The 57,671-nt window shown below is 48.0% G+C and carries 51 protein-coding genes, 2 tRNA genes and 2 rRNA genes (2 of these 55 cut by a window edge); 17 read left to right on the top strand and 38 right to left on the bottom strand.

Features of this window, described 5'->3' with window-relative positions:
* Positions 1 to 909, bottom strand: the 5' portion of a protein-coding gene (locus tag ACNI29_RS16510; RefSeq protein ID WP_419779468.1) for a SufB/SufD family protein. It extends 252 nt beyond the left edge of the window; 909 of the gene's 1,161 nt are visible here — the first part of the coding sequence; it begins with the start codon at positions 907 to 909; the stop codon falls past the left edge of the window.
* A 25-nt stretch (positions 910 to 934) separates the two neighbouring features.
* A complete protein-coding gene (locus ACNI29_RS16505) occupies positions 935 to 1,699 on the bottom strand; it encodes an ABC transporter ATP-binding protein (protein WP_419779467.1) in 765 nt (254 codons plus the stop codon).
* Between the two features lie 284 nt (positions 1,700 to 1,983).
* Here ACNI29_RS16505 and ACNI29_RS16500 point away from each other — a divergent pair, with 284 nt between their 5' ends.
* A complete protein-coding gene (locus tag ACNI29_RS16500) occupies positions 1,984 to 2,721 on the top strand; it encodes a Smr/MutS family protein (RefSeq protein ID WP_419779466.1) in 738 nt (245 codons plus the stop codon).
* A 203-nt stretch (positions 2,722 to 2,924) separates the two neighbouring features.
* Positions 2,925 to 3,947: an anti-sigma factor antagonist gene (locus tag ACNI29_RS16495; protein WP_419779465.1), complete on the top strand. Its 1,023-nt coding sequence runs from the start codon at positions 2,925 to 2,927 to the stop codon at positions 3,945 to 3,947.
* A gap of 177 nt (positions 3,948 to 4,124) precedes the next feature.
* On the opposite strand, the gene priA is transcribed toward ACNI29_RS16495, so the two are convergent.
* Genes priA through ftsH form a run of 8 tightly spaced genes read right to left on the bottom strand, consistent with a single transcriptional unit; the run spans position 4,125 to position 14,124 of the window.
* Positions 4,125 to 6,467 (bottom strand): replication restart helicase PriA, encoded by a 2,343-nt coding sequence (priA, locus tag ACNI29_RS16490; protein WP_419779464.1) that lies wholly within the window; start codon positions 6,465 to 6,467, stop codon positions 4,125 to 4,127.
* A complete protein-coding gene (locus tag ACNI29_RS16485; RefSeq protein WP_419779463.1) occupies positions 6,467 to 7,183 on the bottom strand; it encodes a hypothetical protein in 717 nt (238 codons plus the stop codon). The genes priA and ACNI29_RS16485 overlap by 1 nt, the downstream gene beginning before the upstream one ends.
* Positions 7,184 to 7,221: 38 nt before the next feature.
* Positions 7,222 to 8,091 carry a UTP--glucose-1-phosphate uridylyltransferase GalU gene (gene galU / locus ACNI29_RS16480; RefSeq protein ID WP_419779462.1) on the bottom strand — a complete coding sequence of 290 codons (870 nt, stop codon included), beginning with the start codon at positions 8,089 to 8,091 and terminating at the stop codon, positions 7,222 to 7,224.
* Positions 8,092 to 8,138: 47 nt separating this feature from the next.
* A complete protein-coding gene (gene glmM / locus ACNI29_RS16475; protein ID WP_419779461.1) occupies positions 8,139 to 9,488 on the bottom strand; it encodes a phosphoglucosamine mutase in 1,350 nt (449 codons plus the stop codon).
* A gap of 29 nt (positions 9,489 to 9,517) precedes the next feature.
* On the bottom strand, positions 9,518 to 10,447 hold the full coding sequence (locus ACNI29_RS16470) for a CdaR family protein (protein WP_419779460.1): 930 nt from the start codon (positions 10,445 to 10,447) through the stop codon (positions 9,518 to 9,520).
* Positions 10,444 to 11,190: a diadenylate cyclase CdaA gene (gene cdaA, locus ACNI29_RS16465; protein WP_419779459.1), complete on the bottom strand. Its 747-nt coding sequence runs from the start codon at positions 11,188 to 11,190 to the stop codon at positions 10,444 to 10,446. The genes ACNI29_RS16470 and cdaA overlap by 4 nt, the downstream gene beginning before the upstream one ends.
* Positions 11,190 to 12,032: a dihydropteroate synthase gene (folP, locus tag ACNI29_RS16460; protein ID WP_419779458.1), complete on the bottom strand. Its 843-nt coding sequence runs from the start codon at positions 12,030 to 12,032 to the stop codon at positions 11,190 to 11,192. The genes cdaA and folP overlap by 1 nt, the downstream gene beginning before the upstream one ends.
* A 13-nt stretch (positions 12,033 to 12,045) precedes the next feature.
* Complete coding sequence (gene ftsH, locus ACNI29_RS16455; RefSeq protein ID WP_419779457.1) at positions 12,046 to 14,124, bottom strand: ATP-dependent zinc metalloprotease FtsH; 2,079 nt, start codon at positions 14,122 to 14,124, stop codon at positions 12,046 to 12,048.
* A 197-nt stretch (positions 14,125 to 14,321) separates the two neighbouring features.
* Here ftsH and ACNI29_RS16450 point away from each other — a divergent pair.
* Positions 14,322 to 14,415, top strand: a tRNA-Sec gene (locus ACNI29_RS16450).
* A 37-nt stretch (positions 14,416 to 14,452) separates the two neighbouring features.
* Here ACNI29_RS16450 and ACNI29_RS16445 read toward each other — a convergent pair.
* The 9 genes from ACNI29_RS16445 to putP form a co-directional block, all read right to left on the bottom strand.
* Positions 14,453 to 14,812: a hypothetical protein gene (locus ACNI29_RS16445; protein WP_419779456.1), complete on the bottom strand. Its 360-nt coding sequence runs from the start codon at positions 14,810 to 14,812 to the stop codon at positions 14,453 to 14,455.
* Positions 14,813 to 14,968: 156 nt separating this feature from the next.
* Complete coding sequence (gene argH, locus ACNI29_RS16440; RefSeq protein WP_419779455.1) at positions 14,969 to 16,351, bottom strand: argininosuccinate lyase; 1,383 nt, start codon at positions 16,349 to 16,351, stop codon at positions 14,969 to 14,971.
* Between the two features lie 273 nt (positions 16,352 to 16,624).
* Positions 16,625 to 17,860 carry an argininosuccinate synthase gene (locus ACNI29_RS16435; protein ID WP_419779454.1) on the bottom strand — a complete coding sequence of 412 codons (1,236 nt, stop codon included), beginning with the start codon at positions 17,858 to 17,860 and terminating at the stop codon, positions 16,625 to 16,627.
* Between the two features lie 232 nt (positions 17,861 to 18,092).
* Positions 18,093 to 19,070, bottom strand: a complete 978-nt coding sequence (gene argF, locus ACNI29_RS16430; RefSeq protein WP_419779453.1) for an ornithine carbamoyltransferase — start codon at positions 19,068 to 19,070, stop codon at positions 18,093 to 18,095.
* Positions 19,071 to 19,277: 207 nt separating this feature from the next.
* A complete protein-coding gene (gene ybeY, locus ACNI29_RS16425) occupies positions 19,278 to 19,733 on the bottom strand; it encodes an rRNA maturation RNase YbeY (RefSeq protein WP_419779452.1) in 456 nt (151 codons plus the stop codon).
* Complete coding sequence (locus ACNI29_RS16420; RefSeq protein ID WP_419779451.1) at positions 19,733 to 20,713, bottom strand: PhoH family protein; 981 nt, start codon at positions 20,711 to 20,713, stop codon at positions 19,733 to 19,735. Before ACNI29_RS16420 ends, ybeY begins: the two co-directional genes overlap by 1 nt.
* A gap of 74 nt (positions 20,714 to 20,787) precedes the next feature.
* Positions 20,788 to 21,156 carry a response regulator gene (locus tag ACNI29_RS16415; protein ID WP_419779450.1) on the bottom strand — a complete coding sequence of 123 codons (369 nt, stop codon included), beginning with the start codon at positions 21,154 to 21,156 and terminating at the stop codon, positions 20,788 to 20,790.
* A 130-nt stretch (positions 21,157 to 21,286) separates the two neighbouring features.
* Entirely contained in the window at positions 21,287 to 22,453 is a 1,167-nt protein-coding gene (locus tag ACNI29_RS16410) for a THUMP domain-containing class I SAM-dependent RNA methyltransferase (protein ID WP_419779449.1), read from the bottom strand.
* 277 nt (positions 22,454 to 22,730) lie between these two features.
* The gene (gene putP, locus ACNI29_RS16405; protein ID WP_419779448.1) at positions 22,731 to 24,203 is read right to left on the bottom strand and encodes a sodium/proline symporter PutP; all 1,473 of its coding nucleotides are present in this window, start codon (positions 24,201 to 24,203) and stop codon (positions 22,731 to 22,733) included.
* A 389-nt stretch (positions 24,204 to 24,592) separates the two neighbouring features.
* Between putP and ACNI29_RS16400 the strand changes: the two genes are divergently transcribed.
* On the top strand, positions 24,593 to 24,976 hold the full coding sequence (locus tag ACNI29_RS16400) for a rhomboid family intramembrane serine protease (protein ID WP_419779447.1): 384 nt from the start codon (positions 24,593 to 24,595) through the stop codon (positions 24,974 to 24,976).
* Between the two features lie 66 nt (positions 24,977 to 25,042).
* Here ACNI29_RS16400 and ACNI29_RS16395 read toward each other — a convergent pair whose 3' ends face one another.
* From ACNI29_RS16395 to thiD, 3 genes are all read right to left on the bottom strand, one after another.
* Positions 25,043 to 25,246, bottom strand: coding sequence for a hypothetical protein (locus ACNI29_RS16395; RefSeq protein WP_419779446.1), 204 nt, complete (start codon positions 25,244 to 25,246; stop codon positions 25,043 to 25,045).
* 150 nt (positions 25,247 to 25,396) lie between these two features.
* Positions 25,397 to 25,480, bottom strand: a tRNA-Leu gene (locus ACNI29_RS16390).
* Between the two features lie 130 nt (positions 25,481 to 25,610).
* Positions 25,611 to 26,981, bottom strand: coding sequence for a bifunctional hydroxymethylpyrimidine kinase/phosphomethylpyrimidine kinase (gene thiD / locus ACNI29_RS16385; RefSeq protein WP_419779445.1), 1,371 nt, complete (start codon positions 26,979 to 26,981; stop codon positions 25,611 to 25,613).
* 140 nt (positions 26,982 to 27,121) lie between these two features.
* Between thiD and ACNI29_RS16380 the strand changes: the two genes are divergently transcribed.
* The 4 genes from ACNI29_RS16380 (at position 27,122) to ACNI29_RS16365 (ending at position 32,309) form a co-directional block, all read left to right on the top strand.
* Positions 27,122 to 29,056, top strand: coding sequence for a YgiQ family radical SAM protein (locus tag ACNI29_RS16380; protein WP_419779444.1), 1,935 nt, complete (start codon positions 27,122 to 27,124; stop codon positions 29,054 to 29,056).
* 70 nt (positions 29,057 to 29,126) lie between these two features.
* Entirely contained in the window at positions 29,127 to 30,557 is a 1,431-nt protein-coding gene (locus ACNI29_RS16375; RefSeq protein WP_419779443.1) for a DNA integrity scanning protein DisA nucleotide-binding domain protein, read from the top strand.
* Between the two features lie 5 nt (positions 30,558 to 30,562).
* Complete coding sequence (locus ACNI29_RS16370) at positions 30,563 to 31,147, top strand: hypothetical protein (RefSeq protein ID WP_419779442.1); 585 nt, start codon at positions 30,563 to 30,565, stop codon at positions 31,145 to 31,147.
* A gap of 463 nt (positions 31,148 to 31,610) precedes the next feature.
* Entirely contained in the window at positions 31,611 to 32,309 is a 699-nt protein-coding gene (locus ACNI29_RS16365) for a hypothetical protein (protein WP_419779441.1), read from the top strand.
* Positions 32,310 to 32,346: 37 nt separating this feature from the next.
* Here the strand turns inward: ACNI29_RS16365 and ilvN are convergent, their stop codons facing one another.
* Positions 32,347 to 32,619, bottom strand: a complete 273-nt coding sequence (gene ilvN, locus ACNI29_RS16360; RefSeq protein WP_419779440.1) for an acetolactate synthase small subunit — start codon at positions 32,617 to 32,619, stop codon at positions 32,347 to 32,349.
* A gap of 2 nt (positions 32,620 to 32,621) precedes the next feature.
* Complete coding sequence (gene ilvB, locus ACNI29_RS16355) at positions 32,622 to 34,283, bottom strand: biosynthetic-type acetolactate synthase large subunit (protein ID WP_419779439.1); 1,662 nt, start codon at positions 34,281 to 34,283, stop codon at positions 32,622 to 32,624.
* 422 nt (positions 34,284 to 34,705) lie between these two features.
* Between ilvB and ACNI29_RS16350 the strand changes: the two genes are divergently transcribed.
* The 5 genes from ACNI29_RS16350 to ACNI29_RS16330 all read left to right on the top strand — a co-directional run bounded on the left by ACNI29_RS16350 (position 34,706) and on the right by ACNI29_RS16330 (position 39,690).
* Complete coding sequence (locus tag ACNI29_RS16350; protein ID WP_419779438.1) at positions 34,706 to 36,442, top strand: LytS/YhcK type 5TM receptor domain-containing protein; 1,737 nt, start codon at positions 34,706 to 34,708, stop codon at positions 36,440 to 36,442.
* Between the two features lie 90 nt (positions 36,443 to 36,532).
* Complete coding sequence (locus ACNI29_RS16345) at positions 36,533 to 36,961, top strand: hypothetical protein (protein WP_419779437.1); 429 nt, start codon at positions 36,533 to 36,535, stop codon at positions 36,959 to 36,961.
* On the top strand, positions 36,962 to 37,318 hold the full coding sequence (locus ACNI29_RS16340; RefSeq protein WP_419779436.1) for a hypothetical protein: 357 nt from the start codon (positions 36,962 to 36,964) through the stop codon (positions 37,316 to 37,318).
* 185 nt (positions 37,319 to 37,503) lie between these two features.
* Positions 37,504 to 38,070, top strand: a complete 567-nt coding sequence (locus tag ACNI29_RS16335; RefSeq protein ID WP_419779435.1) for a flavodoxin family protein — start codon at positions 37,504 to 37,506, stop codon at positions 38,068 to 38,070.
* A gap of 201 nt (positions 38,071 to 38,271) precedes the next feature.
* Positions 38,272 to 39,690 (top strand): carbon starvation CstA family protein, encoded by a 1,419-nt coding sequence (locus ACNI29_RS16330; RefSeq protein ID WP_419779434.1) that lies wholly within the window; start codon positions 38,272 to 38,274, stop codon positions 39,688 to 39,690.
* Between the two features lie 96 nt (positions 39,691 to 39,786).
* Here the strand turns inward: ACNI29_RS16330 and ACNI29_RS16325 are convergent, their stop codons facing one another.
* From ACNI29_RS16325 to atpD, 10 genes are all read right to left on the bottom strand, one after another.
* The gene (locus tag ACNI29_RS16325) at positions 39,787 to 40,500 is read right to left on the bottom strand and encodes a DUF2442 domain-containing protein (RefSeq protein ID WP_419779433.1); all 714 of its coding nucleotides are present in this window, start codon (positions 40,498 to 40,500) and stop codon (positions 39,787 to 39,789) included.
* 11 nt (positions 40,501 to 40,511) lie between these two features.
* Positions 40,512 to 41,372, bottom strand: coding sequence for a F0F1 ATP synthase subunit gamma (locus ACNI29_RS16320; protein ID WP_419779432.1), 861 nt, complete (start codon positions 41,370 to 41,372; stop codon positions 40,512 to 40,514).
* Positions 41,359 to 42,885: a F0F1 ATP synthase subunit alpha gene (locus ACNI29_RS16315; RefSeq protein WP_419779431.1), complete on the bottom strand. Its 1,527-nt coding sequence runs from the start codon at positions 42,883 to 42,885 to the stop codon at positions 41,359 to 41,361. The genes ACNI29_RS16320 and ACNI29_RS16315 overlap by 14 nt, the downstream gene beginning before the upstream one ends.
* A gap of 97 nt (positions 42,886 to 42,982) precedes the next feature.
* Entirely contained in the window at positions 42,983 to 43,735 is a 753-nt protein-coding gene (locus ACNI29_RS16310) for a F0F1 ATP synthase subunit B family protein (RefSeq protein ID WP_419779430.1), read from the bottom strand.
* Between the two features lie 2 nt (positions 43,736 to 43,737).
* Positions 43,738 to 44,016: a F0F1 ATP synthase subunit C gene (locus tag ACNI29_RS16305; RefSeq protein WP_419779429.1), complete on the bottom strand. Its 279-nt coding sequence runs from the start codon at positions 44,014 to 44,016 to the stop codon at positions 43,738 to 43,740.
* Positions 44,017 to 44,047: 31 nt separating this feature from the next.
* Complete coding sequence (locus tag ACNI29_RS16300) at positions 44,048 to 44,716, bottom strand: F0F1 ATP synthase subunit A (RefSeq protein ID WP_419779428.1); 669 nt, start codon at positions 44,714 to 44,716, stop codon at positions 44,048 to 44,050.
* Positions 44,707 to 45,024, bottom strand: a complete 318-nt coding sequence (locus tag ACNI29_RS16295) for an ATP synthase subunit I (protein ID WP_419779427.1) — start codon at positions 45,022 to 45,024, stop codon at positions 44,707 to 44,709. The genes ACNI29_RS16300 and ACNI29_RS16295 overlap by 10 nt, the downstream gene beginning before the upstream one ends.
* Positions 45,014 to 45,382, bottom strand: coding sequence for an AtpZ/AtpI family protein (locus ACNI29_RS16290; RefSeq protein WP_419779426.1), 369 nt, complete (start codon positions 45,380 to 45,382; stop codon positions 45,014 to 45,016). The genes ACNI29_RS16295 and ACNI29_RS16290 overlap by 11 nt, the downstream gene beginning before the upstream one ends.
* On the bottom strand, positions 45,379 to 45,759 hold the full coding sequence (locus ACNI29_RS16285) for a F0F1 ATP synthase subunit epsilon (protein ID WP_419779425.1): 381 nt from the start codon (positions 45,757 to 45,759) through the stop codon (positions 45,379 to 45,381). The genes ACNI29_RS16290 and ACNI29_RS16285 overlap by 4 nt, the downstream gene beginning before the upstream one ends.
* Positions 45,756 to 47,129, bottom strand: a complete 1,374-nt coding sequence (atpD, locus tag ACNI29_RS16280) for a F0F1 ATP synthase subunit beta (RefSeq protein WP_419779424.1) — start codon at positions 47,127 to 47,129, stop codon at positions 45,756 to 45,758. The genes ACNI29_RS16285 and atpD overlap by 4 nt, the downstream gene beginning before the upstream one ends.
* Before the next feature lie 527 nt (positions 47,130 to 47,656).
* On the opposite strand from atpD, the gene map reads away from it, so the two are divergent.
* From map to ACNI29_RS16260, 4 genes are all read left to right on the top strand, one after another.
* Positions 47,657 to 48,436, top strand: a complete 780-nt coding sequence (gene map, locus ACNI29_RS16275; RefSeq protein WP_419779423.1) for a type I methionyl aminopeptidase — start codon at positions 47,657 to 47,659, stop codon at positions 48,434 to 48,436.
* 6 nt (positions 48,437 to 48,442) lie between these two features.
* Positions 48,443 to 50,665 (top strand): DNA helicase RecQ, encoded by a 2,223-nt coding sequence (gene recQ / locus ACNI29_RS16270; RefSeq protein ID WP_419779422.1) that lies wholly within the window; start codon positions 48,443 to 48,445, stop codon positions 50,663 to 50,665.
* Between the two features lie 98 nt (positions 50,666 to 50,763).
* Positions 50,764 to 51,522: a substrate-binding periplasmic protein gene (locus ACNI29_RS16265; protein WP_419779421.1), complete on the top strand. Its 759-nt coding sequence runs from the start codon at positions 50,764 to 50,766 to the stop codon at positions 51,520 to 51,522.
* 90 nt (positions 51,523 to 51,612) lie between these two features.
* Complete coding sequence (locus ACNI29_RS16260) at positions 51,613 to 52,365, top strand: substrate-binding periplasmic protein (RefSeq protein WP_419779420.1); 753 nt, start codon at positions 51,613 to 51,615, stop codon at positions 52,363 to 52,365.
* Between the two features lie 84 nt (positions 52,366 to 52,449).
* Here ACNI29_RS16260 and ACNI29_RS16255 read toward each other — a convergent pair whose 3' ends face one another.
* The 4 genes from ACNI29_RS16255 to ACNI29_RS16240 all read right to left on the bottom strand — a co-directional run.
* Positions 52,450 to 53,790, bottom strand: coding sequence for a PpnN family nucleotide 5'-monophosphate nucleosidase (locus ACNI29_RS16255; RefSeq protein ID WP_419779419.1), 1,341 nt, complete (start codon positions 53,788 to 53,790; stop codon positions 52,450 to 52,452).
* A gap of 91 nt (positions 53,791 to 53,881) precedes the next feature.
* Entirely contained in the window at positions 53,882 to 54,823 is a 942-nt protein-coding gene (locus tag ACNI29_RS16250) for a hypothetical protein (protein ID WP_419779418.1), read from the bottom strand.
* Between the two features lie 441 nt (positions 54,824 to 55,264).
* Positions 55,265 to 55,379, bottom strand: a 5S ribosomal RNA gene (rrf, locus tag ACNI29_RS16245).
* Positions 55,380 to 55,478: 99 nt separating this feature from the next.
* Positions 55,479 to 57,671 (bottom strand): 23S ribosomal RNA (locus tag ACNI29_RS16240) (it continues 741 nt past the right edge of the window).

Genomic DNA, 57,671 nt, shown 5'->3' with positions numbered 1-57,671 from the left:
GCCGAGAATAAGTCCCTGGCACTCAATATGACCACGCGCGGGAACATGGTTGCCCTGAATGTGGCCACGGGAGATGATAGTACCGCCGGTGGTGATGGTGCGGGAGATAGTTTCCGCTTTGGTGTTAGGTGCATTCTGGATGATACGGGTTCCGGTATCAATGTGGGAACCTTCAGGAGCAACCAGAACGGAGTTGAAACGAGCAACAGAACCTTCACCATTCAGGAAGATGGTCGGATAAGACATGAGGTCTTTAACCTTTTTCATCAGCACATAGTTGTTGATGAGAGTTCCACCCTCTTCAACCACACCCATGGTGCTGGGACGGACAACAGTGTTTTCACCCCAGTTGTGAACCATGGTGAAAGTGAGTTTACCGCCCTTTTTGACGTAAATTTCGGAAAGTCCGAAATGACCACCGGAAAATTTCTCGTGGGCAGCAGCACAACCGGTAATGATGTGCAGTTCGGAGTTTTCCTCAACCACAACGATATTGTGGATGTTCTGGCCGGAGTTCTCAGCCTTCAGAAAAAGGCAGGACTGCACGGGCTTTTCAATTTTAGCACCCTTCTTGGTGCGGACGAAGTAACCGCCGTGCAGATTCTCTGCAGCGTTACGGGTGATCTCGTCTTTATCTTTATCGATGAGATTGAAGTAGTACTCGGGCAGGCCATCGTACTTCTCAAGGGCCTTCTTGATGTCCATGACTTCAACATCTTTATCGTTGCTACCGCAGTGTACGTTGGAATGGTCCACCTGCATGAAGGTAGCACTGACTTCAGTGGAATCAACATCCACACCGGCCATGATCAACTGTTCTTTTTCATCAGCTTCAATTGAAGACAGATCTTCAATTACTGCGTGTTCCAGACCGTCAAATTTAAAATCATTCAGATCAACTTTACTCATGATATTCCTCCGTGGATTTACACTGCTAGTTCAAGCATTTCACGCATTCTTTGTATCCGTACTTGCGGATGTGCTCCAGAATGTCGCGAGGTCTGGCTTCACAGCAGAGGTGTCCGTTGAAAAGGACCTGTCCACGGTCAGCGTTGATGTAATCCAGAATGTGTCCGGTATGGGTGATGATCAGGCCGCAGGTGTTAGTGCCTTTTTTCATCTTCTGCTCTTTCATGCTCAGGTCGAGGTTGGGCTTGATTTCGCCATCGAGCAGGGTCCGAACCATTTTCCCGATCAGGTGCATGTTTTCGAGGTCAACTCCGGATTCAGGCTCATCGAAAAGCAGAAGGCCGGGATTCTGGGCCATGAGCTGCAACAGCTCAGAACGCTTGATCTCACCGCCGGAGAAACCGGAGTTGATATCACGATCAAGAAAATTAGTCATATTTACGCGCTCAGCCAGCATTTCGACATTCACATCAGAACCGTTGCCGCACATTTTTACCAGATGGCGGGTTTTCAGGCCATGAATGGTCGGGGGGCGCTGAAAGGACATTCCGATGCCGAGACGGGCACGCTCATAAATGGGGGCGTAGGTGATGTCTTCACCCTTAAAAGTAATCTTGCCCTTGGTGACATTGTAGTTGCTGAAGCCCATAAGAGTCATAAGCAGAGAAGTCTTACCGGAACCGTTGGGTCCGAAAAGAATGAAGGTTTCACCTTCTTTTATATGCAGGTTGAGGCCTTTGATAACCTCTTTGTCGCCGATATTGACGTGCAAGTCTTCTATCTTAAGCATTGATATTCCTCACTTTATAAGCGAAAAGCCAAAAATGGAGTTATTTAGTCGAATTAAGTGCGCCTTGAAGAGCTAATAAAATTCACATTTCAAGTCCAGAGTAAATAAGGATTAATTTCACAATATCCGGACAAGACTTCTTAAAAACATGCTAGGAAGAAGTGGTTACGAGTTGGAAAAAGTCAATACTTAAAATACGAAAACTCAAATTTCCTAAACACAAACATTTACTTCGACACGGATTATGACTAGGTTGATAGCTCATTTTTTTAGGAGAGAGTTTAATGGCTAAAAAGAAGATGAATTCCCTTTCTGATCTGAAAGGTCTGAAATTCAAAAAAGATAAAAAAGAAGAACACGTACCCAAAGCGGTAAGAAAAGCACTTGAAGCTGTGAAAAAAAAACCCGCCCCAATCGAACCCGAAAAAGAAATTGAAGTGGATGATGATCAGGCGTTCATGGATGCCATGATCGGGGTGGACCGCATAGATAAATCGACAGTAGCCGCCAGCAAGTCCAAGCCTAAGCCCGCCCCCAAAGTTTCTGAGGAAGATGAAGGGAAAGAATATCTAAGCAGTCTGGTATCCGGTAAAATTGAATTCGAACTGGAATATTCCGATGAATTCATGTTCGGTTTCGTACGCGGCACTGATTCCAAAGTTTTCCAAAAACTCAAAGCCGGAGCATTCAGTCATGAGTCGCATATCGATCTGCATGGCATGAATTCCGAACAGGCATTTGATAACCTGCTATTTTTCATTCGTGAATCTTTCCTGCAAGGCAAACGCTGTGTACTGGCCGTCACCGGAAGGGGCAAAAACTCCCCCGGCGGTCACTCCGTTCTTAAACGCGAAATTCAGGAATGGCTGACCCGCGATCCGTTCCGACGCGTTGTGCTGGCCTTCTGCACCGCCCAGCCCAAAGACGGCGGGGCCGGAGCAGTCTACATCCTGCTGCGCAAACAAAAAAAAGTGCAAGGCAAAGTTAAATGGGATAAAGGCATCAACTGGGGTAAAGAATAGATGAAACGCTAACGCGTTTTTGAGAATGAACTGATTTCGCCTCCGGCGGCTTAAACCCTTTTGAAAAAGGGTTTGTTCCACTGTCGTTATCCCTAAGACTCGAAGCAAAGCTTCTCGCCTAAGGGCTAATGCAAGAATCCTAAAACTGTTCAGTACGGCTTCGCCGGCTATAGTTCAGAATTGGGTAGGACAAGAATTATTAAATGGAAATTCACGATAATCCTGATCGCATAAAGCTGGCTTTTGGAATCCCTTTTTTCAATATGGATTTCAATGAGCTGATGCTTACCGTAGGGGAACGGGCCGGCGCAAAAGAAAAAACCATGATCTTTGCACCCTCTTTCCCATGGCTGCTCGATTATGCAAAATTACCACATCTATGCCCGGACTGTGCCGATTTTATCCTTCCTGCCGACTCTGCTTTGATCAGCATGGCGGAAAAAGCTGAATTAAGGCTTAAAATGCCCTTGGAATACTTCGAATTCCCGGAGCAGATCGCTCGCATATGTGCCCATTACGGCTACAGTCTTTTTCATATTTCAGAGACAGCACTTAAAACCGATATTCTGATTCGTGACGGGTATGTCCCCTTGTCATGGGATTTATTCACCCATTTCAAGACTACCGGCGAACTGGATGAACTGGATGTAAAATCCATCACCGCCAGTACCGCCGATCTTCGACCGGATATAGTACTAATTTCCGCGCCTCCGGAATCCATAAGAAAATTTGTCCCGCAGGTTTACGAGCAGCTACACGACTGTGTGCTGATCTGCATCCCGCAAGATGTGGATAAGAACAAAGTGGAAGATAAGCTGGATAACATATTCATCCCGCTACTTCTGCTACGTGAAGAAATTAATTTTCTTGAAGAATTAAAGCGGACAGCATCAATGGCTCTGCCCTCGTCTGTAACTGCTGACGAATCATGCATCCCGCCTAAAATTGAAATACACGGAACTCTGGATGCAGGACTGATCCCTGATCTGATCCGCATCGGCACTCGCATGCTGAACCGCAATTTTTCCCCGGCTCTGGATTTATCGCAAACCCATGCGGCATCTCTCAAAGGACTGGAAGCCCTCTGTTTCCTAAGCCGCAAATTCCATAAAGCCGACAAAAAAATCACTATGGGTGACATATCAGCCCAACTGAACAACACCATCCACAGCTCAGGCGCAACATATTTCTACAACGACTTTCCCGGAATCGAGAACAAGCTTTAGAATACCTCCCAACAGCACATAATTTTCCCAATCCCTAACCAAGGCACGACTTCGCACACCAAACGCGAAGCGTAACTAAAACGTCTTTTGGGAAGAGCGGATGGGGTCTGGTGAAGAGGAGAAACCTTTTTGGGCGTTAGCAAAAAGGTTTCTCCCCTTCACCAGCCGCCGGAGGCATCACAACATATTAACAGGATCGAGATCCATAGTGATGCGTATCTGTTTCTTATCCGGATTACGGCGCAATATTTCAGCATAAAGCGCGCGGGTTTTCAGCCAATCATCTGATTTAAGCAGACAATTAAACCTTTTACGCCCACGCAACTGTGCCAACGGAGCAGGAACAGGTCCCATGGCCATAATTCCAGCTTCTTTTGCCTGCTCACGAATCTGATTGAAAAACGGCGGACAAAGATGCTCCCCCTCCCAGCCCATGGGATGGCTGATGCGGATCAGGGTCAGCTTGGTGAATGGCGGATAGCGGAACCTGCGCCGCTTCTCGATTTCCTTCTCAAAAAAAGTCTTATAGTCGGCTGAAGTAACCGAACTCCAGATTGGATTCTGGGGGTTGCGGGTCTGAATTATGACCTCACCGGGCTTCTCGCCACGCCCAGCGCGACCGGAAACCTGCACCAGCAGCTGAAATGTCCGCTCAGCAGAACGATAGTCAGGCAGGTTAAGCCCAAGATCCCCCTCCGAAACGACAACAAGCGTCACGCCGGGAAAGTTATGTCCTTTGGAGAGCATCTGGGTCCCGACCAGAACCTGCGCATCGCCACGAGCAAAGCTCTTTAGGATCTCATCAAGACGTTCCTGCCTGCGGGTGGAATCGCGGTCCATACGCAGGATTTTAGTTTCCGGCGGTAAAGCTTTGGCAACCTGCTCTTCAAGACGCTCCGTTCCACCGCCAAGCGGCAAGAGATTACTCCCACCGCAAATGGAGCACGGCAAAGGAAAATGGTAGGCATTGCCGCAATAGTGGCAGATCACCCGTTCCCGTCCCTTGTGGTAGGTCATGCTCACATTACAATGCGGACACTTGAAAGGTTCCTCACAATCGGTGCAATAGATCAACGGCGAAAAACCGCGACGATTGAGCATAACCACCGCCTGTTCACCTTTGTCGACCACCTCTTTGAGACGCGCTTCCGTTTCCGGGGCAAAGGGCTTTTCCGGGTCCTTTATGGCACTGGTATCGATGACCTTGACCGCAGGCAACACGGATTTACCGACCCTTTTCTCCATAGAGATAACATCAAAAGCCCCCTGCTGCGCGGCATGAAAAGTTTTGATATCCGGGGTAGCTGAACCAAGCACCAGCAAACTGTTGGTCATGTTAGCAAGGACATAAGCCACTTCCTTGGCCTGATACGGCAGACGCTCCTCCTGCTTGTAGGATTCGTCATGCTCCTCATCGACAATAATCAGACCCGGATTGCGAACCGGAAGAAAGAGAGCTGAACGGGTCCCGACGATAAGAGCCGGACTGTCATCCTCAGCTAAAGAGCGAAAGATAGCTTCCTTACGTACCGGGGTCTGATAGCCGTGGTAAAGATATTTGCGGGCATCAGGAAAAAGCGGACAAATACCATTCCACAAAGCATAAGCAAGAGCAATCTCAGGAACCAGTACGATGACCGATTTACCCTGCTCCATACACTTGCGGGCGGCTGTCATATAAACAAGAGTCTTACCGCTCCCGGTAATCCCGTGCAGCAACTTAACGGTACTTTTGCTTTCATCAAGCGCACCGAGCAATTCATCAATGGCCACCTGCTGTTGTTCGGAAGGCGTAAAATCCCATTTTGGTCCGGTGGCAACACATTTTTCTGCCGGATTGCGTTCTTCCTCCGGAGGCGGTCCGATTTTGACCAATGAATCTGAATGAAGTTTCTTGATGACACCGGTGGTCCAATCACCCATGACATTTTTCAGGAAACCTTTTTCGCGGGGACCGTTTTCAAAGATAAATTCTAAAATCTGCAACTGCCGTGCAGCATTGGGGCGTACAGGCCATGGAGGATCGGAGGTGAGACTGACGTATTCTTCCTTCTCAATGGAAGCTGGCAGGCTGACATTCATCCGCCCTTCGTCATAGATCTGCACCAGCTCCATCCTGCGTTGCGAAGGAAGGCGGGCTATATCCAGAGCTTTAAGGCGTGCGGGAAAATTTCGGTCAGCAACCTTGAATGAAACCTTGGCACTGCGAAAACGTTTAGGAACAACATTTTCCAGCACTTTACCCAGCGGCTGCATCTGCCGTGCGCCGATGTTGCGGTAGAGTTTGAAATGATTGGAATTTAATAGGGGTTCACGCTCAAGCGGCCAGATAATGGACTTTAACTCAACGTTTTCCGGTGGAGTTTTGACTGTTTCGATAAGAAAGGCCACGCGCACGGAACGCCCCAAAGGCACGAGAACCCGCTGTCCTTCCGTTAAAGCAGGAAGGTCGGCGGGTGCTTCGTATGTGTAGCTTGAATAAGGCGGGCTGGCTAAACAAGCCTGCCAGAGTGTGGTCATTACTGTTCTTTACCCAGTTTAAGACATTTTTTCAAAAATTCGAATACAGCACCTGACGGAACTGCACAGCCCTTGGATTTCTTGATTGCTGCAGGAGCAAACACAGAGGGAGCAATCTTTTTGCGGACGCTCTTCCACTGTACCCTGAAATCGAGGACTTCTTCGCCGACTTTCAAAGTTCCGGTATGCGGGAGCATGAATCCGGCAAACTTAGAGTAAGTGCCGAAACTGATTTCACGTTGGGGACCGAGCACAACCTTAAGCGGTGCGAAGTTCTCATTATTGAACCAGATTTGTGGAACAGTATCATCTCCCTGATCCGCGCCGAAGATGAAGGCGGGAGTGTCTTCGCTGAAACCGTAACTTCTGGTGGAGTTGCTAACCCCCATTTCCCTCCAGTCAGAAACCGGATCATCCGGGGTCCAGAACTGGAGTACGGAAACCGGCATATCAGCTTCAGTAGGACATTGGGCAATAGTTTTAAAATACTGCCCGACGGATTTTGCTTCGACAGTGGCGTTGGTTCCCGCTTCAGTAAAAGTCTGCTGCCAGTGGTCGTGCCCCCGTTTGATAACAAGGGTCGTTCCCGGCTCGGAAGGAAAAGTTAACTCGGCTTCATAGAAAGTGAGTGTACCGTAGTTACGATACATTGTTTCATCAATTCCTTCATCAGACGGAAAAAAAGCCCTTGCCGGACTGCTAATAAACAGACTCACGGCAAGGACTGAAAATACTAAATAGCTATATAGATTCTTTACGAACAAGACAAAAGCTCCCGCAGTCTGGCTACAATGTCATCACGCAATTCTTCGTCCTGAAGGGCGAAGTAAATATTTGCGGTAAGATAATCTACCCAGTCCCCGGCGTCAAACCTCTGTCCGCGCAATTTCACGGCCAGCAGTTTATTATCCTGTGCCAATCCCTGCAAAGCATCGGTGAGCTGAATTTCGCCACCGACACCGGGTTCGAGATTTTCCAGATGATCAAAGATCTCAGGAAGAAGCACGTAACGACCGACAATTGCCAGCCTTGACGGAGCCTCACCGATAGCCGGCTTCTCAACCAGAGAACGGACCCTGTACATACCCGGAGCGAATTCTTCACCCTGAATGATACCGTAACGGTCAACTTTATTCTCAGGAACTTCGATAACACCGACAACAGCCATATTTTCAGTGCGCGCGGCATCAATCAGCTGCTTGATACCCGGCTCAAGGCCAAACATCAGGTCATCACCGACCATTACGGCAAAAGGATCATTCTTACACACTTCTTTCGCACAGAGAACCGCATGGCCGAGGCCGAGCTGTTTTTTCTGTCGGACAGAAATGATGTTGACCATTTCAGCAACTTTTCTGACTTCTTCAAGAATCTCAGTCTTGCCTCCGCGCTCAAGCACATCTTCAAGAGAGAGGTTGTAGTCAAAATGATCTTCAATAATCTTCTTGTTCTGATTAGTGATGAAAACAACATCGGTCAGTCCGCTGGACATAGCCTCTTCCACCACGTGCTGAACAACAGGCTTCTTGAAGATAGGCAACATTTCCTTGGGAATGTTTTTGGTGGCAGGCAATGATCTTGTACCCCATCCAGCAACCGGAATAATAACTTTTTTGATGACCATTGATCATATCTCCTTGAAATATTGAATACTTATTGAGCTACTAAATATTAGCGCAAATGTTCTTCCAGAACTCCTGCAAGCTCGGAAGTATATAGATCGACTTTGGAACTGTCTTCCGCTTCAACCATAACTCTGGCTACGGACTCAGTACCGGAATAGCGCAACAGGACACGCCCCTTTCCGGCCAATTCCTGTTCAACCTGCTTGAGTGCATCCTGCACGGCGGGAACCTCATCAAAAGGAACCTTACGCTTGACATGAACATTCTGTAATTTTTGCGGATAAAGCTCAAGCAACCCGGAAAGTTCGGAAAGTGGTCTGTTCTTCTCGCACAGTATACGCAATAACTGTAAGGCTGCAAGCAGGCCATCTCCTGTGGTGCTGAATTCCTTAAAAATAAGATGACCGGACTGCTCTCCGCCGAGAATAGCTCCCTCACGGCACATGGCTTCAACTACGTAACGGTCACCTACCGGAGTGCGCAGCAGGGTTCCACCTTTCTCTTTCATGAAATTTTCAAGAGCCATATTACTCATAACAGTAGACACAAGCATGTTGTTAGTGAGCTTTCCGCGCTCCATGAGATCAGCTGCACACATGGCCATGATTACATCTCCGTCAAGAACCTGCCCTTTCTCATCAACAACAATGAGACGGTCGGCATCGCCATCAAGGGCGAGTCCGATATCCGCATGCTCTTCAACTACCCGTTGCCCTACAATCTCTGGATACAGGGAACCGCATTTGTCATTGATATTAAGACCATTGGGCTTATCACCAATACGGACAACTTCCGCTCCCAATTCTTCGAACATATGCCCGAGGCTGTAAGCTGCACCATTGGCGCAATCGAGAACAAGCTTGACTCCGTTAAGGGTCATACCATGCGGAAAACTGTATTTCAGGTAAACAATGTAACGACCACGGGCATCTTCAATCTTGTAAGCCCGGCCAATATTTTCAGACTGAGGATAATCCCATTCTGTATCCTGAGACATAACCATTTTCGAAATTTCGTCTTCCACTTCATCGGGAAGCTTGTAGCCGTTAGAATCAAAAAATTTGATACCGTTATCCATAAAAGGATTGTGGGAGGCTGAAATTACAATACCAAGGTCTGCACGCATGTTGCGGGTCAGGAAAGAAACTGCGGGAGTAGGCATAGGCCCGACCTGGAAAACATCCATACCCATAGCACAAAGGCCGGAAGTAAGGGCGGACTCAAGCATGTATCCTGAAAGGCGGGTATCCTTGCCGATGATGACTTTGTGCCGCTGTTTACCGTTCCTGAAATAAGAACCAGCCGCAAGCCCCATCCGCAGAGCCACCTCAGCTGTCATGGGGAAAATATTTACCTGACCGCGTAAGCCGTCAGTTCCGAACAAACGTTTACTCATCAATCTCTCCAAAATAAAGGGGCCGGACTCTAATTCTCTTCAGAATCGGGCTTTGATATCGTTACGGTTATTGCTTCGGGTTTCCTTTTCTTGACTATGCATCCCTTAGGCAGGGTCACTTCAAAAGGTACGACATTCATCCCTTCGGAAATAGTCGAATTTAAATCAATCGAAGCAGTAATCTCATCTCTGAATCCATTTTTTCTAAAAAAGGGCTTAGGCCCTTCCACAAGCAGCCTGACGTAATTCTGACTGGCGGTAAAGTCAATATCATCAGGCCCTAAAATATACAGGGGAACTTTTACCCACATCTTCCCGGTACGAACCGCAAAATCCAGATTTACACTGACCAAACCGGGATTGGATTCAACAGTATCCGGCAGTTGCAGGGGAACCTCACCTCTCCAGAACCCCGGAGAATCCGTATCCAGCATAATCGGCTGGGTCTTAACCTGTGTGACTTTTTTAAGCACCGAGGCCGGTCCGCGCAAGGTTACTTCTTCCGGATCACTAAATTTTTTCTTAAGCGTGTAGTCACGATGCAGGTCACCCTCCCATGCAGGAAGCACTCGGACACGCTTCTTTACAAACATATCCATGACCAGATTGATGTGTGATGGGTTTATCTCCACAACTTCCAACGCACTGCCAAGTCCCAGATTCTCAGGCACAATGTTAACCGGGTTATTCCCGACAACCAGATGTCCCGTATCAAGCGAATATGCAATTTTCTTGGTATCGAGATTACGAATCAATCCCTTAGGACCGCGCAACCGCACGGAGACCTTGCTGATCATACCTTCACGAATAATCATTCCCTGCGGGGGATTAACAATCTCCAATGGAAATTCAACCCAAGTTTCAACGAGATCACGCCCGGTAACCAAATACCAGGTCAAAAGGGCCATCATAAGGGCTAAAGCTGCTATTTTCCAGTGCTGTACTTTCATGGCGATCATGTCAAAACGTTTTTAAGAACCCTTCGAAGCCGGACAATATCCAGACTTGTGGTCAACTTGCCGCCAATGGCCGCTGACATCGTTCCGCGCTCCTCTGAAACCACAAGCGCAATTGCGTCAGTCTCTTCACTGATACCAAGTGCTGCCCGATGCCGTGTGCCGATAGCACTCTGTCTGGTAGTTACCTGCGCAAGAGGCAGAATACAGGAGGCTGCCACAATTTTATCAGACTTTATAACCACCGCCCCGTCATGGAGAGGAGTGTCCGGCCAGAAAATATTGACCAGCAGTTGCTTGCTGACCTGACCGTTTATCTCTACACCCTTTTCCAGAATATCACCAAGAGGAACATTTTTCTGGATGACCAGCAATGCTCCGATTTTTTGACGGGCCATAGTATCCATGGCATCACAAATTTCATCAATCACCGCGAGTTCAAAATCTTGTTTACGCCAAAAACGGCCTGCTCCCATCTGGGCCAGACCTTTACGGATATCCCGCTGAAAAAGGACAATGATTACAAGGAAGATTGAGCTAAGGAAATTAGTCAACAACCAGTTGAGGGTATATAGACCGAAAACATCGGAAATATAGTAAACAAGCAAAACCAGCAGCAATCCCCAGATCACTGCGGCAGCACGTGTTCCACGCACCAGCAGGATGATGTAGAAATAGACAATAGCGACCAGACCTACATCCAGCAGCTCTTTCCAGGAAATTTGAAAGCCCAGAAACTCAAACATCAGTATTCCCCACCGATCTCCTTCACTATTCTTAAAGTCTGGCTGGTCAGGCAGACCTCATGCACCCGGTGGATGGGTACTCCACGTGCGGCCAGAACAGCAGTTGCCGCCTGAGTCGCATTCTGTCTCTCGTCAGCCTCAAGGCCCAAAAGCTTGCCCCAGACGGATTTATTGGAAAGTCCCATGTAAACCGGAAACCCCAGTTCCATAAACCTATCAATCTGACGCAAAATCTCAAGATTATGCTCAAGGGTTTTGCCAAATCCTATACCGGGATCAATAACTATATGACTTTCGGGTAAGCCTGACTTTATGAGTTTTTCAAGACTTTTTTCAAAAAAACTCAAAATATCTTCTATGACATTACCATAACTCGGCGCCAATTGCATCTCTTCCGGACTACCCAGACTGTGCATGAGTACGTAGCCGGGTTTCAGGTCAGCAACAACTTCCAGTAATTCAGGGTCCTGCGTAAAAGCAGAAACGTCATTGACAATAGCAGCTCCGGCCTCAACAGCCGCACGGGCTACCCCGCTTTTAACAGTATCAACCGAAACCACGTAATCAAGACTAAGCTCCTTAATTACCGGAACCACGCGCGCGAGTTCGTCGCCGAGTGAAACCGGGTCCGCAAAAGGCCGTGTGCTTTCACCGCCCACATCAAGAATATCCGCCCCTTCATCTATCAGCTGGCGGCCATGCTCAACAGCATGCTGCGGATCATAATTCTTGCCCCCGTCATAAAATGAATCCGGGGTAACATTAACAATACCGGCAATAAAAAAAGGGGCAGGGCCTAACACCCTGCCCCCCTTTACGGTCCATGAATAATTTCGGGACATTTATCCTGATTCCTTATTCGGAACTCTTTTTATCTTCAGAAGCTTTAGCCTCTTCAGCTTTTTCTTCTTTTGCTTCTGCAGCTTCCGGCTCAGCGGATTCTGCGGACAACTTGAACTCATCTTCTTTTTCTTCAGCCTTTTCTGCGGGCTGATCCTCAAAAGCGAACTCACCCTTATCAGCACTCTCTTCCTGAGCAGTCTCGGCAACAGGAGAGTAGCCCTGCTTGGAAGTGGAGCCGTAAGCCCTTGAGGCAGGAGCAGGCTTTGTAGACCCTACAGTTTCAAGCGGGGGAAGATCGCCGCCGGTCATGAGAATATCGAGGTCGTTGCCATCTATAGTCTCACGTTCGAGCAGTGCTTCAGAAACCGCATGCAGCTCTTTCTCATTTTCAGAAAGCAGCTTATTCGCTGTCTCGTAAGCAGTATCAATAATCCTTCTAACCTCGGAATCGATGAGGCGGGATGTATCTTCACTAAAGTCCTTATGCTGTACAAGCTCCTTGCCAAGGAAAACCTGATCCTGACTTTCGCCGAAAGTCATGGGTCCAAGCTTCTCACTCATACCCCACTGGCAAACCATGGAACGGGCCATCTTGGTAGCGCGCTCGATATCGTTGCTTGCCCCGGTTGTAACCTGATCAAGGATCAGTTCTTCTGCCACACGTCCACCGAGCAGCATCACCAGAGTATCAGTAAGGTAAGCTTTATTATAGTTATGACGGTCATCTACGGGCAGCTGCTGAGTTACACCCAGAGCACGACCACGCGGAATGATAGTAACTTTATGTACAGGATCGCAGTTATCAAGCAACTTGGCGATGAGAGCGTGACCGGCCTCATGATAGGCAGTGGTCTTCTTATCTTCATCAGTGAGGATCAGGCTGCGGCGTTCGCGACCCATAAGGACTTTATCCTTTGCTTCCTCAAAATCGTCCATCTTGACGTAATCCTGGTTGTTCTTAGCTGCATAGAGGGCAGCTTCGTTAACAAGGTTCTCAAGGTCTGCACCGGAGAAACCGGGAGTACCGCGAGCAATCACATCAAGGTCGATCTCACCGGCAAGAGGCGTCTTGCGGGTGTGAACCTTAAGGATATGTGCACGGCCCTGAACATCGGGAGTAGGCACAACAACCTGACGGTCAAAACGGCCGGGACGCAGAAGCGCGGGGTCCAGAACATCAGGTCTGTTGGTAGCAGCGATGAGGATAACACCTTCGTTGGACTCAAAACCGTCCATTTCAACCAGCAGCTGGTTCAAGGTCTGTTCACGCTCATCATGTCCACCGCCAAGACCTGCGCCACGCTGGCGACCCACGGCATCAATTTCGTCAATAAAAATCAGGCAGGGTGCGTTCTTTTTACCCTGTGCGAAAAGATCACGCACACGGGAAGCACCGACACCAACAAACATTTCAACAAAGTCGGAACCGGAAATGGAGAAAAAGGGTACACCAGCTTCCCCTGCAACAGCACGGGCAAGCAGGGTTTTACCGGTACCGGGGGGGCCAACCAGCAGAACACCTTTAGGGATGCGTCCGCCGAGACGGGTAAACTTTTTGGGTTCGCTCAGGAACTGAACAACCTCGGCAAGTTCATCCTTGGCTTCATCAACACCGGCAACATCTTCAAACGTCACGCGAGCGGTTTCTTCATTTATCATCCTAGCCTTGGAACGACCAAAGGACATGGCTCCGCCACGGCCTCCACCGCCTCCCTGCATCTGGCGCATGAAGAATATCCATACCCCGACAAGAAGCAACATCGGAAACCATGATATGAACAAAGTCATATACCACGGGGCCTCTTCTTCCGGCTCGGCAACAACTTCAATTTTGTTTTTCAGCATATGCTGAACAAGGGCCGGATCATCGGGATTATATGTGACAAAGCGTTTGTCACCGACCATTACCCCGCTGATTTTCTGCCCCTGAATCTTAACTTGAAGGACTTCACCATCATCGACCCTGCTTAAAAAGTCGGTGTAGGAAAGTTTGAGCTGGGAAGTCTGCGGCTGATTAAACAGATTGAACAGGACAATCATAACCAGCATGATGGTTACCCAGACCAAGAGATTCTTGGCAAAACTATTCAAAGTCTATCTCCTTGGATATGCGTCCGGCCTGCCAAAGCCTATCAATATGCGGCAAGCACCGGACTGTATTTACATTTTTTCTACAGTATCAATCAGCTATTAATAAGGCTAATTCGGGAAAAGGCAAGTCATAAACAAAAATATTATTAATGCTTGCCCTTTGGCTGCAAAATTGTTAGCCATTTCTTCTTCGCAGGGGAAGTGTATCGTAACCGGTGTTGCGCCTGGACTTCAAATCCAGTGGACGGGTTAACCCTCGTCGGTAGGTTCGACTCCTATACACTTCCGCCAATATTTCCAACCCCTTGTCTGCAAGGGGTTTTTTCGTTTAAAAATGACCGCCTTCTATCAATGGACGGTAAAGGTTTTCTTGGGATTCCATCCATAAAGAATAACCTCCATCGGAATCTTCCACTTTGTAGAAAACATCATCGAAATTTTTTCCCGCAGGAAGGTCAAATGAGATTGTGCTGGTCATCATTGAGCTTTTCCACTCTTTGGACTCTTCATTATATTCTCGCCCCCAATTAATTATGTTGTTCATAACAACCTGGGTAGAATCTACTCCCTTTTCGACTTTATTTAAAACAAGTGGTCTGTTTTTGTATAAAACGACATATTCTTTACTATCAAAGACCTCAGACAACATATTTTCAAATATGCAATACAAATCTGAATCTTTACTCATATTTTATTCCGTCCCGTAAGTGATTTTGGCATACCCATATCTTATTAATCCATCATCGCCTTACCAGCAAGCCCCATCGCCAACAACAAAAAAGGCTGGAATGAGACAGCCATGCTATCCGATTCCAGCCTTTTAATTGGTCTCAACAACTAAAAACTAATCTTCAAGCCACCCGTTCAGCTCATTAATCTGTGCGTCAACAGATTCTGGTCCGGTGCTACCGGGGGAAACCCTGCGTCTTACTGCGGCTTCGTAGGAAAGCACCTCAAAGACATCTTCTTCGATTTTATCGGAGAAAGATTTAAATTCTTCAAGGCTCATATCTTCAAGCCCCCTGCTCTCGGCTTCAGCCTTTGCAACAGCAGAACCGGTGATATGGTGCGCTTCGCGGAAAGGAATTCCCTTACCTACGAGATAATCAGCAAGCTCTGTAGCATTCAAGAAACCTTTTTTCAGCGCAGCTTCCATGTTCTCTGGGTTGAAGCCCATGGCCTGCATCATGTCAGCCATGATTACAACTGAAGCATGTACGGTTTTATCGCAATCGAAGAAAGGTTCTTTGTCTTCCTGCATGTCACGGTTATATGCCAGTGGCAATCCCTTGCAGGTAGTCAGCAGTGAAATAAGGTCACCAAAAACACGCCCGGTCTTACCGCGCATAAGTTCGCAGACATCAGGATTCTTCTTCTGGGGCATGATGGAAGAACCGGTGGAAAATTCATCGGGCAGTTTAATGAAACCGAAGCAGGGGTTGGCCCAAATAATCAGCTCTTCACAGATGCGGCTCAGGTGGGTCATGATCAGGCTGCCGGTAAACATTGCTTCCATAACAAAATCACGGTCGGAAACAGCATCAAGGCTGTTGCGGAAGGTTTCTGCCATGCCGAGATATTTAGCGGAAGTAGCAGGTTTAAGCGGATAAGTTGTTCCAGCAAGGGCAGCAGCACCCAGCGGGCAAACGTTAGCTCTTTTGATGCAGTCCACTACTCTGCTGTGGTCGCGCTTGAACATCCAGGCGTACGCGAGCATGTGGTGGGCGAGGCTTACAGGCTGTGCGGGCTGCAGATGAGTATAACCGGGCAGCAGGACTTCTCTATTATCGTCAGCCTTGGCAGTAAATACCGCGATCAGCTTCTCAAGAGCTGTTTTCCATGCTTCCAGAGAACGCAGCACGTGCAGACGGAAGTCGGTTGCAACCTGATCGTTACGGCTGCGGCCAGTGTGCAGTTTACCACCAACAGCTCCGACGATTTCAGTCAGTCTGCTTTCGATGTTCATGTGGAGATCTTCCATCTCCTTTTTCCATTCAAACTTTCCGGATTCAATCTCTTCCAGAACCTGATCAAGTCCTTTGACCAGAGTTTGGGCTTCTTCGGCAGTCAGAACACCCTGCTCTGCCAGCATCCGGGCATGGGCCTGAGAGCCGGAAATATCTTCGCGGTACAGATTCTGGTCGTAACTAACGGATTCAGTGTAGTCTTCAACAGACTGCGCGGTCTTGGCAGCAAATCTGCCGCCCCATAATTTATTATCAGCCATTTTTTACCTCAGATGCCTCCGGCGGCTGGGGAAGGGGAAACTCTTGCAAAAGTTTCCCCTTCCCCAGACCCCATCCCCTTCAAAACCTTTTGACGGGGCTTCGCCGCTGGAGACTAATTTTATTGCTAATTTTTAAATACCGTATCCCCTTTTAGGGACGACACAGATCTTAATACCAAAGAAAACGCCTGTCGTCAGCATAGCGGCCGGAAACAGGCGGAAGTATCTGAAAAACCCGAACGAACTTGCGTCCGTCCGGGTAATTAAAACAAATTAGTCAGCGTCTTCGACGTCGCCTTCTTTGATCCACTCGGAGCCGGAAGAAGTTTTACCTTTAAGACGTAGACCGACCAGCTTGATGAAGCCTTCAGCGTCTTTCTGGTTGTATACTTCGTCTTCTTCGAAGGTCGCCAGATCTTCACGATACAGGGAATAAGGAGACTTACGGCCTTCGGGGATTGCGTTACCCTTGTAGAGCTTCAGTCTCACAGTACCGGTTACGGTCTTCTGGGTTTCGTCGATCATAGCCTGCAGAGCGATACGCTCAGGAGCAAACCAGAAACCATTATAGATCATTTCAGCATACTTGGGGATCAGGCTGTCACGCAGGTGCATAACTTCGCGGTCCATGCAAAGACCTTCAAGATCACGGTGTGCGATATGCATGATAGTTCCACCGGGGGTTTCGTAAACGCCACGGGATTTCATGCCGACAAAACGGTTTTCAACCATGTCTACACGACCGATACCGTGCTTGCCACCGAGTTCATTAAGTTTTTCAACGAGAGCTGCCGGTGAGTACTTGGTACCGTTAATAGCAACAGGATCACCTTTTTCGAAATCGATGGTGATAATTTCAGGCTCGTCCGGTGCTTCTTCGATGGGACGGCAATAACGGTAAGATTCAGGAGAAGGAGCATTCCAGGGATCTTCCAGCTCTGCACCTTCGAAACTTACGTGGAGCATGTTGGCATCCATAGACCAAGGCTTCTTACGAGTAGTGGGAATCTCGATATCGTTCTCGTCTGCGAACTTCATGAGATCGGTACGGGATTTGAGATCCCATTCACGCCAGGGCGCAATATGCTTCAGTCTGGGGTTCATACCCATACCGCCCAATTCGAAACGGACCTGATCGTTACCTTTACCGGTCGCGCCGTGAGCAAGAGCCTGTGCGCCTTCCATCTCAGCAATTTCAACCATTCTCTTGGCAATCAGAGGACGAGCAATGGAAGTACCGAGCAGGTAGCGGCCTTCATAGATAGCACCGGCACGGAAAGCGGGAAAAATGAAATCACGTGCAAATTCTTCACGCAGATCTTCAACGAAAGCCTTGGTTGCGCCAGTCTTGAGAGCTTTTTCCTCAATACCGTCCAGCTCTTCACCCTGACCGAGGTCAGCAGTAAGAGTGATAACTTCGCAGTCGTACTCCTTCTTGATCCATTTCAGGATGATGGAAGTATCCAGACCACCGGAATATGCCAATACAACTTTATTTACTTTGCTCATCTTATAAATCCTTTGCCTCCGGCGGCCCTCCGGGGGCCAAAGAAACTTTTGCAAAAGTTTCTCTGGACTCTTCAAAACCTTTTAATAAGGCTTCGCCGCTGTCAGCGTTAAACTATCTATTACTAAAACTTATTATTAAACCTGTCGGCGAAACCCAAACAAAAGTTTTTGGGATTCTTAAACCCTTTTGCAAAAGGGTTTAAGGCTCCCGGCAGGGCCGCCGGAGGCATTCCTATTCAATAGTATGCATGTGCGGTACAGCCTGCACGGGTCCGAGCAGCTTATCTACTGCATCGTAGTCAACTTCGATACCGTTGACAGCCCATTCGAGAATGGCTTTCTGCATGTGCAGTCTGTTTTCAGCCTGATCAAAGATGATTGATCTGGGACCATCCAGCACTTCAGCTGTAACTTCTTCACCACGGTGTGCGGGCAGGCAGTGCATAACTTTGCAGTCAGGATCAGCGTGCTTAAGCAGTTCGTCATTGACCTGATAAGCAGCAAAAGCCATTTCACGCTTCTTCTGTTCTTCTTCCTGACCCATGGATGCGAAGACATCGGTATTCACGTAGTGCGCGCCTTTTACGGCTTCAACCGGATCATAGCTCAGATTGATTTTAGCACCCATGGACATAGCCCGTGAAAGGATGTCGTGATCCGGCTCGTATCCTTTAGGGAAAGCCAGAGTCAGGTAAAAGGGGAAATAAATTGCGGCATTAATCCATGAATGCGCCATGTTGTTGCCGTCACCGACCCATGCCACATGCACATTCGAAAGATCAGGAGTTCTTTCATAAATGGTCAGCATATCGCTGAGCACCTGACAGGGATGGTATCTGTCTGTCAGAGCGTTGATGACCGGAACAGAGCCGTATTCAGCAAGGGTACGCACTTTATCCTGACCGAAAGTACGGACAACGAGAGCGTCCGCATAACGGGAAAGAACCTGTGCGGTATCTTCCAGCGGTTCACTTCTGCCGAGCTGTGATTCAGCGGGGGTCATGAAAATGGAATGACCGCCGAGCTGCTCAATAGCAACGTCAAAAGAAACACGGGTACGGGTGGAAGCTTTTTCAAAAACCATGATAACGGTTTTCCCTTCAAGGGCGTTATTTCTGATTTTATTATCCTTGAGCTCTTTGGCGCGCAGCAGAAGCTGGCCGAGTTCTGAACGGGGAACATCATTAATTTTAAGGAGATGTCTGATCATCGTAAAACTCCAGATATATTTGAGGTGAGCCTTAACTGACAATGAAAAATTGCAATCGGGAATTATTGCCTATAAGACCCGCCATTGTAAACCATAAATATATGATCGTGGTCTAAAAAAAGGACCAAAAGACGGGATTTACTCATGCGCAGCATATGGACAGCCCCGAATGGGACCATGCTGCAAGAAATCGGGTTGGCTTTTAACTTATTGCCAACCCAAGGTTCGCTGTCGGAACAAAGGAGCTACGGATTCAACAGCTCTGTCGGTAAGAGAATACATTTCTGCACCGTGATCATACCCGGCAAGGTGCAGCATTGCATGCGCAAGCAGCCTTACGGTGTGCTCTTCCGGCTGCTGGCCGTAGAGTCGGGTTTCACGGGCTAGAGTATCCACAGACAAAACTATCTCTCCTAAAAAGTTGTTTTTTTCCAGATCAGGAGTCTCGGAAAAGGGAAAACTGAGCACATTGGTCGGACCCACGCATCCCAGAAATTCTTCATTAACTTCAGCAATAGCGGCATCATTGACTATTTTGAGATCAAAGTCAAAACCTTCCACACCAAGAACCTCAAGCAACATCTCGCCCATGCGCAAAAGCTCACGCTTTGCGAGAGGAAATTCAGCATTGGGAATGCATTCTATGCTCAGGTTCACAGCCACTACTTACTGCCCTTGCACTCGTAATGGTCATAGGCTTTGACAATCCGGGCCACCAGCGGATGGCGAATGACGTCGCCGTCTTCGAATTTGATAAAACTGATTCCGCGCACATCCTGCAGGATATTGACAGCCTCCACCAGACCGGAAGGTTCACGGTTAGGCAGGTCAATCTGGGTAATATCGCCGGTTACCACGGCCTTGGAACCAAATCCAAGACGGGTGATGAACATCTTCATCTGTTCCGGGGTGGTATTCTGCGCTTCATCGAGGATGACGAATGCATTGGAAAGTGTCCGCCCGCGCATGAAGGCCAGCGGTGCAATTTCAATGACATTCTCCTCAATCATATCCTGTACTTTACCCATATCGAGCATATCGTAGAGGGCATCATAGAGAGGACGCATGTAAGGATTGACCTTATCCACAAGGTCACCGGGCAGGAACCCCAACTTCTCTCCGGCCTCGACAGCGGGACGGGTCAGGATGATGCGGTTAACCTCTTTACGCTGCAAGGCATAAACAGCCATAGCCACGGCAAGATATGTCTTCCCGGTTCCGGCAGGACCGACCGAAAAAACCATGTCATTATCGCGGATCGCGGAGAAATAAGCCCGCTGGGTCAGAGTTCGCGGTGTAAGGGTCTTTTTCGGAGAAACCGCAAAAAGCTCATCACGGAAAATTTTTATAAGATCAGCCCGAGGATCGCGACAGAGAATACGGTAAGCTGCTTCCACATCCTGCGGAAAAATCTCTTTACCTGATTTCAACAGCTTATAGAGCTGAGTGAATGATTTTGCGACCGGATCGATGAGTTCTTCATTTTCAGCGATCAGCTGTAACGAATTTCCCCTGCTCTCAATTCTAACGCCGGACTGACGTGAAATTAGATCAAGGTTGGAATTCTGGGCACCAAAAAGGACGCTAGCCAGTCCAACATCATCAAACTCAAGCTTAACCCGAAACTTTTCTTTATCTGCCATTAAACATTTCCTGTAATTTTTGGAGCATGGATACGGCAGGATTCAAGAATATGCAACTGATTAAGACAGACAACTTATGAACCGAGCAGATCATCCACTGCTGCAAGAATGGCTTTAGCGTTAAAAGGTTTGGTGAAAGTATACTTCACGCCGAACATTTTAATCCAATCAAGTGAATCATAATTAGCAGAAGAACTGCCGCCGGAAACTGCAATAATCTTAACTTCCGGGTTTTCTTTCATCAACTCGCGAACAGTCTGGACACCTTCTTTTTCCGGCATAAAAATATCAGTAATAACCAGATCAATCAGATTTCTGTCATATCCCTGAATAGCCTTAACTCCGTCTTCGGCTTCAGTTACATGGTGCCCTTCTTTTTCCAGCATGGCTTTCAGTACCTGGCGTGAGATGGGATCATCATCAACGACGAGAATCCGGGGCATATAAACTCTCCTTAACTTCCCAAAAGAATAAATACAGGCAATCAAAGATTGCTATTGAAAAAACAACGAAACTGTCAGGTTAGGAATTAACTTTTAAAAAAAATATTTTCAAGACATTAAAGGAAAAAACTTAATAGCGCGACTTGCGGCTACCTTTGAATATTTCATACTCTAACAGACGGCACTCAATCTTGGCATTATAAAAAACAAGTCTTTTTGCTGACTTAAGTCCAATAAACTTAGCAAGATCGAGATTTCCGGTAAAAATAAAGCCTTTATATCCCTGACATTTGTTCTTCAAAAAATCACCAATGGCGGTATAGATCTTTTCCAGTTTAGTCCTGCAGCCCAGCCGCTCTCCGTATTCAGGGTTCATGAACACAACCCCGCCACCGTCTGGAATCTCAGTTTCGCGGAAATCGCAGACATTGAACTCGATGTGGTGCTCCACCCCGGCTGCGCGGGCATTCTTTCTCGCAGCTTCTACTGCTTCAGGATCAAGGTCGGTGGCAATAATACGCCCATCAATAGAATCACGCTCCCGGTCCTCAGCATCGATGCAGAGATTATCCCAGTATTCAGGATTGTAACCGGGAAGTTTCATGAAAGAAAAATATTCACGCATCAGGCCCGGAGCCCCGTTCAGAGCAACCAGCGCCGCTTCAATGGCAAGAGTACCACTACCGCACATGGGGGATACAAAATTACCGCGCCCATACCATTCTGCAGCACGGATCAAAGTTGCAGCCAGAGTTTCCTGCAAGGGAGCCTTGGCCGGGAACTTACGATAACCACGGCGGGACAGGGGGACACCGGATGTATCCAGATAAACGGTGCATTCATCATCTTTCCAATGCAGAAAAACAACGATGCCGGACATCTCAGGCCCGGAAGAAGGGCGTCTGCCGCTCTTCTCACGAATGCGGTCAACGATGGCGTCCTTAACCTTAACATTGGCAAAACGCGAATCATTAACGGTTTCGGTGCGAACGGAAGAGGTAACGGTCAAATAATCATCAGGTCCGAGAACATTTTCCCAAACCATATCTTTAACCTGATTGTACATCTGATCCGGGGTATCAGCTTTGAAACGCTTCAACTGATACATAACGCGGTGCCCGCAGCGAACCCAGAGATTAAGCCGCATACAATCGTTGAGCGAAGCTTTGGTCTCTACACCTGCAGGAAGTTCAGCACGAACTTTAAAACCCAGACGGCCCATTTCCTCCGCAAGATAGGGGCTGAAATTCTTAGGACAGGTAACAAGCACAATACTCTTACGTTCAAAATCAAGCATTTTAACCTCACCGGACACATGTGCCCTCAAAAAATATTTAATACGGCTGCACTGCTTATTGATGCATACACCGTTTATCATCAATAAAAAAGCAGACTGTTCAAAAAGTACCAGATGCAAGGCGCAAAAAAAAGGATGGAACGATGCGTATAAATAATACGTGAGTTTCAGCCTTTTTTGCAGCAACCCGCAGATGGTGCCTTTTCAACAGTCTGCTAGGCTCTGCCGCAATGTGCGGCAGAGCCTTATATACATAACTAAGCTAAACAACAAGTCCTTATTTTTTGAGAGCAGCCTCCATCTCAGCAAAATCAGCCAGAATCTGCTCATCCTTCTGGGGAGCGAACATATTCACAGCCATGATGGTCAGCATGTTGGCGACAAAACCGGGAACGATTTCATACATGGTAGCACCCAGCCCAGCGTCTTTCCAGAAGACCAGTACCAGAGTACCGACCACCATACCGGAGAGTGCAGAAATCCAAGTGGTCTTTTTACTGAACAGAGAGAAGATAACAACCGGACCGAATGCAGCACCGAAGCCGCCCCAAGCGTAAGAGACAAGACCAAGAACAGTGTTACCGGGAGTCAGTGCCATGCTCATGGCGATGATGGAAATCACCAGAACACAGAGACGTCCCACGAGCATAAGTTCTTTATCGGAAGCTTCACGACGCAGAATTTTCTTATAAAAATCCTCGGTCAGTGCGGAAGAAGAAACCAGCAACTGAGAGTCAATGGTGGACATAATTGCAGAAAGGATGGCAGCCAACAGGACACCGCCAACCCAAGGGTTAAAGAGCTTGGAGATCATGTAAATGAATACTTTCTCCTGCTCACCACCGTGCAGGCCGTCAAACATGGGAATAGCAACCATACCGACAACAACTGCACCGGCAAGGGAGATAACAACCCAGATCAGAGCAACAGCTGTCGCCTTGGGCAGTTCTTTAATGGAACTGATACCCATAAAACGGGTCAGAATGTGCGGCTGTCCGAAATAACCAAGCCCCCACGCCATGGTGGAGATTACAGCGATAATGGAAAGAGGTGCCCCTGCTCCATTATGAAAAAGACTGGTGGAAATGTGCTTGGCTGCCATCTCAGCTTCAACGACGGAAATACCGCCGTTATCAATTGTTCCTAGAATAGGCACAAGGACAATGGCAAAGAACATCAGACCGCCCTGAAAAAAGTCTGTCCAGCAAACAGCCATAAACCCGCCGAGAAAGGTATATGCAACGATTACCACCGCCCCGCTGATAACAGCAACTGAGTAATCAATATTAAACATGGACTCGAAAAGTTTACCCGCAGCAACCAGACCGGAAGAGGAATAAATAGTGAAGAAAATAAGAATAATGACGGCAGAACCGACCCGAAGCAGGCTGGTTGGGTCATTGAATCGTTTTTCAAAAAAAGATGAAATTGTGAGTGTATCTGTCATCTGAGTATAAACACGCAGGCGGGCAGAAATAAAAATCCAGTTCAACGCAGTACCGATGAAAAGGCCGATGGCAATCCATGCCTCAGTCATACCGCCAAGATAAACAGCGCCGGGAAGCCCCATTAGCAGCCAGCCGGACATATCACTGGCCTGTGCTGAAAGAGCAGTAACCCAACCGCCCAGCCCGCGCCCGCCGAGGATGTAGCCTTCAATATTTGAAGTACGTTTGTAGAAATACCAACCTACGGCCAGCAGGAAAACCAGATAAACACCAAATGTAAGCAAAGTCTCAGTCTGAATCACAATAAATCCTTTTTGAACAAGTAAAGAAAACAAAAACAACCTAAAACGTAAAAAGGGGTCACTATTTAACCATCATGACGATTGTGTACAAGATATTTTTTTTCAGCGTATATTGTACGGTTACTTTCTAATATTAGATTAAATTATTCAGTTTTTTATTCAAAAAGTTCATTATTTTCATTTCCAGGAAAGTATTTACACCGAGAGACATTCCAATAAAGTGTTTCCTTTTTTTTAAATTCAGACTGAACCAAAACACAGAATTACATGAAGACAAAATAAAATAACTGTCCCAAAATAGGAGCCAGTTTTAGCCAAATCATCTTGACAGTCAGCAATAGTTCCAAGAAAATTAATCATCTTAAACCCTAAAATTAACGAGGTAACTCGTGCTGCCATTAATACTAGCAGGCATCACCCTGCTGACCATAATCGGGATTTCAATCTATGCGAGAAAGAAAGGCCAAAGCGGATTCGGTGTCTTCTTTCTGCTATATTCAATCATTTCAATCATTGTTTATATTGTTACCCTGCCGAAAGGTAAGCCATTCATGTTAGTGGATATTCTGGGCCAGATCGGTGTAATTTTCACCTGCATAGGAATAATCGTCGCCCACGCCAGAAAGGGAAGAAAGATTCTCTACGCCCTGCCCGGCCTGATCATCCTCGGCATCTCCCTTTCACTCCATATAGGAAAGGTACAACCGCCCTCCCAGAACGGGACCGCAACCAACTCAACGGTCATAATGCAGTCCAACCAGACCAAAAAATAGGAAAAGCCCCCTGCCTTGAACATTCAAGGAGGGGGCTTAGAAATTGTGCTACATGCCACTTGCTGCTTACTGCCTGACCGTCCGTTCCGGAATCATCTTCTCAATAACTTTATAAAGCCTGTCCGCAAACAGCATCAGCCGTTCCTTATAAACTGCATGGTCAGTATTCTCAGCGTCCTGCTCCGCCAGAGTCGCCACAGCCTGCAACTGCACCGCCCCCTGCGCCATACCCATCCGCCCAGCCTTCAACTCATCTAATATGAACTGCACCTTATCTCCGTATTCCCGTAATTGATTCATGGGCATATGGATACATTAGTGGAGGTGGGAGTCAAGGCGGAATAAAGGCGGAAAACCAAAAAAACACCCCCTTAGAACAGCTATGCGGATGCTGTTGTAAGGGGGTGTTTATATTACGGTTGGTGCGAAAGGAGAGACTCGAACTCTCACGGATTAACCGCTGGATCCTAAATCCAGTGCGTCTACCAATTCCGCCACTCTCGCAACCAAATTTTATGGGCTAATTAATGGATAACATCCTTCTTAAAAGTTCGCTATCCCGTGCAGCCGTTGCGTTAATATAAGCAGTGTAACAGCTTGTCAACAAAAATCGTTTAAAATTCTGTAGAAACGGTTATTTCCGATCAGAGACCATCGCCTCAAGCAGCTTAACCAGCTTTTCTTCGAGATCGTCAAAATCCCTTGCCAGCAAACGAATGCAAGGTTCTATCCCATTAGTGCCGGATTCGCAAATCACGTCAACCATTTCAGGTTCGGGATGTTCTGACATAGCATTGCAGGTTCCCCACTCAAGCGTATTTTCCTCAGTTCCGGGAACTTCACCAGGCTCATCAGCACGATCGAACCATGCTTCAACAAATCCGCACTCAGCTACAGCATCAAGAATCTGATCACTAAGCCGTAATCTGGCTGCGCAGTCTATTTCCGGGTTAGCCTTTCTTGCACACAGCAGCACCTTGGCTATATTGAAAGAAGCCCCGAATTCAGGATGTCCGCAGACCAGAACCTCACCTTTACGAGTGCAGGTAATCCGCCCACTAAAGGCCGCCACATCTTTAATATCAGCGGCATGCGGTAAAGCAACCGCCACATTCATACGAACTTCGGGAATCAACTTATCAAGACCTGACATACGCTCCAAACGTAATCCGAACTCATGAAGATCAGTAAGAATGCCCTGCTTCATGCTTTCAATCAGCATGGGAGCGAGATGGTTAGGCGGCCCGCTTCCTTCGCCAAGGTCAAACCCGGCTCTCAGTGCAAGATTCAAATATTCCTGAGCCTTGCGAACAGCAGCAACCATATCATATCCCTTCGCCAAGCCGGATGCGATGGTAGCAGAAAGAGTGCAGCCTGTACCATGGCTGTTCTTGGTATTTACCCGCTGCTGCATAAGCGGAATCGGCTGCTGTCCTTTAATTCCAAGCCAGTCGGTCGCGGCTACAGAATCAAAATGCCCACCCTTGACCAACACAGCCTTCGGTCCCATTTCAAGGAGAATTTCAATAGCTTCAAAAATATCTTCCCGGCTCTTGATTTCCAAACCAGTAAAGAGTTCCGCCTCAGGAACATTGGGAGTCAGCAAATCAGCCAGAGGAAATATTTCCTTCATGGCTTCAACAGCATCATCTTTAAGAAGCTTTGCACCACTTGTCGCTACGCAGACAGGATCAATCACCAGCGGGATATCTTTACCCTTTAATGCCTCGCCAACTGAGCGAATAATGGGCGCAGAAAAAAGCATACCGGTCTTTGCTGCCCGCACCTTGATATCTTTGCAAACCGTTTCAATCTGAAGGGCAACAAAGTCTGGGGAAACAGCCTCAATCCCGGTAACCCCGGTAGTGTTCTGGGCTGTAAGCGCCGTAATTGCGCTGGCCCCGTAACACCCAGCCATGGAAATGGCTTTAAGATCAGCCTGAATCCCGGCCCCTCCGCCGGAATCAGACCCTGCTATTGTCAAAACGCATGGAAGCGGTTTCATTATGCCTCCTTAGGCAATTGTTTTATAATTTGAAAAAGGATTTTACCCATCGCTGCGTTCCCGGTCAACACTAGCTGTCCATCAGAATTAAACACATTTACCTTCTTGCCAGTCACGGGGTTCAGCTATATGTATGCCCCATGACAATCAGCATTATCGCAAAAAAAAGGAACCAGCCGAAGTTTTTACCCATGACCAAAAAGGAAATGGACAAACTTGGGTGGGACAGACCGGACATCATTCTCGTTTCCGGGGATAGTTACATAGATCACCCCAGCTTCGGCATGCCGCTATTGGGCCGGGTTCTCTCTGCACATGGATTCAAAGTCGCACTCATCTGCCAGCCGGACTGGAATAATCCCAAAGCAATAGAAGAACTGGGCCGCCCGCGACTTTATGCCGGGGTTTCAGCCGGTGCGCTGGATTCCATGGTTGCCCACTACACTTCATTCCGCAAAAAAAGAAGCGATGATGCTTACACACCCGGAGGCCGTGCCGGTGCTCGTCCCAACCGGGCCTGTCTGATTTATACCAACCTGATCAAAAAAGCTTTCAAAGGACTTCCGGTCATCATCGGAGGAATCGAGGCATCACTGCGCCGGATTTCGCACTATGATTTCTGGACCGACAAAATCCGTAAAACCATTCTCATGGATAGCAAGGCAGACCTGCTGGTCTACGGCATGGGCGAAAGAGCCATGCTCCAAGCAGCTATCCGCCTCTCAGAATCCGGAGAGCCGTCTGCCAAGGACTTGAAGGGTATTGCTGGCACGGCATTCATGGGAAGCCCTGAAGACGTCGACCACGAAGCGGAATTAATCGAACTCCCCTCCCATCAAGATCTTCTCGATACCCCGCAAGATTTGATGAAAGCAACCCTTGCCCTTGAAAAGCAGGTTCATTTTGGAGATGCGTGGGCCATTCAACCGGTAGATAAACGGCATGTGGTAATTACTCCGCCTTCTGAATATCTTTCCACTGAAGAGCTGGACTGGCTCTACAGCCTGCCCTTTGCACGTCTGCCGCACCCTATCTACAAAGACAAAGGGAAGATTCCGGCAGCAGCGATGATTGAGTTCAGTATCACATCCCACCGTGGATGCGGTGGCGGCTGCTCTTTCTGCTCAATCGCCATGCATCAGGGAAGACATATCCGCTCGCGCAGCAAAAAGTCTATTCTTAATGAATTGAAAAGGATGCAGGATCACCCTGATTTCAAAGGCTCCGTTTCCGACATCGGCGGTCCCAGTGCGAATATGTGGAATGCACACTGTACACTGGAACGCGGCAAGTGCAAACGCAAGAGCTGTCTCGTGCCCAAAGTCTGCCCCAATTTCAAATACGACCAGCAGGCCAACCTTAAACTTTACCGCGATGCCCAAAAAATGGACGGCATCAAGCATGTGCGTGTTGCCAGCGGTGTCCGCTACGACCTTGGGCAGCAAAACAAACACAGCCTCAAAGATATTTTCAAGGAATTCGTCGGCGGACAGTTAAAAGTCGCCCCGGAACATATTGTGCCGTCCGTACTTAAGCATATGCGCAAGCCGGACCTGCCCATATTCGAAAGTTTTCTGGAGATGTTTTCTGCGGAATCCAAAAAAGCGGGCAAAGAACAATACGTTATCCCCTACCTGATGAGTGCATTCCCCGGCTGTACGGATCAGGATATGCGCCAACTCGGTTCATGGCTGGCTGCAAGAGGCTGGAAACCGCGTCAGGTGCAATGCTTCATCCCCACTCCGGGTACAATAGCTACCGCAATGTTCTATTGCGAAACCGATCCTGAAGGGAACAAAATTTACGTCGCCAAAACCGATGCCCAGCGTTTGAAACAGCACCGCATCCTGATTCCTGATCCGGGCCGCGACCCCCGTTCCATTAAGGAAGGCAAGAAGAAGCCGTCCAGTGATAACCGCAAAAAACCGGAAACGCAGGATAAAACAGGAAGAAAGCCTAAAAAAGGCAAACAAAACGATAACGATAATAGCGGTACCAAAAGACCCGGCAAAGGCAAAAATTTTAACCGTAAAGATAAAGGAAAAAGCTTCACAAAGAAGAAAAAAATGAAGTAATTACTGTTGGAAACATAGGGCAATTCATATAACATGTGTATGACCCTGAACTTCAACAGCGGATTACTTAATGAGCTCAGAATCCTTTGCCAACTTGTGCATCTTTCACATCATGGACGGATTGCGTGACGGTCTATCGCATTTTTCTTCCAACAGCAGGACAGCCTTAATATATGCGGTAACCCCGGATGATCCGCTGCGCATTTATGATCCGCAGGATCTTTTGCGCGAGCATCAACCCAAACTGCAGGAATATTTCATTGATTCTCAGGATTGGCGAAAGGGTGACAACCATGACGACAACACCCGACTTATTGAAGTAATCCGAACCAAGGATCTGGCTCTTGCAGGATTGATCACCTGTAGTGCACGTTCCAGCAGCATCTTTTATCAATGCTGGTTCACCGAGCAACACCCGGACATGTGCTCCATCGGGCCAACTGAAAGCTGGATGGAATACGCGGCTCTGCTGCTTTCTCAGGATTTTGCAACCCAGAATATCCTGCGCATTGACAGTTCCGGGCATTTGCTGCGTGAATACTCCACCCACGCCGTGCGCGACTATGTAGTTGACCAGCGCAACCGCATAATGGGCTGGGATACCCAGTTGCGGGTCTACCCCATTCTCGACGCCGTGCTCGGCATTTCCAAAACGCGGGAAGAAGGCGCATGGGCGCGAGGCGAACTCATTTTTATCGAGCCCTCAGAACTTGATTCCATCAAGTACATGGCTAAATTCCCTGAGACAGAACGCCCGTCCCTCAAAAACCACAAACACGTCAGGAAGCTGCTCCAATCTGTGGAAAGCTCCAGCCGCAAACTCGTTTCCGATGGCAAGCGCGTTGTCGGCATCGCTGCAATGCCGCCGACCAACAACTCCATTTCTGCCGTATTCAAAGGAGACTGGGGATTGGTTTACCTCGGCAGCGAACCTATTTGCAGTTTTGCGGACGCAAAATTTTCCTCCACAAACTACAAACCCAACCTCGTTCACCTTGAAGAATATCTCCTCGAGCTGGACCTGAGTGCCGATACAAGACACAGCCTTTTCCAGCTGGTCATCCAAATGATCTCCACAGCCAACCACCGCAGCCACGGCTGCACACTGGTACTGGACTTTAATGAGGAGCCTGTCGAAATAGCAGGCCAAACCCTTGAAGAACCTCTGGACCTACGCCAACCGGAGATACGCGGACTGGCCCGTTCACTAACCAAGCTTGATGGTGCAGTTCACATCTGTAAGGACTTAAAACTACATGGATTTGCATGCCTGCTGGACGGTAAGGCTGTGTCCGGGGAAAATCGGGCCAGAGGCGCTCGTTTCAACTCTGCCCTGCGCTTCACCGCCAAATATGACAATCTTATTGTAATCGTAGTCTCGGCGGACAAACCAGTTTCAATTATCCAGCGTGGTGTTGAACTAACCGCTAACTGTGAATGGAAACAACTGTTTGCCTGTGTCAGCACCCCACCATCATTTAATGACTGGAGTAAGGAATAAATTTCATGAAAAAATTATTAATTCTTTTTGTCCTCTGCGCTTGCGCTTTATTTTACGTAACCCCGGCTTCAGCTGGTTACCGCATCATAAAAAGCTACTCCTTCGACAAAAAGAAAGCGTCCAAAGATTGGTCGGCGCGTAAAACTTTCATCGTCGGTAAAAACCGCACGCTGGGTCTCTTCAATGACCGCAACAAACGCTACCCGTCACAAACAGTACTCACCCTGACCGGACTTACATCCACTTCCGACCTTAGACTGAAATTCGATATGATTTTCGTCGGCAGCTGGGACAATGAAGGCAAGCTGGCCGATAAATTTGTAATTTCAATTGTCGACGGTCCAGAACTGCTGAACATGACGAACTTTCCCTGCCAATTAATCGACAATGACGACTCCCGTCCGGTGAATAACAACGGCCTAGTGCGAGTCGGACCGAAAGATCGTGCTTACTGGATCAAACCTATCAGCATCTCAATTCCGGCCGGTAAAATTGAGAACGGTTCTATTTCTATAAATTTCAAAGGATTTCTTACTGGTCGCAAGACTGAATTCTGGGCCATGGATAATGTTCAAGTCCTGACTAAATAATTTAAGTGGACAAACGGACTTATTATGTCACAATATGCATACATAAAAATGAGACTTAGCGGGTTATTGTTTGGGGGTAGCTAAGCTGGTTATTGTTTGAGAGTAAAATTTTGATGTTTCTTTCATCTATTTTTAACTTGATTACCCCTTCACTTTGATGCAAAACCATGCCTAGTCAAGTTATTCTCAAAGTAAACAAGCCAACATTCGCAACACAAAACACTTAAAATATAAAGTTTTACAAATGTTTCTCCGCTATATACAATTTTCTCTCTTAGCAATATTCCTGCTAACAACCCAAGGTGTACACCCCGCTGTAGCGGACGGAAAAATGGTTGTCGCTGTTGTCTGTACAAATAATGCCATAAAGAAATACACCAACCTTCCAGATTCTGCCAAAGAAGTTCCCTTCGTAAACAACAAAATCCCCCCAGAGATAACGACTCGTTGTGTGACCAGCTTAATGATACTGAAAAATGCACTAGTTCTGGGCGGAATAAATCCACAGCTGACATTCATGGAGACCCCCAACGCCAGACGCGAAGAAGACGAGCTGGTTAAAGGCTATGCAGCAATCAGCACACACTTGTTTAATGAGAGTGCAATTGATCTGGCAAAATTCAACGATAAAATTTATATCAGCGATCCGGTCCTTGAGGACGGAGATTATGAAAAAGGTATTTTTTGTTTGCCCGGTAATTACGATGTTTTAAACGCGCACACCATTGAAGATTTAAAAAAAGCAGGTATTCCTTTGATCGGCATCCATTGGAATAACGACAACGAAGCCTTGCAAAGCATGGGAATTAAAGAAATAGCCAAAGGCCCGACAATGGAATCACTTTTCCGTATGCTTAAAGCAGGAAGGGCTGACTGGGTTCCGTTAGGATTTCATAACTCCAAAGACTTAAGCGTAACCCGGGCTGGAATAACCCTTGTTCCAGTCAAAGGAATTAAAATCAGCCTCCGCGAAAGCAGGCATTACATTGTCTCAAAAGTACATCCGGATGGGGAAAAGATTTTTCAGGCCCTGCAAAAAGGAATCAAGATTATGCGGGAACAAGGCATGATCAAGAAAATGCTCACTCAAGGCGGATACCATTGCAACGCCACTCGGAACTGGAAGGTTCTAAACGATAAAAGCTTATTGACCATCGAATAAAAAACGGACCGGATCATATAACCCGGTCCGTTTTTCTTTAAAGCTGTCCGAATACTTCGGTAAACGGGCTGTTCCCGACCTGCTTCACCTCAAGAACATCATAAAGTTTTTCAAGCTGCAGAACTATCTGCTCAAGCTTGCTGTCATCCGCGACAGTAAGAATCATACGGCTTTCGCTACCATCACCCACCGGACCGCAAACAATCCCTTCGAGGTTAAAATTACGGCGGGAGAAAAGGCCGGTAATCTGGCTCATTACTCCGGCATGGTTACGTACCAGCAAATCAATGACAAAATTATGTTTACACATGGCTAACCTCCAATCATTTCCCGGTTAGCGCACTCCGGCGGAACCATGGGAAGAACCTTGTTTTCAAAGTTAATAGGAATGTTTATTACACACGGACCGTCCTGCCCCAGAACCTTGCGCAGGAACAGCTCTGGATTTTCCTGCTCTCCGAGGTCAAAGGACGGAATACCAAAACCTTTGGCAATTGATGCAAAATCAGGATTACTCTCAAAACTCGAAGCAAAATAACGTTCTTCAAAAAACAACTCCTGCTGCTGGCGAACAAGGCCCAGACGGTTGTTGTTCATGATCAGAACCTTAACATTCAGTCGCTGCTCAGCCAGAGTTGCCAGTTCCTGAATATTCATCAGGAAAGACCCGTCGCCACTTACGCAAACAACCTTCTTATTCGGCTTGGCCAGAGCCGCGCCGATAGCGTTGGGCAAACCGAAGCCCATTGTTCCCAGCCCGCCGGAAGTAAGCAGGGTCCGGGGTTTGCGGAAGGGATAACCTTGCGCTACCCACATCTGATGCTGACCAACGTCAGTGGTAATGATGGCATCATCGGGCAATGTCTCACCCATTACCCGGATCAGATTCAGGGGATGGAAGGTATCCTGCTCATCCGGACGCTGATCGGGATACATCATACGGATGGAAGCAAGACGTGCGCTCCATCCGATGCGAATGGAAGTGTCAACTTTCTCAACCAATTCGCCGAGAACATGACCAACATCGCCAACGATTGAGAGGTTGGAGGATTTGATTTTGCCGATTTCTGAGCGGTCAATATCGATATGCAGGATGTCGGCATGCTTGCAGAATTCACAGGCCTTACCAACCGCCCGGTCATCAAAACGAACACCAAGAGCGATAATCAGGTCGGCTTCTTCCATAATCATGTTAGTGGAACGGGAGCCGTGCATCCCAAGCATACCGAGGTAGTTGGGATCACCATGTGGAAAAACTCCAAGGCCCATGAGAGTTGTTACAACCGGAATTGAATTCCTGCGTGCAAATTTAACCAGATCTTCAGAAGCGTTAGCCGCAACAACACCGCCACCGGCATAAATTATCGGCCTGCTGGATTTATTGATCATGGCAATTGCCTGTTCGATCTGCTCTGCATCGCACTCGAAAGAATCAAATTCAATTTCAGGAGTCGCAATTTCAGAAATTTCTATTATCTCCTTCTGAACATCCTTCGGAATATCAACAACAACCGGACCGGGTCTGCCGGACTCCGCCAGCCTGAAAGCTTCGGGGATAACTTCCAGCAGATCTTCTGCGGACTGAACCAGAAAATTGTGTTTGGTGATGGGAATAGTCAAACCATAGGTGTCTACTTCCTGAAAAGCATCAGTGCCGATAAGAGTACTGGTAACCTGCCCGGTAATGGCGACAACAGGGATGGAATCAAGCCTTGCGTCGGCGATGGCTGTCAGCAGATTTGTTACACCGGGACCGGAAGTACCCATACATACCGCAGCCTTCCCGGTTGTCCTGGCCATTCCCTGCGCCATAAACCCCGCACCCTGCTCATGCCGGGCGAGGATGTGCCTGATGGAGCTGTCACGCAAGGCGTCATATATGGGCAGGTTGGAACCGCCGGGAATACCGCATATAATTTCAATTCCCTGTTGTTCCAAGAGCTTAATCAACAATCTAGCACCACTGATCTTCATTTTCGCACCCTCATAATTTCCTGATGAAAATAAAAAACCCCCGTCGGCTTAGCCGGCGGGGGTTACAACTACTCGTTATGAATGTAAACTGTTGCTTACAACCTTCCCTCCGGCTCACTTAAGCCTCGCACGACCACGACAGAAACCACGACCATCACCACGTTGGTGACGGTTGCAACGACTGCATTCATATGGTCAAGGGTAGATAGTAGCATTTCAGTTCTTCTCTAAAAAAAATCCGTAAAAATTTAAAACGTTCAAAGAGCTATAATCCGAATCCTTTTCACAACGCAAGCCCTTTTTTTAATTTATGCAGCAAGGAGACACTGCATACTGCTGCTTGCAGTCCAAAATGGTATGATCTAAGTTCGGTTCTGACTTGCTTACATCAACTTCAGTATAAAATTAAATAAGTATATAAAATGAATCCCGAAACATTAATTATCACCCTTGCTGAACGCTTCGGCCTTATCGTCGCAGGAGCTTTCCTGCTTTTGACTATCACCCCGATACATAAAATCGGTTTCCGGCAGAGTTCCCCCAAAGCAGACACCGCCATGCAGATTTTAATCTTCGGCATCTGCGGTATCCTGGGAACCTACGGCGGGAACTTCGTATTCCAGTCTGTCGCCAACCTGCGTGCAATGGCGGTCATTACCGGAGGGCTCTTCGGCGGACCGCTGGTCGGGCTAGGTGCGGGACTTATAGCCGGGGGTCACCGTATCCTTATCGACTTCGGCGGCTTCAGTGCTGTCCCCTGCGGCATGGCAACCATGCTTGAAGGGCTGGCCGCCGGAATAGTTTCCCTTTACCTAACCAATCGCATGGATTGGCGGGCTGCAGCAGGACTGGCGTTTGTAGGCGAGATCATCCATATGATCATGGTCCTCTACCTGTCGCATCCATATGAAGAGGCCCTGCAGCTAGTTAAACTGATTGCCATGCCCATGATTGTGCTGAACACTTTCGGTGCTGCTCTTTTTGCGCAGGTAATCAACATTGTTTTTCGCCACGGAACCAAGCAGGATTCAGTCAAAGCCCAACATATCCTTGATATCGCCAACCTCACTGTAAGCCATCTACGCTCTGGATTAACTCTTGAATCAGCACAGGAAACAGCCAAAATCATCCACGCCCACCTCTCCGCAGCTGCTGTTGCCATCACCGACAACGTTAACGTGCTGGCCCATGTGGGAGCCGGGGCAGATCACCATCTGCCGGGTAAAAAAATACGCACAGAATCAACACTCAAAGTTCTGGCTGAAGGCGAACCGCTTTTTCTTGAATCAGGAAAGGTCATCGGCTGTACCCACAAAGGATGCCCGTTCACCTCGGCGGCAGTTGTCCCCCTGCATAAAAACGGGCAGGTAGTCGGCACATTGAAGTTATATGGAACCCGCAGGAATCAGCTTGATCAGCTTTCCTTTGAAATGGCCAAAGGACTTGCAAATCTCTGCTCCACGCAGCTTGAGCTGGAAGAAATTCAGATCAAAGAACAAATGCTGAGCCATGCGGAAATCCGCCGCTTACAGGCCCAGATCAACCCGCATTTTCTGTTCAATTCCCTGAACACGGTAACATCTTTCTGCCGCACAAACCCGAACCGCGCCCGTGAACTGCTGCTGGAGCTGTCCAAATACATGCGCAAGAATCTCGACAGCAGCCGGGGTTACGTCCCCCTGCATGAAGAACTGGCGCAATTGAACAGCTACCTTGCAATTGAACAGGCCCGTTTCGGTGACCGAATCAAGGTTGATCTCAGTGTTGAGGATTCATGCCTTGAATGGCCCATCCCGCCGCTTATTATCCAGCCTCTGGTCGAGAACAGTGTCAAGCACGGCCTCATGGGACGCGAGGAAGGCGGAACCATTACCATAGATATTCATTGCAAAAATGAAGAAATGAATATCTCCATCAAAGACGACGGCATCGGCATGGCCCAAAAACAGATAGAAGCCATTTACGCCAAGAGAAAAATTGACTCCCGTGAAAAAGGAATCGGGGTCCGCAACTGCATCCAAAGATTGGAACAGATATACGGCCCGCAATATAAGATGAAAATAAAATCCAAAGAAGGAACAGGAACCGAGATCAAATTCCGCGTACCCAAGCTGCGCACCGCTGTACAAATGCGAGAATTTGCAAAAAGCACAGGTTAGAGTTTGAGATAAAATAGAAGATTGACTTGAAAAAATTCATCAACTGCTCTAAATTCTGGCCTATAAATCCATTATTTAAGGGCCACGACTATGAGCAAATGTTCCTGTAATACCCGTATATTCAATTCCTTTGCTGCGCGGATTAATACTCTGCATGAAACCGTACATGCAAAGTCCACTACGGGTATAAAGCTGGCCAGCACTATCAAAACCCTGTGTATAATAAAAAGCCTGAGCCGAATTGTGATCCGCAATTTTTCCAAGGACTGGCACGAAGCAACATGTCATATCACTGCTAATGCCGACTGCGCACATGTGCTCCAGAAAGCCGTAAAGATTAAGGATCAGCTCACCGAATCGCACCTCAGACTCACCACCCAGACCTCACCGTTTGCACGATGGGCAGGCCGTAGGCTGACTGGGCCTTTGATGGATTGGAATGATCTGGTCCTCGACCTTTCCATAGCCTCGGATCAAAAAATTCAAGACTCGCTTTCAGAACTGGAGGAGGTCCTTTAAATGGTCGTCCTTCAGGAAACAGATGCCTACCTGCGTTACGAAAAAAGCCTGCTCAAAAAATATCCACAGGCCAAGCGGGACATCAAACGCGCCAAAAAGAAAATCCTCCGCAGACCCTCACGCGGCGTAGTCTACCGGGGCCGCAACAAGATAGCCCTGCGTAAAATACGGGTCTCCATCAGAATCCTGCGCATCTCACCGCGCAAAGGATTACGCCTTTTCTATTTCTATTCAGAAAAAAAGAACAAAGCCGTTCCCATCTTCATTTTCAAAAAAGGCCGCCCCCAGACCGAGGGGCAAGTCATGAAACTTTTTAACCGCGCCGTGACTGAAGTCGTTGCTGAACTGAAGCCGTAAAAATATTCAGCAAAATTTCCTGCTTTTGCCCGTTGCACTTCAGAGCAATCTTACTTAACTTTGCCCGACAAAATTTCCGCCGGTAATTCACGCTGGCATCACATTATCCCAAACAATCAAGCCTGTGCCGTGCCTAAGATTCATATACACTCTCGCCGCACGGGCCAACAAATCAGGAGCTGAAAATGAAAGTTCTTTGCCTTCAGGGCAGTGCCAGAAAAAATGGCCATACCGCTAAAATGATCGAATGGGTTGAAGCCGAGCTTAAAGAAATGGGTCACGAAGTAGAAACCGTCTACCTCAACGACAAAGAGCTTAAAGGCTGTCTCGCCTGTGCCAAATGTAAGGAAAAACCCGAAGAAATCGGTTGTGTAATCAAAGACGACATCCCGGCAATTCTGGAACAGATGATAGCTTCCGATGCTGTTGTATTTGCCTCCCCGCTCTACTTCTGGGGTCCGTCCGCACAGCTCAAAACTGTCATCGACAGAACCTACAGCCTGTACGTTGACTACCACATGCCCACCCACGCATCCCTGATCAAAGACCAACGTCACGGTTTCCTGGTCACCGGCGGAGGTCCTTACGAGAACAATGCAGCGGAAACTTTCACCGCTTTCTCCAGAATGAAGAAACCGCACCTGACCAATCACACAGCAACCCTGTTCATGGGTGGCTGTAAGAACCCCGACAACCTCGGGGATGAAGCAAAGCAGAAAGCAGTAGAATTCGCCCGCGAACTGGTTAAATAAAAACTACCGCACCCCTTTCAATAGAAATAAGCCTGACGTGATTTATGGTCACGTCAGGCTTTATTTTGCTCCGCCCGCACCGCAAAAGTCATTTCAAACACCGAAAACGGCATTTCAGACACAAAGCATAGAATTCACCCTCTCCGTTATGCCAGAAGTAACGCAACAATATTTTTCAGCAAAAGGACGGAGGAACTTTTTATGCTATTTTTCTTTGCCTGCGTGGCATCACTTATTGTCGGTTATCTTCTTTACGGTAAATTCGTGGACAACGTGTTCGCACCTGATGCAAGCCGCACCACCCCCGCATACACAATGCGCGATGATGTAGACTACATGCCCATGCCCATGTGGAAACTCATGTTCATTCAGGTTCTGGATATCGCCGGAATCGGCCCTATCTTCGGCCCCATCCTCGGAGCACTCTACGGTCCCGTAGCACTTATCTGGATCGTTATCGGCTGTATCTTCGCCGGAGCAGTTCATGACTATTTCAGCGGTATGCTGTCCATCCGCAACAACGGCGCATCCGTACCCGAACTGGTTGGTGAATACCTCGGCATGACCGCACGTCAGGTAATGCGCGTCTTCGCATTTGTTCTGCTTATGCTGGTTGGTGTTGTATTCGTACTCGCACCTGCAAAGCTACTCACCGGACTGACCGGCGTAGAAACCGGAATACTCGTAGCCTGCATCTTCGGCTACTACTTCCTCGCTACCATCCTGCCCATCGATAAACTGATCGGTAAACTCTATCCCCTATTCGGCGCACTGCTGCTGATCATGACCGTATCCCTCGCAGTTGCTCTCATGTTCAGCGGTCACACCATGCTGCCCAACCTCGATTTCGCAGTTAACTTCCACCCCGGTGACAAGCCCATCTGGCCCCTGCTTTTCATCACCCTGTCCTGCGGCGCAATCAGCGGTTTCCACGCTACCCAGTCCCCGCTCATGGCACGTTGCGTGAAAAATGAAAAAGAAGGCCGCCCCGTATTCTACGGCGCAATGATCATCGAAGGTATCATCGGCCTGATCTGGTGTACCCTCGGTCTTTCCTTCTACGAATCCCCCGAAGCACTCAACGCGGTTATCGCTGCCGGTTCCCCCTCCGCAGTAGTATCCGAAGTTGCCAACTCCCTGCTTGGCCCCATCGGCGGCATCTTCGCTATCATCGCAGTAGTAATCCTGCCCATCACCAGTGGTGACACCGCTTTCCGCTCCACCCGTCTGATCGTAGCGGAAACATTCAAAATGGATCAGGGCCCCGCAATCAAGCGTCTCATGATCGCAGTTCCCCTGTTCGCACTGGGCTACATCATCTCCACCCAGAACTTCTCCGCTATCTGGAGATACTTCGGATTCTCCAACCAGTGCCTGTCCATGCTGGTTCTCTGGACTTCCGCAGTATACCTTGCCCAACGCGCAAAACTGCACTGGATCGCATCCATCCCCGCAACCTTCATGACTGCAGTTGTCGCCACATTCATCAGTCAGGCCAAGATCGGTTTCGGACTGGACATGAACATCTCCATCATGATCGGTATCGCAGCCGCAGCCGCAGCATTCGGAACCTTCATGATCAAATACGCCAAGCCCAAAGCTGTTGTTGAAAACAGCTAAAACCATCTTCCTATAGACGGATCACATACCACACTTAAACTCCCCCGCTTGCTGATGCAGGCGGGGGAGTTTTTGTTGGGTTGGTATTTTAATCATTCAAGAGAGTATACCCGACAAACAGTATATTCCTCCGATAACTAAAGATACAAACGATAATACCCATAAAAAAATAGCGACGTTCTCTAAAAATTTACCTTGCTTAAATTCTTTCGTGTCTCCTCCCCCACCCTTATAGATATTTTTGGCATGACACATATATATAAGATGAGTAACTCCAGAATTAAGCAATGCTAAAACACCGCTACATCCTAGCAAAATCATAGCAATAACTAAACTATACTCCAAAGAAAGATTACGTGCCTTCAATTGGCCAATATAAGCTAGCATAGCCACAAAAGATCCGCCTGAGATCACAAGAATCGCCTTCACAGCATTTGCACCGGATTGGACTAACGCTTGATGCATATGCCTTCTTTGTACAATTTGTTCTTTTTTTGTTTGCCGTAAATATGCTAGATCGTGCTCAAGTATGACTGACCTTTGTTTCATTTGCTCACTCCACAAAACACGAAGGGTGTCAGATGTAATATCGACTTCATCTGGCACCCAATCAACAGTCCCACCATACTCTCCGACTTGCGGATTATACTTATCCCAACCATCACCACGCAAACATTCGAAAGATTTATAGTTCGCGACATAGCTGCTCACATCTACAAGGCCATGCTGTCCATCTTCCCAAGTCACAAACAAGGTATATGGTTCTTTCCCTTTTTCAACAGAAACTACTCTAAAAATCTTTTCGCTCATAACCATCCCCCCTACCCCCCAACAACAGCCTCCACTCCGGCGACAATATCCAGCAACTCGCCGGTGATGGCCCCCTGCCGGGTGGTACGGTACTGGGATTCGAGGACCTCGACATGCTCGATGATATTTTTTTCGGCTACCTGCATGGCAGCAAGGCGGGAACTGTTTTCGGCGGCCAAAGATTGAACAATTCCGCCGTATACGGAGATATATAGATATTCCCTGAAAAGTGTTGAGAATAATTCTTGGTTTGGAACGTTGGTCATGGGCAGGGATCTTCCCTCCCACTCAAGAGACCCGCTACGCTTGTGGAGCGGTAGAATATGACGGGCCGTGACCCTCTTACCGGCGCTTATGTGCATGTTGTTCACAATAGTGAAATGATTCATCCCGCGCTTATCCCGCCACTCTTCGAGATTCTGCTCAATATCATCTACAATTGTATCCACCCCGCGCAGACTGCCCGGCACACGAAAATTCAATACAACCTCAACCCCGGAATCTTCAAGTGCTCCGCGCACCCGCTCTCCGCAGGTCCAGCAGACAACCTTTTGCCCAGTTTCCGTGAGTTCATCTATAGTCTTGACAGTTTCTGCCCGGGCCAGCTCATTAAACTGCCCGCACATGCCCTGATCTGAACCGATCGCCAGCACAACCGCTACCCCCTGCCTTGAGCCTCTCGGCAGAATCCCGGCATTGCGGAAGAACACAGTCCAGCCTTGCTCGATGACCTCAGCATACTCGCCGACTCCTTTGGCGGCATTCTCAAAATGGCGGATATTGACCGCAGCAAGGCCCTTCATGGTCTTGACCACCGAAAGCAGATCGCCCGTGGTCGCAATCTTTTTGCGTACCGCCTCAAGCTGCTGCATTAGCCGACCTCCACATCTGGACATGGTGAGTCACAGCTTTTTCCAGCTCGTCCCAAATGGCATCTTTAGGCTCAGCCTGTGCCAGCCTGTTCATCGGCTCAAAACTCTCTTCAGTACGACTTAGCAGATACTCCTGCACTTCTCCGATTCGATCCAGCTCGATATCATCAAGCAGGCCGAGGGAAACCGTCCGCAGAATGACCACCTGCTGCGCCGCAGTCAGCGGAGAAAAACGATCCTGCTTAAGTAACTCGCGAACACGCAGCCCGTGCTCAATGCGGTTCCGGGTATCCTGATCCAATCTTGTACCGAACCTTGCAAATGCTTCCAGCTCCTGAAACTGGGAATAAGTCAAACGCAGATCACCGGAGACTTTGCGATAAGCCTTGGGCTGTGCGCGTCCTCCCACACGGGAAACGGACTTACCCACATCAATGGCCGGTAGCATGCCCTTCTGGAACAGCACCGGAGAAAGGTAAATCTGTCCGTCAGTTATAGAAATAAGGTTGGTAGGAATGTAAGCCGAAATGTTCTGTGCTTCGGTTTCGACAATAGGGAGCGCGGTAAGCGTACCACCGCCATGTTCCGGCTTGAGGCGTGTGGAACGTTCCAGAAGCCTAGAGTGGATATAAAAAATGTCGCCCGGAAATGCTTCACGTCCCGGAGGTCTGCGCATCAGCAGGCTTAACTGGCGATAGGCCTGTGCATGTCGGGTCAGGTCATCATAGATAATAAGCACATCCTTGCCTTGTTCCATAAAATACTCAGCCATACTCGTCGCCGCATAAGGCGCGATGTACTGCATGCCCGAAGGCGCATCACCCTCAACCACAACCACGAAGCTATAATCCATGGCTCCATGGTTGCGCAGGGTATCAATCGCCCGCGCCACGGATGAGCTTCGCTGACCTATAGCACAATAGACGCAGATCACGTCACCTTTCTTCTGGTTAAGGATGATATCCAGCGCAATAGCGGTCTTCCCTGTCTGGCGGTCACCAAGAATCAACTCACGCTGTCCGCGCCCGATAGGAATCAGCGTATCAATAACCTTGATGCCACTGGACATGGGAGTATCAACCGGGGAACGCATCAATATCGGCGGAGCTTCGGATTCCATCACGCGAGTCTCGAAAGTCTCCGGAGCAGGACCGCCGTCCAAGGGATTACCCAACGGATCAACAATGCGCCCAATCAGGGATTCGCCCACAGGGACACTAAGCACTGTGCCTGACGAAACCGCTTCATCCCCGGCATTCACTCCTGTATTCGCGCCTAAAAGAGCTACCCCGATGGAGTCCGGCAAAAGGTCCAGAGCAATACCCGTAACTCCGTTTCCCAAGGTGATCAGCTCTTCCGAGCGCACAGAGGCTAGTCCCTGCACCTGAGCTACACCTCGAGCAACGGAACTAACCCTGCCCACCTCACGGGACTTCGGGGAGTATTCCATATTTTCGCGACCCTTTTCATGGGCATTCAGGGCCTGATCTAAATTATTTTCAAGAAAAGACATGGGATGCCTCCGGCGGCTCTCCGAGGGCCAGATAAACCTATTAAAAAAGTTTCTCTGGACTCTTCAAAAACTTTTACTAGGCTTCGCTGCTTCGTCTTTACGACTCTGCGCGAGAGTTTTGGCCGTTTATTTCTGATAAAATTCTGGTTTCAAGTTCTGCGATATATGAGTTCAGGTTCCATTCCCATTTGCGGTCTCCGGCAACAAGTTCAATGCCGAGGCCCAGTTTAGGATCGGAGGAAAATATTCGCTCATTTTCAACCGGGAATAATTCTTCAAGAAATTGTTTTAATTTTTGTTCTTGTAAATCCGTATGCTCAAACCCTGTACGGATTAATATATCAGAACTACCGCAATCCACATCTCGCGCTTCGGCGTCAATCCGCTGCATAAACCCACTGAGGATCAACTGCTCAAGATCACTGCCGGACAAATCATGCACGATGCGGGCGGATGTTGCGGAAACTTCATGAATCAGCTTCTTGCGCAAATTAAGTGCAACGGCTTCCTTCTCCCGTCCCAGAGCAGCCAGCCATTCCCTGCGCATGGCTTCAATCTCACCACGCGCCAGCTCCATAGACTGCTGCCGCCACTTTTCAGCCTCGGCATGAATCTTAGCCATGACTTCTGTCTCTCGGTTAGCCAACTCTTCGCGCGTGGTTTGCAGCTCGGCATTCAGCCGATCCGCTTCCGCACGAACCTGCTTAAGCTCACTCGTTTCTCGCGCAATGCGCTCCTTGCGTTCCTGCATAGCCTGAATGATCGGCTTGTATAAAAACAGCCTGAGCAGGACGAGGAGCACAAAGAAGTTCAAAATCTGGGCAAAAATCGTAAACCAATCCAGCAGCATTATCAGCCTCCGGCCTTTTCAAGGAAATAGGACCAGAACGGATTGGCAAAAAGCAGAATCATTGCCAGCACAAAGCAGTAAATCGCAGTCGATTCAACCATCGCCATACCGACGAACAGGAACTTCACAATGGTATTGGTCTCATCAGGCTGCTGGGCAATGGAACTGAGTGCCCTTGAAAGAGCCATCCCTTCACCGATAGCTGGCCCGATCGCCCCGATGCCCATACAAAGTCCCGCCGCAATAATCGACGCAAATGCAATCCAACCAAGAGTTTCCATATAACCTCCTTTATGTGCCTCCGGCGGCACACTAACCATGCACCTCAAGACCTGCTGCGATGAATACCGCAGCAAGTACTGTAAAAATATAAGCCTGCACCACTCCGATAAGCAGTCCCAGCATCTGCATGATAACCGGGACAAACAGCGGCATGATAACCAGCAGGATCGCTCCCATCATGGTCCCGCTGAGGATGTTACCGAAAAGTCGCACAGCAAGCGCAAAAGTCCTGCTGACCTCGCCGATTATATTGAACGGCAGCATAAAAGGCGAAGGCTGCACGTAACTTTTGAGATAGTTTGCCAATCCGTTTTCCTTGATACCGTAATAGGGAACAGCAAAAAATACGATCAGACTGAAAGCCGTGGTGGTGGAAAGCGAACCTGTGGGTGGATTGAAACCCGGCACGGCTGAGAGCAGATTGGAAACAAATATAAAAATGAATAAAGTTCCAAGCAACGGCAGAAACTTCTCCGGCTGCTGGTTGGTGGCATCCTTAATCTGATCGAGCAAACCGCCGACCAGCACTTCCAACAGATTCTGCTGATCTGATATTTGTGCTGATGCCGTAACCTTGCTGGTCACAAACCATGAAAATCCCACAAGCAGGACCATAACCAGCCATGTATAAATTATGGTGGCATTCAGCTTGAAGAATCCTGAGCTGAAATAGATGATATGGTCCGGGCTTATTTCCATTCAGACCTCTTTACCTTGGCAAATTCAAGCATACCCATGCCGCAATGATTGGCCAGTGCGTAAGTTCGCAACAAATAGAAACCCAAAAATGCGGCGACAAAAGGCAACGGCCCGTAACTCAAAACCTGCGCAAAGCCCCACAAGGTGATGCCGTAACGGCCTAGGTAGCTGGACCAGAAAAACAGTCTCGGACTCCTGCACCGGGGAATCATGCGCACGGTCAACCATAACCCGCCGAAATGTACCGTCGACAAGATCAGGCCGATACCGAAGGCGGCAAAAGTTATCATAAAGCTGCTAATTATCATCGTCCCCATCCTTCGGCTTCAGATCCATACTATCCCAGTCGTCACGTTCCTTTAAAATTTTATTTTTCTCCCGGTTCATCCATATACCAGCGAAAAGACAACCCACGAACAACCCGGCCCCCAACATGGTCAGAGTCCAATTGATCTTGGCGGGCCAGCGGTAATCCATCCATGCCCCAAGCAGACTGCCCAGAACTACAGGCAAAGCGACCAGCCACCCAACAGCACCCATTGCGCCGAAAGCAGACCATGCCCCCACGGTCCCCTTTTGTTCAGCACGCATTTTACGCTGCTCTTTGGAACCGACGCTGCGACGGAATTCGTCCGTATTATGCTCAGGATTCCTGTGCTCGCTCATGTGGTCTCCACTTCGATAAGCGTGCGCACAAAGCCTGCTTCCAACTTGGCTACCGCGCTGCGGGCGGACTTCTCGGCCTCAGCGGCCTCATCCTGCATACGCAGAACTTCGGCTTCCAATTCCCCCAACTCCCCGGTAACAGCAGCACGCGATGAAACCCGGACGGCATCGCCTTTCTTGACCAGTACCCCGCCATTCACCGCCAGATGATGCTGCTCACCTTCGGCTTCATAAGTAAGGATGCCCGGAGCAAGAGCTGATGCGGTATCAATATGGTTAGGCAACAGGCAGAATCCGCCCCGTGTGCTCTCAGCCAGAATTTTATCAACCAGACGGTCCAGAAACAGACCAGCGGGAACCAGAATCTTCAACCTCATTTACCAACCTCCTCAATAGAACCTATCATATAGAAATCACGTTCAGAGGCATCAGGAAACTCATCGTTCAAAATCCGCTCACAGCCGAGTACCGTATCTTCAAGTGAAACAATCTGCCCGTCCATTCCGGTAAAATGCTTGGTTGTATTGAAAGGCTGAGTCATGAATCTCTCAAGCCTGCGCGCTCGGGAAACAATCTTACGGTCCTCGCGGGAAAGCTCTTCAAGGCCGAGCATGGCAATGATATCCTTGAGGTCTTCATACTGGGCCAGAGTACGACGAACCTCGCGGGCCACGTCATAATGCCGCTGACCGACAATAGCCGGAGAAAGCATCATGGAGCGGGATTCCAGAGGATCAACTGCCGGATAAAACCCTTCCCCCGCGCGCTTACGGGAAAGAACGATGGAAGAAGAAAGATGGGAAAATGTGTGGGTAGCTGCCGGGTCGGTAAGGTCATCGGCAGGGACGTAAACAGCCTGAATGGATGTAATGGCAGCAGATCGACTGGAAGAAATACGCTCCTCAAGCTCAGCAAGGTCGGAACCGAGGGTAGGCTGATAGCCCATGCGCGAGGGCAAGCGGCCCAACAAACCGGAAAGTTCCATCCCGGCCTGAATGAAACGGAAAATATTATCGACCAGCAAGAGCACATCCTTGGACTGATCATCCCGGAAATATTCGGCTATAGTCAAGGCCGTATGCCCGGTACGGAAACGCGCTCCAGGCGGTTCATTCATCTGCCCGAAAACCATAACCGTGTTATCAAGCACCCCGGCATCACCCATTTCGCGGTAAAGTTCTTCACCCTCGCGGCAACGTTCACCAATACCGCAAAAAATACTTATTCCGCTATGAGCACCGACCATATTGTTAATCAGTTCGGTAATGAGTACGGTTTTACCGACCCCGGCCCCGCCGAAAAGACCGGCCTTGCCGCCTTTTTCCAATGGCATAAGCAGGTCGATCACCTTAATCCCGGTGGTGAAAATCTCTTCCGAAACAACCCGCTCAGAAAGAGCTATCGGTTGGTTGTGAATTGAACGGAACTCCATATTCGCGTGCAACTCTTTACCGTCTACCGGATCTCCGAAGACATTGAGTACCCGGCCCAGTAACTCCTCACCCACAGGGGTTTGCAGAGTGTTGCCATCCGAATAGACCGAATCACCACGGGCCAGCCCCCCGGTCGGAGTCATGGCAATGGCACGCACTGAATGCATATCAAGATGGTCGGCTACTTCAAGGGTAACTGCTTTCTCCCCGGCGGAATACATTACAGAAAGCAAAGGAGGCAGTTCCTCAACGAACCCTACATCCACTACGCTTCCCCGGACAGATATGACTTTACCAGAATATTTACGTTTCATAATTCCACCGTCACCGCTTGAACTTGAACATAGACCAAGGTTTACTTATTCTGCTTATAGAATACGGAAACGGGAAGTTTAGTAAAGCCTTTTTAAATTAAGTTTACTTTATCACCGGAGTAGGCACTTATTAAAAGCGTAGGTTATTATTCATGAATTTTGCCCTCGCCAGTATAACCACTTATTTTATAACTATCTATGCATGGAAAAATTATTTTGCCACAAATGCGGATCAGATATCTCAACGCACCCCGCCAATTGCCCGGTATGCGGCCATAAATTCACGTATTATATAATTATAGATAGGGAAAAAGACCCCTGCTGCATCTGCTCTCTTATTGATTCCATTTGGGAGGGAGTCTGGAATACCATTCGATTCTTTTTCATACTGATTTTTATCATCTACATTATTACAAAACTATCTTCCTAAAATACCCCCAAAAAAAATCCCTATCATCTACTATTGACACAGCCGCAGTTAGGAGTAGCCTGTCCCCGTCACAAACAAAGTTTCTGGAGTTATCCAAATGATTATAAAAAACAAAAACCAAATCGAACTCATGCGCGAAGCAGGAATCCTGCTTCATAAAGCCCACATGGTTGCTAAAGACATGTGCGAAGCAGGCGTAACCACCGAAGCAATCAACGCCGAAGTGGAAAAATTCATCACTTCCAATAACGCGACCCCGCTTTTCAAAGGCGTCCCCGGAAAAGTTCCTTTTCCCGCCGGATGCTGCATGTCCATCAATGAAGCAATCGTTCACGGTATCCCCTCTGCCCGTAAACTGGAGAACGGTGATATCCTGAGCATTGATATCGGAGTTAAACTGAACGGCTGGTGCTCCGACTGCGCCTGCACCCATGCTATCGGCGAAATTGACGATGAAAAACGCAAGCTGATGGACGTCACCGAAGAATGCCTGCGTATCGCAATCAAAAGAATCAAACCCGGCGTTAAGTGGAGCAAGATTGCCAAAGAAATGTCTAAATATGCCCGCAATGCCGGATTTTCCGTTGTTGAATCACTGGTCGGGCACGGCATTGGTGAAGGACTCTGGGAAAACCCTCAGGTCCCCAACTACCACAGCAGGCTGGTTAAAGATTTCAAGCTCAAACAGGGGCTGGTCATCGCCGTTGAACCCATGATCAATGCCGGGGTCAAAACAACTGAAACCCTCAAAGACCACTGGACAATTGTCACCAAAGACGGCAAACCATCCGCGCACTTTGAGCACACCATCGCTGTTACCGCCAATGGCTCACAAGTGCTGACCTGCGGTGAGAACGGCGAAGGCTGGGCAATGTAAGATTTTATGACAGACCCGCGCACTCCTTTAGACGTCCTGCGGCAGACTTACGGTTACGAATCATTCCGTGGTTTGCAAGAGGACGTCATCAACCGCATTATGAACGGCGGAAATGCCGTTGTTTTTATGCCAACCGGGGGCGGTAAATCCGCCTGTTACCAGATCCCGGCTATTCTCAGGCCGGGGGTAGGCATTGTCATATCCCCGCTGATTGCGCTCATGCGTGATCAGGTGGCGGCTTTGCAACAAATGGGAGTGCGTGCGGCCTGTTTGAATTCCTCAATACAACCTTCCGAGGCGAACCACATTATCCATGAGCTGCACAGCGGCAACATGGATCTGCTTTACGTGGCCCCGGAACGTCTGGCCCAGCCCGGATTCATGGACATGCTTTCCGGGATAAAAGTCAGCCTCATCGCCATTGACGAAGCTCATTGCGTTGCGCAATGGGGACATGACTTCCGTCCGGACTACCTACGGCTTTCCGTTTTTGCGGAGATGTTCCCCAGTGTCCCGCGCATGGCCCTGACTGCCACAGCCGACGGTCCGACCCGCAAGGAAATTCTCTACCGCCTTTCATTTAGCAACGACGATATTTTCGCCACCGGGTTTGACCGACCGAACATCCGCTACACCGTCGTTCCCAAAGATCAGGAAAAGCGACAGCTGTTAAATTTCATCAAAAATGAACACTTCGCTGAATGCGGAATTGTCTATCGCATGAGCCGCAAGAAAGTTGAGTCCACTGCCGAATGGCTCTGCAAACAAGGAATTAACGCTCTTCCTTACCATGCCGGACTTGACGCCCAGACCCGCGAAACCAACCAGAGCCGCTTCATGTCCGAGGACGGGATCGTCATGGTTGCGACCATCGCTTTCGGCATGGGCATAGATAAACCGGATGTGCGCTATGTAGCCCATCTGGACCTGCCCAAAACCATCGAGGCCTACTATCAGGAAACCGGGCGCGCCGGACGTGACGGTCTGCCCGCAGAAGCATGGATGTCGGTAGGAATTCAGGATATCGGATTCCTGAAACGGATGATCATGTCCGGCAACGCACCGGATGACCGTAAAGCTCTTGAACTGCGCAAGCTCAACGCCCTGCTCGCTTATTGCGAATCACCGGGGTGTTTACGCCAATCGCTTCTTTCATATTTCGGGGAAGAACTCGAAGAGCCATGCGGAAACTGCTTTACCTGCATCAACCCGCCTTCAACTTTTGACGGGACTATCCCGGCCCAAAAAGCTCTTTCCAATATTTACCGCACCGAGCAGATGTTCGGGGCCAACTACCTGATCGACATTCTGCTTGGCAAAGAAAGCAAACGAATTCAAACCCAAGGGCACGCAAACCTGAGCACCTACGGTATCGGCACGGAGTTCAACTCTGACGAGTGGCTTTCCATTCACCGCCAGCTGGTTTCGCAGGGACTGGTGGATGTTGACATGGAAGGCTACGGATCGCTCAAGCTGAATGCCAAAAGCTGGGAAGTTCTGCGCAAGGAAAAAAACGTCGCACTGCGCAAAGATCCGGTTCTAGCCAAAACCAAAACCCGCCGAAAGCGCAAGAAGCTGGTTATCGGAGATGCGGACAGTCCTTCACTCACCACACCGGAAGCACAAGAGTTGCTAGAATCCCTACGTTCACTGCGCAACACTCTGGCGCAGGAACAGCATGTCCCGGCCTATGCAATTTTTGCTGATAAAACCCTGCTCGAACTTGGCTGCTACCGCCCGCAGACAACCGGGGAACTATACGCCATAAGCGGTCTCGGCGATCAGAAGATTTTCCGCTACGGAGCCGCAATCATTGATGTCCTCTTAGGACATCAGGAAGAATACGGCAGACCCGAAGACCTTTTTCCCATCCCGGAAGATAAAATCAAGGAAACACCCACTTCCAAACCGAAAAAAGAAGGCCCCACAGTTTCCGCTTCCGCTCTGGAAACCCTTGAACTTTTCGAAGAACTCATGGATGTTGATAAAGTTGCTGAAACGCGTGGAATCAAGCCAGCTACAATATACGCCCACCTGACCTCCTGCATCGGAGCCGGAAAAGTGGAAGTGACGGATATTCTTGATCTGAGCAGTTCTGAGCTGGAATGCCTACAGGATACGCTGAAGTTTTACAAAGAAGAAGGACTTATGCAGCTCAGCCCGGTTTTTAACGGTCTCGGTGGCATTTATTCATATGAAGTCCTGCGTATGGTCCGCGCAAGCAGATAAACATCCCACCGAAGAAACAATACATTTGACCACATTAACAAAAAATGCATAGGATTATTGCATCTTGTAATCCATAACGGCCCAGAAACAGGTACTAGATGAAACGCCTCTTATGCTTGTTCTTACTTTTTTCGATAGCAATAACCTGCTTCCCCTCCACACACGCTGAAGCAGGCATAAAAATCAATATCTACGGAGATGATGCTTATGCCCCGTATTGTTTCGTAAAGAACGGAACTTATGATGGTATATACGTGCAGATTTTAGAAAAGGCATTTGCACGTATGCCTGACTATGAAATCAATATTATTCCTGTTCCATACAAAAGACTTCTTCTGGGACTAGAGCGGGGTTCTTTTTTTGCAGCCTTTCCCCCATACAACCTTCCACAAAAAAGACCATGGATAGATGTTTATTCTGTTCCGATATTGGAAGAAGATTTTTCGGTGTTCTGCACCCCGAAGGTACTGAAAGAAAAAAGAACAAACTGGCCTGAAGACTTCAAAAACCTACGCATCGGAATTAACGACGGTTTCCAAATACCAGACCTGTCCGAACTGAACAAAGTCGAAGATGCCGCCAGCAACACAAAAAACATCAAGAAGCTGCTCGGCGGACGTATTGATTGCTATGTTAATGACAGCAAATCAATCCTGTATACGGCTAAAAATATGGGGATCGAAAAATCAAAGCTAGTAAAATTGCTCAAAATTAGTACGGAATACGGTCACCTTGCTTTCTCAAGCAAAAACAACCCTCCCTTCAAAAACAAATTTATAACTAAATTCAATCAGATAATCTTGGAAATGAAGTGTAGTGGTGAAATTGAATCAATCGTAAATACTTTCATAAAATAAAAAAAATAAAATCCGCCTTTTAACCTTGATTTACAGGTTTTAATAATATTTAATAAATAATACGAAACTGTAAAATCCAAGGCTAAAAAATTGATCAGAAAATTCATTGCAATACTCGCAATCATTTTCGGGTTCATAACAGGACCCAACAAAATATACGCAGCAGAACACATCATTGTATATGGAGACCAGTCCTACGCACCATATTGCTTTATGCAAAATGGAACCTATGACGGAATCTATGTTCGCATTCTAAATACAGCATTCTCGCGCATGGATGACTATGAGGTGACTATCAAGCCTCTGCCATGGAAAAGATTATTGCTGGGCCTTGAACGTGGCAAAATTTTCGCCATATTTCCACCGTATTACCGCCCAAAACTACGCCCTTGGATAGACGTATATTCTGTTCCTATCCTTGAAGAGGGATACGACCTGTACTGCCGCAAAAATATTCTCATAACGCCTCGCCCTAATTGGCCCGAAGACTACATGGACCTGCAAATTGGAACCAATCTCGGATATGCAGTGCCCAAAATCAATGGGCTTATCCATCAGGAAAGTGCCAGCAGCAATCAAAACGTAAAAAAACTTTTGCAGGGCAAAATTGACTGCTATGCCAACAATGAAAGATCCACTCTATATCTTATAAAGCAATTGGGGGGAAACCAATCTATAGTCAAAAAAGGTGCTCAAATTAGTTATGATCACGGCTACTTAGCTTTTTCAGAAAAAAACAATCCACCCTACAAAAACGATTTTATCCATAAATTCAATGAAATAATTATCCAAATGCAAAAGAATGGCGAGATAGAATCAATTGTAGATCAATTCATGCACTAAAAAAGCCGCTCTGTTGGACTGGTCTACCCAATGGGGGGCATACCAGTCCAACAGAGCGGCTTAATTGATCTGATTCGGAAATCACTATGCAATTCTATAAGCGGGCTTATTGTTTTTGCTGGGATGAATCCTACCCTGCTGGGCAAGCTTGCGCACCAACTGGTCAGTTGCATCCAGAATCTTTTTATCACCCTTGATGAGCGGTGTGTTATCACCCCATGAATCGAGCATGTCGGGGTCCTTAACAGTCAGATGAACTACTGCGGAGAAAAACCGGCGCAAATTGATAAGCAATGAAAAAGGTTCCTGATCACGGGAAAGATCCAATCCTTCCATAGATTCAAAAGTTACCGCAAAAGGCTCCTGAATACGCGGCTCAAATACCAAATCATCATTCCAGAGATAGCGGGTGTTCAAATGTTGTGATTGGTAAGCCACGTAGTTTGCATAAGCGCGGGCAGTACCAACATGCACATTGTACAAACCGTCCAGCTCATCGCCGAAGCAGATGTTCAGATAGTCAACCAACTCCTTAAAGTATACACCGCCGCCCTGCTCAACAAGGTCAAACTCATAAGGAATCCCTTTGTTATCGGGCATGGAAAGCAAAGCCAGCATGGTCAGGATTTCCTCAACAGTACCAGCGCCACCCGGATGAACCTTTCCACGGTGGGAAGCACGGATGAAAGCCTCCATGCGCTCTTCGATAGTCGGAAAAGTCAGTAGTTGGGTAACAAGCTCGTTTGGAGCTTCCGCAGCCAGAATTTTTTTCTCGGAAAAACCGATAAAATCACGATGGCCGAAACGCTCGAAGGTATTCTGCTTACCATAAGCAACCTGCGCCCCCTTGAACGGAGCCTTCATGACTCCAACACCACACCCGGTGATATTTTCCATGTCCGGCATGAAAAGAGCTGTCCAATAACCAAGCTCCTTTGCAAAATTATATTCATCCATAGGGACCTGATGTCCGCCCCAGGTAAACATAACCAGACCGCGTTCACCGCGATACATCAGCCCGGAATGCTCGACAAACTTCTTGATATTTGTTGACCGACAGCAATCGATTCCACAATCGAATTTAGGAGCAAAAATGATGTCGCGGATTACAGCTGAAATATGTTCAATAGACTGCCAGATAACATTTCGTCCATCATATAGACAATCCCGGGGAACGCGGGAACAATGCAGATTCACGTCTCCGTTGGACGGAACAACTTCAATCTGCATATCTTTAAATTTAACACGAATTTCACGCGTATCGCATACATCATTCTTATGTACGTTAATCAAAGCACCAATGATCTCAACCATGCGATTTTTAGGATCAGCCAGCCCTTGCACAAGACGTTCAATATCAGCTTCACTGAACTGCTGTGAGACAATCCTGCGGGGAAGTATAGGAATCTTTAATTCTGTTTGCATAATGATAAGGAGTAATCAGAACCTAATTAAATGCAAGGATAAATTGCATTTTAAACAAAAAATTAAACGACACAGTCATCCAAATCACAAATTAGAGTAACCCGGCGAATTCACAATAATCGGGAAAACGATCTTTCAACCGAAGTAAAGCCTTCTGTTCAGCCATGACGTAAGCTTCAGCAGAATCGAGTTTAACACTACCCCGTTTATCGTGAATCATATCCTTGTTCACATCGTAGTGTTTGAACAAATGCCCCATGTGCGACATATCGCGAAACCATTGCACGGCCACATCCAGACACACTGGCCGGTCCCATTTTTCGCCGATAAAAGCCCCGGAGGGCATGCGCGCACCGAAAGGAACAGCACTTCCCATAGGCATAGTGTCCTTGCGGGCTTTATCCATATCGATCAGAGCGCACCACTCGTTCAAACGGCACTCCGGTAACGGCCATGCATTTTTTTTATATTGATCGGAAAGACCTAAATTGTATGCCCGCCTTTGGGTATAATCCATATCCTTATTATATATTTTCATCAGGTACTGATAGGATGGCTTGAACTCGGCATACCGCTCAGAATCGCAAAGCCCATTCTGTCCGGCAGGACACCACCAACACTGACCAATCTCACCAATCCCAGTATATTCACCCAATTCACCATAAAGATTAGCAACAATATCAGTAGTAACTTCAATATCATTGTGAACGGTAAGCAGATACCTTTCACGACATTTTTCCCAACCGTATTGATATCTTATGGAAAGACGGTAATCTTCTGAAGACTCAGCCCGCTCAACATCCGTAGGATCTATGCCGTTCCAGAAATTAGGTTTAAAATGTTCAATCCGGCCCTCGAAATAATCCAGAATCGCATCATGATTTTTGAACTCATATTCAGCAGTAAAAGGCTCTTCCTGAAAATATATGGTGCTGATATGCTCACTACTACAATCCATTAACGACAATAAAGAAAGCGCAGTCTGGTGTACCTTACCAAAAACATTAATAGCAACGTCTACTTTGAAATTCATGGCTGGTCCTTCTAATCTTTAAGACCTTTAAATAATATGAAGAGTGAGACAACTCAACCCTTAAAACCAATTCAGGCCAGAACTCACAATTTAAATCAGAATATTATTCCAAAAAAGCATTTCTAATCGAGATGACTCGAATTTAACCTTCTAAGAAAAACTTTATAATCCGTGAACTTTACATCAAAAAAGCAAAATAAAACGCTTAGAAATCATTTTTGAAATGAGAATAAAAAGCACGCATTATCACTCCCCAAACCAGAGATTCCAAAGGGGCAGAGCTCCTTTGGCCGCCGGAGGCCCTAGAAGCACACCTCAGCAATCCCGCACAAGTGATAAAACATTCGACAACCAAAAAAGTCCGGCACTTGCCAAGAAGAGCGGGACTAGAAACTGGCCAAAAAAAAGCCCCTGAACCTAAGTTCAGGGGCTTGAAATAAAAGCTTGCGACGACCTACTTTCCCACTGGCTACCCAGCAGTATCATCGGCGATGGAGAGCTTAACTTCCGAGTTCGGAATGGGGTCGGGTGTGACCTCTCCTCAATGGTCGCAAGCAAATTTGGCTTGCTTCGATGAGCAAAAATATATGGTTTAATAGAGAAGAATTTTACCCTTTGCTTCAACCTTTTGGGGTTAAAGTTAAGGGAAGAGAAGAAAAATAAGTCGCACGATTTATTAGTACCGGTCAGCTGAATGTGTCGCCACACTTACACCTCCGGCCTATCAACCAGGTGGTCTCCCTGGAATCTTTAGATGCAAAAGCATAGGGATAACTAATCTTGAGGCAGGCTTCCCGCTTAGATGCTTTCAGCGGTTATCCCTTCCGAACTTAGCTACCCTGCAATGCCGCTGGCGCGACAACAGGAACACCATAGGTTCGTCCACCCCGGTCCTCTCGTACTAGGGGCAGACCCTCTTCAATTATCCTACGCCCACGGTAGATAGGGACCAAACTGTCTCACGACGTTTTAAACCCAGCTCGCGTACCACTTTAATCGGCGAACAGCCGAACCCTTGGGACCTGCTTCAGCCCCAGGATGTGATGAGCCGACATCGAGGTGCCAAACCGCGCCGTCGATGTGAACTCTTGGGCGCGATCAGCCTGTTATCCCCGGCGTACCTTTTATCCTATGAGCGATGGCCCTTCCATGCGGAACCACCGGATCACTAAGACCAACTTTCGTTCCTGCTCGACATGTCTGTCTTACAGTCAAGCTCCCTTATGCCTTTGCACTCAACGGCTGGTTTCCAATCAGCCTGAGGGAACCTTTGCAAGCCTCCGTTACTTTTTGGGAGGCGACCGCCCCAGTCAAACTACCCACCAGACACTGTCTCCAAGCCGGATGACGGCGTTGGATTAGAATTCAAGACTATCAAGGGTGGTATTTCAAGGTTGGCTCCACCGACACTAGCGTGCCGACTTCAAAGCCTCCCACCTATCCTACACATGATAGCCCTAAACCCAATGTCAAGCTATAGTAAAGGTGCACAGGGTCTTTCCGTCTTACCGCGGGTAACCGGCATTTTCACCGGTAATTCAATTTCACTGAGTCTCTGGTTGAGACAGTGGGGAGATCGTTACGCCATTCGTGCAGGTCGGAACTTACCCGACAAGGAATTTCGCTACCTTAGGACCGTTATAGTTACGGCCGCCGTTTACTGGGGCTTCAATTCGGAGCTTCGCCGAAGCTAACACCTCCTTTTAACCTTCCAGCACCGGGCAGGCGTCAGTCCCTATACATCGTCTTACGACTTAGCAGAGACCTATGTTTTTAGTAAACAGTCGCCCCCCCCGATTCTCTGCGGCTCCAAACAGCTCGGAGAGTATATAACTTCACCGTCTGGAGCATCCCTTATCGCTAACTTACGGGATCATTTTGCCGAGTTCCTTAACCAGAGTTCTCTCAAGCGCCTTGGTCTACTCGACCCGACTACCTGTGTTGGTTTGCGGTACGGTCAACAAATGCTAAACTTAGAAGATTTTCTAGGCAGTCTGGAATTACTCACTTCAAACGTAAAGTTACGGCATCGTGTCTCGGCCTTAAAGAGGAACGGATTTGCCTATTCCTCAAGCCTACGCACTTACACCGGCATATCCAACAGCCGGCTGAGCTATCCTACTGCGTCCCTCCATCGCACACATTTGCTGGTACGGGAATATTAACCCGTTTTCCATCGACTACGCCTTTCGGCCTCGCCTTAGGGACCGACTAACCCTGGGAAGATTAGCTTTACCCAGGAAACCTTAGTCTTACGGCGAACAAGTTTCTCACTTGTTTTATCGTTACTCATGCCAGCATAATCACTTCTCATTAGTCCAGCAAACCTTCCGATTCACCTTCATCCCATCTGAGAACGCTCTCCTACCGATGCGTCAAAGACGCATCCCGTAGCTTCGGTACCATACTTAGCCCCGTTACATTTTCGGCGCAGAATCGTTAGACCAGTGAGCTATTACGCTTTCTTTAAAGGATGGCTGCTTCTAAGCCAACCTCCTGGCTGTCTATACAACTCCACCACCTTTTCCACTGAGTATGGATTTGGGGACCTTAGCTGACGGTCTGGGCTGTTTCCCTTTCGACTACGGACCTTCGCACCCGCAGTCTGACTCCCAGGATATATCTTACGGCATTCGGAGTTTGATAAGGTTTGGTAATCTGGTGGGACCCCTAGCCTTGTCAGTGCTCTACCTCCGCAAGAAAACTCCTGAGGCTATACCTCAATATATTTCGGAGAGAACCAGCTATCACCAAGTTTGATTGGCCTTTCACCCCTATCCACAGGTCATCCGAGTAATTTTCAACTTACAACGGTTCGGCCCTCCACTTGATTTTACTCAAGCTTCAG

This window comes from Maridesulfovibrio spiralis (SeqCode) (assembly GCF_048571135.1).
In the GTDB taxonomy this organism is placed as follows: domain Bacteria; phylum Desulfobacterota; class Desulfovibrionia; order Desulfovibrionales; family Desulfovibrionaceae; genus Maridesulfovibrio; species Maridesulfovibrio spiralis.
Note: the sequence above shows the minus strand (reverse complement) of the source record. Positions and strands in the feature narration are given on the sequence as shown.

Bases quoted from the DNA above. Each gene is read 5' to 3' on its own strand.
- ACNI29_RS16505 (WP_419779467.1), bottom strand. From the start codon at position 1,699: ATGCTTAAGATAGAAGACTTGCACGTCAATATCGGCGACAAAGAGGTT.
- ACNI29_RS16500 (WP_419779466.1), top strand. From the start codon at position 1,984: ATGGCTAAAAAGAAGATGAATTCCCTTTCTGATCTGAAAGGTCTGAAA.
- ACNI29_RS16495 (WP_419779465.1), top strand. From the start codon at position 2,925: ATGGAAATTCACGATAATCCTGATCGCATAAAGCTGGCTTTTGGAATC.
- priA (WP_419779464.1), bottom strand. From the start codon at position 6,467: ATGACCACACTCTGGCAGGCTTGTTTAGCCAGCCCGCCTTATTCAAGC.
- galU (WP_419779462.1), bottom strand. From the start codon at position 8,091: ATGGTCATCAAAAAAGTTATTATTCCGGTTGCTGGATGGGGTACAAGA.
- glmM (WP_419779461.1), bottom strand. From the start codon at position 9,488: ATGAGTAAACGTTTGTTCGGAACTGACGGCTTACGCGGTCAGGTAAAT.
- ACNI29_RS16470 (WP_419779460.1), bottom strand. From the start codon at position 10,447: ATGATCGCCATGAAAGTACAGCACTGGAAAATAGCAGCTTTAGCCCTT.
- cdaA (WP_419779459.1), bottom strand. From the start codon at position 11,190: ATGTTTGAGTTTCTGGGCTTTCAAATTTCCTGGAAAGAGCTGCTGGAT.
- folP (WP_419779458.1), bottom strand. From the start codon at position 12,032: ATGTCCCGAAATTATTCATGGACCGTAAAGGGGGGCAGGGTGTTAGGC.
- ACNI29_RS16445 (WP_419779456.1), bottom strand. From the start codon at position 14,812: ATGAGTAAAGATTCAGATTTGTATTGCATATTTGAAAATATGTTGTCT.
- argH (WP_419779455.1), bottom strand. From the start codon at position 16,351: ATGGCTGATAATAAATTATGGGGCGGCAGATTTGCTGCCAAGACCGCG.
- ACNI29_RS16435 (WP_419779454.1), bottom strand. From the start codon at position 17,860: ATGAGCAAAGTAAATAAAGTTGTATTGGCATATTCCGGTGGTCTGGAT.
- argF (WP_419779453.1), bottom strand. From the start codon at position 19,070: ATGATCAGACATCTCCTTAAAATTAATGATGTTCCCCGTTCAGAACTC.
- ACNI29_RS16420 (WP_419779451.1), bottom strand. From the start codon at position 20,713: ATGGCAGATAAAGAAAAGTTTCGGGTTAAGCTTGAGTTTGATGATGTT.
- ACNI29_RS16415 (WP_419779450.1), bottom strand. From the start codon at position 21,156: ATGCCCCGGATTCTCGTCGTTGATGATGATCCCATCTCACGCCAGGTA.
- ACNI29_RS16410 (WP_419779449.1), bottom strand. From the start codon at position 22,453: ATGCTTGATTTTGAACGTAAGAGTATTGTGCTTGTTACCTGTCCTAAG.
- thiD (WP_419779445.1), bottom strand. From the start codon at position 26,981: ATGAAACCGCTTCCATGCGTTTTGACAATAGCAGGGTCTGATTCCGGC.
- ACNI29_RS16380 (WP_419779444.1), top strand. From the start codon at position 27,122: ATGACAATCAGCATTATCGCAAAAAAAAGGAACCAGCCGAAGTTTTTA.
- ACNI29_RS16375 (WP_419779443.1), top strand. From the start codon at position 29,127: ATGAGCTCAGAATCCTTTGCCAACTTGTGCATCTTTCACATCATGGAC.
- ACNI29_RS16370 (WP_419779442.1), top strand. From the start codon at position 30,563: ATGAAAAAATTATTAATTCTTTTTGTCCTCTGCGCTTGCGCTTTATTT.
- ACNI29_RS16365 (WP_419779441.1), top strand. From the start codon at position 31,611: ATGATACTGAAAAATGCACTAGTTCTGGGCGGAATAAATCCACAGCTG.
- ilvN (WP_419779440.1), bottom strand. From the start codon at position 32,619: ATGTGTAAACATAATTTTGTCATTGATTTGCTGGTACGTAACCATGCC.
- ilvB (WP_419779439.1), bottom strand. From the start codon at position 34,283: ATGAAGATCAGTGGTGCTAGATTGTTGATTAAGCTCTTGGAACAACAG.
- ACNI29_RS16350 (WP_419779438.1), top strand. From the start codon at position 34,706: ATGAATCCCGAAACATTAATTATCACCCTTGCTGAACGCTTCGGCCTT.
- ACNI29_RS16345 (WP_419779437.1), top strand. From the start codon at position 36,533: ATGAGCAAATGTTCCTGTAATACCCGTATATTCAATTCCTTTGCTGCG.
- ACNI29_RS16340 (WP_419779436.1), top strand. From the start codon at position 36,962: ATGGTCGTCCTTCAGGAAACAGATGCCTACCTGCGTTACGAAAAAAGC.
- ACNI29_RS16335 (WP_419779435.1), top strand. From the start codon at position 37,504: ATGAAAGTTCTTTGCCTTCAGGGCAGTGCCAGAAAAAATGGCCATACC.
- ACNI29_RS16330 (WP_419779434.1), top strand. From the start codon at position 38,272: ATGCTATTTTTCTTTGCCTGCGTGGCATCACTTATTGTCGGTTATCTT.
- ACNI29_RS16325 (WP_419779433.1), bottom strand. From the start codon at position 40,500: ATGAGCGAAAAGATTTTTAGAGTAGTTTCTGTTGAAAAAGGGAAAGAA.
- ACNI29_RS16320 (WP_419779432.1), bottom strand. From the start codon at position 41,372: ATGCAGCAGCTTGAGGCGGTACGCAAAAAGATTGCGACCACGGGCGAT.
- ACNI29_RS16315 (WP_419779431.1), bottom strand. From the start codon at position 42,885: ATGTCTTTTCTTGAAAATAATTTAGATCAGGCCCTGAATGCCCATGAA.
- ACNI29_RS16310 (WP_419779430.1), bottom strand. From the start codon at position 43,735: ATGCTGCTGGATTGGTTTACGATTTTTGCCCAGATTTTGAACTTCTTT.
- ACNI29_RS16305 (WP_419779429.1), bottom strand. From the start codon at position 44,016: ATGGAAACTCTTGGTTGGATTGCATTTGCGTCGATTATTGCGGCGGGA.
- ACNI29_RS16300 (WP_419779428.1), bottom strand. From the start codon at position 44,716: ATGGAAATAAGCCCGGACCATATCATCTATTTCAGCTCAGGATTCTTC.
- ACNI29_RS16295 (WP_419779427.1), bottom strand. From the start codon at position 45,024: ATGATAATTAGCAGCTTTATGATAACTTTTGCCGCCTTCGGTATCGGC.
- ACNI29_RS16290 (WP_419779426.1), bottom strand. From the start codon at position 45,382: ATGAGCGAGCACAGGAATCCTGAGCATAATACGGACGAATTCCGTCGC.
- ACNI29_RS16285 (WP_419779425.1), bottom strand. From the start codon at position 45,759: ATGAGGTTGAAGATTCTGGTTCCCGCTGGTCTGTTTCTGGACCGTCTG.
- atpD (WP_419779424.1), bottom strand. From the start codon at position 47,129: ATGAAACGTAAATATTCTGGTAAAGTCATATCTGTCCGGGGAAGCGTA.
- map (WP_419779423.1), top strand. From the start codon at position 47,657: ATGATTATAAAAAACAAAAACCAAATCGAACTCATGCGCGAAGCAGGA.
- recQ (WP_419779422.1), top strand. From the start codon at position 48,443: ATGACAGACCCGCGCACTCCTTTAGACGTCCTGCGGCAGACTTACGGT.
- ACNI29_RS16265 (WP_419779421.1), top strand. From the start codon at position 50,764: ATGAAACGCCTCTTATGCTTGTTCTTACTTTTTTCGATAGCAATAACC.
- ACNI29_RS16255 (WP_419779419.1), bottom strand. From the start codon at position 53,790: ATGCAAACAGAATTAAAGATTCCTATACTTCCCCGCAGGATTGTCTCA.
- ACNI29_RS16250 (WP_419779418.1), bottom strand. From the start codon at position 54,823: ATGAATTTCAAAGTAGACGTTGCTATTAATGTTTTTGGTAAGGTACAC.